This window comes from Acinetobacter legionensis, from assembly GCF_048552295.1.
Taxonomy (GTDB): domain Bacteria; phylum Pseudomonadota; class Gammaproteobacteria; order Pseudomonadales; family Moraxellaceae; genus Acinetobacter.
Map to the genome: position 1 here is coordinate 115,344 of NZ_JBIMCW010000004.1, position 57,671 is coordinate 173,014.

62 protein-coding genes (2 of these 62 cut by a window edge) are annotated in these 57,671 nt (G+C 36.3%); 39 read left to right on the forward strand and 23 right to left on the reverse strand.

Annotated elements, in window-relative coordinates:
* A protein-coding gene (locus tag ACG916_RS04865; protein WP_419327261.1) for an NAD(P)/FAD-dependent oxidoreductase crosses the window boundary here: on the reverse strand, positions 1–818 show its 5' portion. 502 nt of this gene lie to the left of the window's left edge; 818 of the gene's 1,320 nt are visible here — the first part of the coding sequence; its start codon is at positions 816–818; the stop codon falls past the left edge of the window.
* A 299-nt stretch (positions 819–1,117) separates the two neighbouring features.
* Here ACG916_RS04865 and ACG916_RS04870 point away from each other — a divergent pair, with 299 nt between their 5' ends.
* From ACG916_RS04870 to ACG916_RS04920, 11 genes are all read left to right on the forward strand, one after another.
* Positions 1,118–1,555: a DNA breaking-rejoining protein gene (locus ACG916_RS04870; protein WP_419327260.1), complete on the forward strand. Its 438-nt coding sequence runs from the start codon at positions 1,118–1,120 to the stop codon at positions 1,553–1,555.
* Between the two features lie 355 nt (positions 1,556–1,910).
* Positions 1,911–2,126 carry a TMEM165/GDT1 family protein gene (locus ACG916_RS04875; RefSeq protein ID WP_419327259.1) on the forward strand — a complete coding sequence of 72 codons (216 nt, stop codon included), beginning with the start codon at positions 1,911–1,913 and terminating at the stop codon, positions 2,124–2,126.
* 57 nt (positions 2,127–2,183) lie between these two features.
* A complete protein-coding gene (locus tag ACG916_RS04880; protein ID WP_419327258.1) occupies positions 2,184–2,321 on the forward strand; it encodes a TMEM165/GDT1 family protein in 138 nt (45 codons plus the stop codon).
* A gap of 296 nt (positions 2,322–2,617) precedes the next feature.
* Positions 2,618–4,105, forward strand: coding sequence for a phosphoethanolamine transferase (locus ACG916_RS04885; protein WP_419378804.1), 1,488 nt, complete (start codon positions 2,618–2,620; stop codon positions 4,103–4,105).
* A 251-nt stretch (positions 4,106–4,356) separates the two neighbouring features.
* Positions 4,357–5,955, forward strand: a complete 1,599-nt coding sequence (locus tag ACG916_RS04890; protein WP_419327361.1) for a histidine-type phosphatase — start codon at positions 4,357–4,359, stop codon at positions 5,953–5,955.
* Between the two features lie 62 nt (positions 5,956–6,017).
* Positions 6,018–6,692, forward strand: coding sequence for an HAD family hydrolase (locus tag ACG916_RS04895; RefSeq protein WP_419327256.1), 675 nt, complete (start codon positions 6,018–6,020; stop codon positions 6,690–6,692).
* 100 nt (positions 6,693–6,792) lie between these two features.
* Positions 6,793–7,461 carry a 2'-5' RNA ligase family protein gene (locus tag ACG916_RS04900; protein ID WP_419327255.1) on the forward strand — a complete coding sequence of 223 codons (669 nt, stop codon included), beginning with the start codon at positions 6,793–6,795 and terminating at the stop codon, positions 7,459–7,461.
* Positions 7,449–7,961: a bifunctional adenosylcobinamide kinase/adenosylcobinamide-phosphate guanylyltransferase gene (cobU, locus tag ACG916_RS04905; RefSeq protein WP_336950998.1), complete on the forward strand. Its 513-nt coding sequence runs from the start codon at positions 7,449–7,451 to the stop codon at positions 7,959–7,961. Before ACG916_RS04900 ends, cobU begins: the two co-directional genes overlap by 13 nt.
* Positions 7,962–8,041: 80 nt before the next feature.
* A complete protein-coding gene (gene cobT, locus ACG916_RS04910; protein ID WP_419327253.1) occupies positions 8,042–9,094 on the forward strand; it encodes a nicotinate-nucleotide--dimethylbenzimidazole phosphoribosyltransferase in 1,053 nt (350 codons plus the stop codon).
* 30 nt (positions 9,095–9,124) lie between these two features.
* Positions 9,125–9,736, forward strand: coding sequence for a histidine phosphatase family protein (locus ACG916_RS04915; RefSeq protein WP_336951000.1), 612 nt, complete (start codon positions 9,125–9,127; stop codon positions 9,734–9,736).
* Entirely contained in the window at positions 9,733–10,473 is a 741-nt protein-coding gene (locus ACG916_RS04920) for an adenosylcobinamide-GDP ribazoletransferase (RefSeq protein ID WP_419327252.1), read from the forward strand. Before ACG916_RS04915 ends, ACG916_RS04920 begins: the two co-directional genes overlap by 4 nt.
* A 133-nt stretch (positions 10,474–10,606) precedes the next feature.
* Here ACG916_RS04920 and ACG916_RS04925 read toward each other — a convergent pair whose 3' ends face one another.
* The 6 genes from ACG916_RS04925 to ACG916_RS04950 form a co-directional block, all read right to left on the reverse strand.
* The gene (locus ACG916_RS04925) at positions 10,607–12,709 is read right to left on the reverse strand and encodes a TonB-dependent receptor plug domain-containing protein (protein ID WP_419330362.1); all 2,103 of its coding nucleotides are present in this window, start codon (positions 12,707–12,709) and stop codon (positions 10,607–10,609) included.
* 574 nt (positions 12,710–13,283) lie between these two features.
* On the reverse strand, positions 13,284–13,820 hold the full coding sequence (locus ACG916_RS04930; RefSeq protein WP_419327250.1) for a DUF2058 domain-containing protein: 537 nt from the start codon (positions 13,818–13,820) through the stop codon (positions 13,284–13,286).
* A 15-nt stretch (positions 13,821–13,835) separates the two neighbouring features.
* Complete coding sequence (locus ACG916_RS04935; RefSeq protein ID WP_336951006.1) at positions 13,836–14,510, reverse strand: YoaK family protein; 675 nt, start codon at positions 14,508–14,510, stop codon at positions 13,836–13,838.
* 32 nt (positions 14,511–14,542) lie between these two features.
* Positions 14,543–15,739: a serine/threonine transporter SstT gene (gene sstT / locus ACG916_RS04940; RefSeq protein WP_419327249.1), complete on the reverse strand. Its 1,197-nt coding sequence runs from the start codon at positions 15,737–15,739 to the stop codon at positions 14,543–14,545.
* 169 nt (positions 15,740–15,908) lie between these two features.
* A complete protein-coding gene (locus ACG916_RS04945; protein WP_336951008.1) occupies positions 15,909–17,636 on the reverse strand; it encodes a SulP family inorganic anion transporter in 1,728 nt (575 codons plus the stop codon).
* Between the two features lie 124 nt (positions 17,637–17,760).
* Positions 17,761–18,072, reverse strand: a complete 312-nt coding sequence (locus tag ACG916_RS04950) for an ArsR/SmtB family transcription factor (RefSeq protein WP_336951009.1) — start codon at positions 18,070–18,072, stop codon at positions 17,761–17,763.
* Positions 18,073–18,305: 233 nt separating this feature from the next.
* Between ACG916_RS04950 and ACG916_RS04955 the strand changes: the two genes are divergently transcribed.
* The 7 genes from ACG916_RS04955 (at position 18,306) to ACG916_RS04985 (ending at position 25,612) form a co-directional block, all read left to right on the forward strand.
* Positions 18,306–18,563, forward strand: a complete 258-nt coding sequence (locus tag ACG916_RS04955; RefSeq protein ID WP_303576033.1) for a hypothetical protein — start codon at positions 18,306–18,308, stop codon at positions 18,561–18,563.
* Positions 18,564–18,569: 6 nt separating this feature from the next.
* Positions 18,570–19,313: an ATPase gene (locus tag ACG916_RS04960; RefSeq protein ID WP_336951010.1), complete on the forward strand. Its 744-nt coding sequence runs from the start codon at positions 18,570–18,572 to the stop codon at positions 19,311–19,313.
* Between the two features lie 404 nt (positions 19,314–19,717).
* On the forward strand, positions 19,718–20,134 hold the full coding sequence (locus ACG916_RS04965; RefSeq protein WP_419327248.1) for a YeeE/YedE family protein: 417 nt from the start codon (positions 19,718–19,720) through the stop codon (positions 20,132–20,134).
* Between the two features lie 2 nt (positions 20,135–20,136).
* On the forward strand, positions 20,137–20,547 hold the full coding sequence (locus ACG916_RS04970) for a DUF6691 family protein (protein ID WP_336951013.1): 411 nt from the start codon (positions 20,137–20,139) through the stop codon (positions 20,545–20,547).
* Positions 20,548–20,553: 6 nt separating this feature from the next.
* Complete coding sequence (locus tag ACG916_RS04975; protein WP_336951015.1) at positions 20,554–21,420, forward strand: MBL fold metallo-hydrolase; 867 nt, start codon at positions 20,554–20,556, stop codon at positions 21,418–21,420.
* Between the two features lie 533 nt (positions 21,421–21,953).
* Positions 21,954–24,062 carry a sensor domain-containing protein gene (locus ACG916_RS04980; protein ID WP_419330365.1) on the forward strand — a complete coding sequence of 703 codons (2,109 nt, stop codon included), beginning with the start codon at positions 21,954–21,956 and terminating at the stop codon, positions 24,060–24,062.
* A gap of 494 nt (positions 24,063–24,556) precedes the next feature.
* Positions 24,557–25,612, forward strand: coding sequence for a 3-deoxy-7-phosphoheptulonate synthase (locus tag ACG916_RS04985; RefSeq protein ID WP_419327246.1), 1,056 nt, complete (start codon positions 24,557–24,559; stop codon positions 25,610–25,612).
* A gap of 105 nt (positions 25,613–25,717) precedes the next feature.
* On the opposite strand, the gene gcvH is transcribed toward ACG916_RS04985, so the two are convergent.
* From gcvH to ACG916_RS05025, 8 genes are all read right to left on the reverse strand, one after another.
* Positions 25,718–26,092, reverse strand: a complete 375-nt coding sequence (gene gcvH, locus ACG916_RS04990) for a glycine cleavage system protein GcvH (RefSeq protein WP_419327245.1) — start codon at positions 26,090–26,092, stop codon at positions 25,718–25,720.
* A gap of 117 nt (positions 26,093–26,209) precedes the next feature.
* Entirely contained in the window at positions 26,210–27,241 is a 1,032-nt protein-coding gene (locus tag ACG916_RS04995) for a helix-turn-helix transcriptional regulator (RefSeq protein ID WP_419330366.1), read from the reverse strand.
* Between the two features lie 93 nt (positions 27,242–27,334).
* Positions 27,335–27,784, reverse strand: coding sequence for a MaoC family dehydratase (locus ACG916_RS05000; protein WP_419327244.1), 450 nt, complete (start codon positions 27,782–27,784; stop codon positions 27,335–27,337).
* A gap of 256 nt (positions 27,785–28,040) precedes the next feature.
* Entirely contained in the window at positions 28,041–28,529 is a 489-nt protein-coding gene (locus ACG916_RS05005; RefSeq protein ID WP_336951032.1) for a GNAT family N-acetyltransferase, read from the reverse strand.
* A gap of 180 nt (positions 28,530–28,709) precedes the next feature.
* A complete protein-coding gene (locus tag ACG916_RS05010) occupies positions 28,710–29,909 on the reverse strand; it encodes an acyl-CoA dehydrogenase family protein (protein WP_419327243.1) in 1,200 nt (399 codons plus the stop codon).
* Positions 29,910–29,933: 24 nt separating this feature from the next.
* The gene (locus tag ACG916_RS05015) at positions 29,934–31,220 is read right to left on the reverse strand and encodes an acyl-CoA dehydrogenase family protein (protein WP_419327360.1); all 1,287 of its coding nucleotides are present in this window, start codon (positions 31,218–31,220) and stop codon (positions 29,934–29,936) included.
* A gap of 258 nt (positions 31,221–31,478) precedes the next feature.
* Positions 31,479–32,852: an ABC1 kinase family protein gene (locus ACG916_RS05020; RefSeq protein ID WP_419327242.1), complete on the reverse strand. Its 1,374-nt coding sequence runs from the start codon at positions 32,850–32,852 to the stop codon at positions 31,479–31,481.
* Positions 32,853–33,003: 151 nt separating this feature from the next.
* Complete coding sequence (locus ACG916_RS05025) at positions 33,004–33,309, reverse strand: hypothetical protein (protein ID WP_336951036.1); 306 nt, start codon at positions 33,307–33,309, stop codon at positions 33,004–33,006.
* A 365-nt stretch (positions 33,310–33,674) separates the two neighbouring features.
* Here ACG916_RS05025 and ACG916_RS05030 point away from each other — a divergent pair, with 365 nt between their 5' ends.
* The 3 genes from ACG916_RS05030 to aroC all read left to right on the forward strand — a co-directional run bounded on the left by ACG916_RS05030 (position 33,675) and on the right by aroC (position 36,290).
* Positions 33,675–34,058 carry a lysozyme inhibitor LprI family protein gene (locus tag ACG916_RS05030; RefSeq protein WP_419327241.1) on the forward strand — a complete coding sequence of 128 codons (384 nt, stop codon included), beginning with the start codon at positions 33,675–33,677 and terminating at the stop codon, positions 34,056–34,058.
* Between the two features lie 114 nt (positions 34,059–34,172).
* On the forward strand, positions 34,173–35,183 hold the full coding sequence (gene prmB / locus ACG916_RS05035) for a 50S ribosomal protein L3 N(5)-glutamine methyltransferase (RefSeq protein WP_336951038.1): 1,011 nt from the start codon (positions 34,173–34,175) through the stop codon (positions 35,181–35,183).
* Positions 35,184–35,195: 12 nt separating this feature from the next.
* A complete protein-coding gene (gene aroC / locus ACG916_RS05040; RefSeq protein ID WP_336951039.1) occupies positions 35,196–36,290 on the forward strand; it encodes a chorismate synthase in 1,095 nt (364 codons plus the stop codon).
* 192 nt (positions 36,291–36,482) lie between these two features.
* On the opposite strand, the gene ACG916_RS05045 is transcribed toward aroC, so the two are convergent.
* Positions 36,483–36,956 carry a hypothetical protein gene (locus ACG916_RS05045; RefSeq protein WP_004821699.1) on the reverse strand — a complete coding sequence of 158 codons (474 nt, stop codon included), beginning with the start codon at positions 36,954–36,956 and terminating at the stop codon, positions 36,483–36,485.
* A 129-nt stretch (positions 36,957–37,085) separates the two neighbouring features.
* A complete protein-coding gene (locus tag ACG916_RS05050; RefSeq protein ID WP_419327240.1) occupies positions 37,086–37,565 on the reverse strand; it encodes a CinA family protein in 480 nt (159 codons plus the stop codon).
* A gap of 454 nt (positions 37,566–38,019) precedes the next feature.
* Between ACG916_RS05050 and ACG916_RS05055 the strand changes: the two genes are divergently transcribed.
* Complete coding sequence (locus ACG916_RS05055; RefSeq protein ID WP_419327239.1) at positions 38,020–38,250, forward strand: hypothetical protein; 231 nt, start codon at positions 38,020–38,022, stop codon at positions 38,248–38,250.
* 86 nt (positions 38,251–38,336) lie between these two features.
* Here the strand turns inward: ACG916_RS05055 and ACG916_RS05060 are convergent, their stop codons facing one another.
* Both ACG916_RS05060 and ACG916_RS05065 read right to left on the reverse strand, forming a co-directional pair.
* On the reverse strand, positions 38,337–38,780 hold the full coding sequence (locus ACG916_RS05060; protein ID WP_336951042.1) for a universal stress protein: 444 nt from the start codon (positions 38,778–38,780) through the stop codon (positions 38,337–38,339).
* Between the two features lie 35 nt (positions 38,781–38,815).
* Positions 38,816–39,277: a universal stress protein gene (locus ACG916_RS05065; protein WP_419327238.1), complete on the reverse strand. Its 462-nt coding sequence runs from the start codon at positions 39,275–39,277 to the stop codon at positions 38,816–38,818.
* Between the two features lie 637 nt (positions 39,278–39,914).
* Between ACG916_RS05065 and ureE the strand changes: the two genes are divergently transcribed.
* The 15 genes from ureE (at position 39,915) to ACG916_RS05140 (ending at position 51,200) form a co-directional block, all read left to right on the forward strand.
* A complete protein-coding gene (ureE, locus tag ACG916_RS05070; RefSeq protein ID WP_336951044.1) occupies positions 39,915–40,397 on the forward strand; it encodes an urease accessory protein UreE in 483 nt (160 codons plus the stop codon).
* A complete protein-coding gene (locus ACG916_RS05075) occupies positions 40,384–41,049 on the forward strand; it encodes an urease accessory protein UreF (protein WP_419327237.1) in 666 nt (221 codons plus the stop codon). Before ureE ends, ACG916_RS05075 begins: the two co-directional genes overlap by 14 nt.
* A gap of 57 nt (positions 41,050–41,106) precedes the next feature.
* A complete protein-coding gene (gene ureG / locus ACG916_RS05080) occupies positions 41,107–41,721 on the forward strand; it encodes an urease accessory protein UreG (protein WP_336951046.1) in 615 nt (204 codons plus the stop codon).
* 60 nt (positions 41,722–41,781) lie between these two features.
* Positions 41,782–42,348 (forward strand): HupE/UreJ family protein, encoded by a 567-nt coding sequence (locus ACG916_RS05085; protein WP_419327236.1) that lies wholly within the window; start codon positions 41,782–41,784, stop codon positions 42,346–42,348.
* A 43-nt stretch (positions 42,349–42,391) separates the two neighbouring features.
* Complete coding sequence (locus ACG916_RS05090) at positions 42,392–43,261, forward strand: urease accessory protein UreD (protein ID WP_419327235.1); 870 nt, start codon at positions 42,392–42,394, stop codon at positions 43,259–43,261.
* Between the two features lie 99 nt (positions 43,262–43,360).
* Positions 43,361–43,663: an urease subunit gamma gene (gene ureA, locus ACG916_RS05095; protein ID WP_336951049.1), complete on the forward strand. Its 303-nt coding sequence runs from the start codon at positions 43,361–43,363 to the stop codon at positions 43,661–43,663.
* Between the two features lie 29 nt (positions 43,664–43,692).
* Positions 43,693–44,001 (forward strand): urease subunit beta, encoded by a 309-nt coding sequence (locus ACG916_RS05100; RefSeq protein ID WP_336951050.1) that lies wholly within the window; start codon positions 43,693–43,695, stop codon positions 43,999–44,001.
* A 13-nt stretch (positions 44,002–44,014) separates the two neighbouring features.
* Positions 44,015–45,715 carry an urease subunit alpha gene (ureC, locus tag ACG916_RS05105; protein WP_419327234.1) on the forward strand — a complete coding sequence of 567 codons (1,701 nt, stop codon included), beginning with the start codon at positions 44,015–44,017 and terminating at the stop codon, positions 45,713–45,715.
* Positions 45,716–45,896: 181 nt separating this feature from the next.
* The gene (locus tag ACG916_RS05110) at positions 45,897–46,514 is read left to right on the forward strand and encodes a lysozyme (protein ID WP_419327233.1); all 618 of its coding nucleotides are present in this window, start codon (positions 45,897–45,899) and stop codon (positions 46,512–46,514) included.
* A 115-nt stretch (positions 46,515–46,629) separates the two neighbouring features.
* Positions 46,630–47,211 (forward strand): histidine phosphatase family protein, encoded by a 582-nt coding sequence (locus tag ACG916_RS05115; RefSeq protein ID WP_336951053.1) that lies wholly within the window; start codon positions 46,630–46,632, stop codon positions 47,209–47,211.
* Positions 47,212–47,226: 15 nt separating this feature from the next.
* Positions 47,227–48,285, forward strand: a complete 1,059-nt coding sequence (locus ACG916_RS05120) for a hypothetical protein (protein ID WP_336951054.1) — start codon at positions 47,227–47,229, stop codon at positions 48,283–48,285.
* A 79-nt stretch (positions 48,286–48,364) separates the two neighbouring features.
* A complete protein-coding gene (puuE, locus tag ACG916_RS05125) occupies positions 48,365–49,330 on the forward strand; it encodes an allantoinase PuuE (RefSeq protein ID WP_419327231.1) in 966 nt (321 codons plus the stop codon).
* A 126-nt stretch (positions 49,331–49,456) separates the two neighbouring features.
* Positions 49,457–49,978, forward strand: coding sequence for a 2-oxo-4-hydroxy-4-carboxy-5-ureidoimidazoline decarboxylase (uraD, locus tag ACG916_RS05130; RefSeq protein WP_419327230.1), 522 nt, complete (start codon positions 49,457–49,459; stop codon positions 49,976–49,978).
* A gap of 33 nt (positions 49,979–50,011) precedes the next feature.
* On the forward strand, positions 50,012–50,332 hold the full coding sequence (gene uraH / locus ACG916_RS05135) for a hydroxyisourate hydrolase (protein WP_419327229.1): 321 nt from the start codon (positions 50,012–50,014) through the stop codon (positions 50,330–50,332).
* Between the two features lie 145 nt (positions 50,333–50,477).
* Entirely contained in the window at positions 50,478–51,200 is a 723-nt protein-coding gene (locus ACG916_RS05140; RefSeq protein ID WP_336951057.1) for an outer membrane protein OmpK, read from the forward strand.
* 190 nt (positions 51,201–51,390) lie between these two features.
* Here ACG916_RS05140 and ACG916_RS05145 read toward each other — a convergent pair whose 3' ends face one another.
* Together ACG916_RS05145 and alc are read right to left on the reverse strand one after the other, a co-directional pair.
* Positions 51,391–51,885, reverse strand: coding sequence for an ureidoglycolate lyase (locus ACG916_RS05145; protein ID WP_336951058.1), 495 nt, complete (start codon positions 51,883–51,885; stop codon positions 51,391–51,393).
* Positions 51,886–51,889: 4 nt separating this feature from the next.
* On the reverse strand, positions 51,890–52,897 hold the full coding sequence (alc, locus tag ACG916_RS05150) for an allantoicase (RefSeq protein WP_419327228.1): 1,008 nt from the start codon (positions 52,895–52,897) through the stop codon (positions 51,890–51,892).
* A 213-nt stretch (positions 52,898–53,110) separates the two neighbouring features.
* Here alc and hpxO point away from each other — a divergent pair, with 213 nt between their 5' ends.
* Positions 53,111–54,268 carry an FAD-dependent urate hydroxylase HpxO gene (hpxO, locus tag ACG916_RS05155; RefSeq protein WP_419327227.1) on the forward strand — a complete coding sequence of 386 codons (1,158 nt, stop codon included), beginning with the start codon at positions 53,111–53,113 and terminating at the stop codon, positions 54,266–54,268.
* A 196-nt stretch (positions 54,269–54,464) separates the two neighbouring features.
* Here the strand turns inward: hpxO and ACG916_RS05160 are convergent, their stop codons facing one another.
* Entirely contained in the window at positions 54,465–55,397 is a 933-nt protein-coding gene (locus tag ACG916_RS05160; RefSeq protein WP_336951062.1) for a LysR family transcriptional regulator, read from the reverse strand.
* 296 nt (positions 55,398–55,693) lie between these two features.
* Here ACG916_RS05160 and ACG916_RS05165 point away from each other — a divergent pair, with 296 nt between their 5' ends.
* A complete protein-coding gene (locus tag ACG916_RS05165; protein WP_419327226.1) occupies positions 55,694–56,749 on the forward strand; it encodes a Rieske 2Fe-2S domain-containing protein in 1,056 nt (351 codons plus the stop codon).
* Between the two features lie 109 nt (positions 56,750–56,858).
* On the opposite strand, the gene yddG is transcribed toward ACG916_RS05165, so the two are convergent.
* Positions 56,859–57,671, reverse strand: the 3' portion of a protein-coding gene (yddG, locus tag ACG916_RS05170) for an aromatic amino acid DMT transporter YddG (protein ID WP_419327225.1). It continues 132 nt past the right edge of the window; the window shows 813 of its 945 coding nt (coding positions 133–945); the start codon falls outside the window, past its right edge; it ends in the stop codon at positions 56,859–56,861.

Here is a 57,671-nt window from a genome sequence, read left to right on the forward strand (position 1 = left end):
AATCCAATATTTTTAATAGAATTAGCATAGTGATTAGGGAGCAAGGGATAAAATTCGATATGATTTTTTTGTAAAACACCGAGTGGTACAGTAACCACCACACGAGAACCTATGTAAAAATTATTATTGGAATCAATAATTTTTACATAATCATTTTTGCAGATGATTTTTTTTACATCTACATTTAATTTAATATCTAATTTTTTTGAAAGTACATCTATCACTTGATGATAGCCCGTGGGAAATATTACTTCATCTCCTTCAAAATAACCTTCATAATTTTTATAATTTGCTAAAAGTTGGTCAAGATTTGTCGCAAATGGATCATTTGCTATTCGCTCGAAAAAGTTAAATAATATTTTTTTAAGATAACACTCTGAAAATTTGCTACCTGAATAATCTAAAGAAGATATTATTTCTTTAATTGCATTCAGGGCAGATATTGTTTGTGTTTGAGAAAGTAGCATTTCTATTTTTTCTACATGAGATTCAAACTCCTGAACTTCTTGATCAGAAAATAGCAAACCATTTTCATGAAAATATTGAGATTTATAGTAGTTAAATATTTTTGTTTCAATGTGGTTTTCTTGGGTAATTTTCCATATAGGATTACCTTTAATACCATGAATCCATGATGCACCTAAATCAAAAACATCAGAATCAGATTTCAATGAATCTATTCGACCACCTATACGAGATCTGGCTTCAAGTAGGGTAACTTTTTTACCACTTTCTTGTAGTTTTTTAGCGCATGCTATTCCAGCAATACCGGCACCAATAATAATAATCGGAAGATGAATATCGCGATTTTTTAACATAAAATTTATAGTACACTTATACATCCTAAAACTAGGATAATACACCTTATACTTTTTATACAAAATTATTAATATTTTTTTCATTATAAATCAATAGATTGGTTTAATAAGATGCGTATTTCAACCTACAAACATGGCTTTTTATGGTAATTGGAGTCGGACTTGGAGGGCATATATGTAACTTCTGATCAACTTTGATACAAGTTAAGCGATATCTTTAATAAACCTATACATAACTTAAATAATAAATATTTAAATTTTCCTATACTTAGAGACAAGTAATATTATTAGGTTTTAAAATGAAAAACATCATAAGTGTTCCGCTTTTATCAGTTTTAGTATCATTTAGTTCACTATCTGCATTTGCTAAAACTTCTCAAGAATCTATAACCTTTTCCAAAGGTACAGATCAAAAAACACAGACAGGAAGTTTTAAGGGATATGATGATATTCAATATAAAATTTATGCAAAAAAAGGACAAGTTCTTAAATTTAAAATAAACAGTAATAAAAATTTAGCAAATATTAATTTTTTCTCTCCTAATAGTAAGCCGGGTAGGGATGAGGCAATTTTTATTGGTTCTACTGGTGGTCAAGTTGGTGAGCTTATTTTACCTTTGAGTGGTGAATACACAATACAAGTTTATCAGATGCGTAATAGTGCTCGCCAAAATCAGAAAGTTAATTTTCAACTTAATATTCAGATTCAAAATGAACTTAAACATGCTGCTAGGTGATCTTTTTAAGGCATAAAAATCCAATAATTTAAAGTATATAGTAGGTATAGAATTTATATTAATATGATATTGAAAGTACATTATAGATTTAATTTATCTACATAATGCATGATTGAAAACTAATCTTATTTCTACTAGAATACAAAAACTTCATTGGCAAGTAGCCGCTTTTTACTCAGGTAAAGAGGTGATGATCAATATAATTGCTCAAATGGGCATGGTCATCCTAGCAAAGAACTAAAAGATCTTTCGAGTATATATTTCTTTTTGCTGGCAAGACCTTTGATTTATGACTCTGCTCTGGCTAGAAAGAGTGACAAATCATTGGTAATTATTGCTAGCCAGAGAAATTATTATGCTATCCGCTTTGCTAATATCTCGTTCCGTATTTGCTTTATCCGAAATTGGGGATAAAACCCTATTATTGGCGTTACTACTTTCAGCTCGACTCCAAAAGCCTACTCCTATTCTTGTCGCTATATTTCTCGCAACATTACTAAAACATGGTGTTTCAGCTGTTTTAGGGCAGTGGATTACTACTGTTCTTAGTCCTACATTATTGTTTGGATAGCTTCTGTGGGATTTATCGGTATGGCTGTATGGATGCTTATTCCAGATGAACTAGGCGATGAATCCGAAAGTATTAAAAATGGCAAAAATATGGCATCTTTGGTGCAAGCTTTATACTTTTCTTTTTGCAGAAATTGGTGATAAAACTCAATTAGCTATGGTGGCTTTAGCAGCGCGTTTTGACAGCATAGCCTGAGTAACTATAGGGAAGAGTTTGGGGATAATGTTAGTGAATGCTCCTACAGTTATCATTGGAAATAAGCTTGCTGGAAAACTTCCTATTCCATTAATTCATGAAATTGGCATACTTGTCTTTTTATTTATTTGGATCACTGTACTCATTCAATATTACTTTTTCTAACTATAATGAGGCGATTTAAACTAATGCCCATATATTGGCACCGCTTATTTTTTACTTTGTATCTACTTACTCCGCCACTTATTACTTTACTGCTATTGGGTTTAGCAGGTAACTGGTCGGATAGTGTACGATTGGCACTTTTATCACTACCAGGTTGCTGGCTGTGTTTTCAAGCGACCCAAAAATCAAACTTAGTGTGGAATTTTTTTTCCATACTTTGGTGGTTTATCTTTATATTTCATACAAGTTTACTTTCAGTAAGTTGGCTATTGTTCAATAGTGATGCTGAAGCATATACAGTTGTAGAATCTATTGCGAATACAACATTTAATGAAAGTTTAGAGTTTTTTCATCTACATGTGGTTTTTTTTACGCTCTTTATTGGCTTTATTTTAATTGCTCTAATTTTATATTTTTCTATATTATTTAAATATTTTAATAAAACAGATTTACATGATCAGCAAGTAAACCGAGTGGGACGCTATGCTGTAGGTTTGTTAATATTACTATGTATAGTGAGTTATGCGTTTAAGCCTTCAATTGCTTTACATCCATTACTTTTTTGGTATGGATATTATGGCAATATTGCAGACTTCAAACTCCGTATTTTACAGCATGATAAAATACATAAAGAATGGACCCTTAATGCAAAAAAGAGGTTGATTGTTGATGGTAAATTTAATAAAAAACAGATACATACGATTGTTTTAACAGATAGTATTACAAGTTTTAATTTTGGATTATGTGGTTATCCAAGAAATACAACACCTGAACTAACTAAACGTAGTGATCAGTTCAAAGTATTTTGTCGTGGATACGCACCTGCATCTTCTACTATTCAATCTTTACGTTATTTATTTAATGATGGTACACGGGATGTAATGGATGATAATGCGCCAGAAAATATCATGGCATATGCAAAGGCTGCAGGTTTTAAAGTTTACTGGATTAGTAACCAAGACGATGTTTATATTTCTTCGCTTTTTGCAGCTTATGCAGATAAAGCAGTATTTATAAATAAGAAATCAGGCCGTAGTAATACTTCATTAGATGAAAAGATTCTTCCTGCATATAAAATTGCTTTAAATGATCCAGAACCTCGTAAATTTATAATTCTACATCTTATTGGTTCACATCCGAATTATAAAATGCGCTATCCAGAACAATTTTCTAAATTTAGCGATTATTCAAATGATGAAGTAGAAGAAAAACTTGAAAAAAATGAGATAAGCCATTTAATCCAACTGAAGCGAAATGAATATGATAACAGCATACTTTACCAAGACTGGATTGTTTCAAAGCTGTTTGACCTTCTAACTTCCACACAATCAGATTTTAGATCTTTTACCTTTTTATCAGATCATGGTAATGAAGTTGGACATGATCAGAACTATGCTGGACATAGTGCAAGTACCGAGGCTGGATATCGTGTTCCCATTGTTATTTGGTATGATCAAATGCCAACTAAAGGTATAAGAAGTGAAAGACCAATTGATGCTGGTGATTTAGATCGTTATATATTACATCTAATGGGGGGACATGACAGGTTAGATCGTAAAGAACAACTATGTTGGTTAGATCAAACCTGTAAATTTTTACCTGGCTTACTTTGGCATTAGCTAAAATAATCCAAGACATTGTTTGTGCTTTAAGCGGGTTTTTGGGTAAGTTGATAGTTTTTATTGAAATTAGATGGTCTTTAATAAGTATAGGAGTGTATCAACTCGTCACTATATTTCTTAATGGTTGGTATTTTCTTATTGCTGTCTTTTATTTTGTTGTTTTAAATGGAATAAATAGATAATGGTCATATCAGTGTCATGTTCTTTGATTAGTTTGCCTGCATTCAACCTAATATGATATTTCAATGATGAAACCATTTAAAATTAAATATTCTCTAATCATTTGTTTCTATTCAGGAATTTTTTTAACAGCCTGCAATAATGATCATGATGATAATTCAGCTGTTGTAGTACCACCCAAGGCAGATACATCACTATATTTACAGACTAAACAACCCTATCAACCTCAGCAGAAACTAAGCAGTTATGAAGCAACACCCGTTGGTTATCATGCAGTTTTTACAGAATTAGTTGCTCGACATGGTTCACGAGGTTTATCGAGTATTAAATATGATTTAGCTTTATACAACATGTGGTTAAAAGCAAAACAGGAAAATGCTTTAACGCCATTGGGTGAACAATTGGGTACCGATTTAGAAGCTATGATGAAAGCCAATATTCTATTGGGTTATGGGGTAGAAGGTATACGTCAGTATGGCTATGGCAACGAAACTTCTGTGGGTATTAAAGAGCATCAGGGTATTGCAGATCGTTTATTACTACGCTTACCACAATTATTTAATCAAGCTAGCCAACAAGGTAAATCTGTACAAGTCATCAGCTCGGGTGTGGATCGAGCGGTGGACAGTGCTAAATTTTTTACCCATGAATTATTGAAACAGCAACCGAGTTTAAAAACTGTAATTACACCAGCAAGTTATCAAAGTCTCAACAGTATCTCTATACCAAGTATTGTTGATGGTGGGGTAAATCGCTTTCATCTGTATTTTCATAGTTTAAATGTACAAGACGATTTGACCAATGTTAAAACGGATTTAGACAAAACAGTCTATGCTGCTAGCTTAAAATATCAAGATTTTGAAGAGAACGATCCAGACTTAAAACAAAAAATTAAAGCATTGAGTGCAGATCCTAATGCGCAAAAAATCGCAACAGATGTATTAAGCCCAATTTTTAAAACAGCGTTTATTCAAAAAATTGGTCAAACTGGCTATAGCTTTAGTAATTCAGGATCATTCACTGTAACAAGTCCAAAAGGAGAACAGATTACTGAAAAAGGAAAAGGTAAAAATACTATTGCCAGTGCAGTAGATGCTGCGGCTTATGTGTACGAGTTGTATTCAATCACCGATGGAATGCAAGACGAGCTTGGTGCGACCCACTTTAAAAAATATATGCCTATCAAAGCGGCTAAGTTTTATGCGCAATATAATGATGCCAATGATTTTTATAGTAAAGGCCCAAGCTTTGATACAGGAAAAGCTGTAACAACAGATATTGCCAAATCACTTAAACAGGATTTATTTAAACAAGTTGATGATATTATGAGCAACACACAAAAGAATGTTGCTGTATTAAGATTTGCTCATGCTGAAATCATTATCCCTTTAGCAACTAGCTTAGAGTTAAAGGGGATGATGCAATCAGTGCCCTTGACACAGACGTTTAATTATTCAAATAGCGCATGGCGTGGTGAAGATATCTCACCGATGGCAGCAAACTTACAGTGGGATATTTATCAAAATTCGCAAGGGCAGACTTTGTTAAAAATGCTCTATAACGAAAAAGAGATTGCTTTTAAAAAAGATTGTGATTATGCCCGCTATAAAGCAAACAGCTATTATTATGATTATTTAAAGTTGAAACAATGTTATAATATTCAATAGATTGCTATAAAATTTTAGGGGAACTGGTTTCTCCTTTTTGATCGGTTTATAAAAGGAACACTGTGAAATACCAGCAACATACTATTCAAGCTGCTATTTTTGATATGGACGGTACGATGCTGGACACTGAAAGGCTTAGGTTTAATGTATTAAAACAAGCGTCGTTGGAAATTATCGGTGTAGAGTTTAGCTTAGATTATTTGATGCAATGTTTAGGGCTTAATGCGTTAAGCTCAGAACATTTAGCGCAAAAGTTTTATGGTCAACATATCCCTTACCAGCACATTCGGCAGCGTGCTGAACAAATTGAACTTGATATAGTTTTGTCGCAAGGCGTACCAGTGAAAGCTGGAGTTTTAGAAATATTAGCTTATTTGCAATCTCAAAATATCCTATTGGCTGTCGCTACATCTAGTACCCGAAAAATTGCTGAAAAATATTTAAAACTTGCAAAAATTGATCATTATTTTACCTTGTTGGTCTGTGGCGATGGCGTGATACAAGGTAAACCACATCCAGAAATTTTTAACAAAGCCTGCACCTTATTAAATCTAAATCCGCAACACAGCTTGATGATTGAAGATTCTGAAAATGGGATTACTTCAGCAGATTTGGCTGGGGGAGTCACGATTTTGATTGAGGATATTAAAGCGCCGAATCAGGTCATGCTGGCGAGAGCAGATTACTATTTTGAATCTATGTTGGATTTTTATCAGGCAATCATAAAATCTGACTGAATAAAATTCATTTTCAATTGAACAACACTCAGTCAATTCAAGATTTAAACATGATGATTACGTGCTTTAATAGAAGCATTAAAATTAATGTGAATTTGATGTGTTTTTAGATTCTCAAAGTTTAACAACTCCAACTGAGACACATAATTATCCTGAGTGGCACAAAGGGAGAAAACACTACGCCTTATGGTACGTCGAAATTCATCATCCCGAATTATTAGCTTATTTAAATGATTTAACAGAAAAATTCTCAAACTATTTGTTGCAACCCAACACACGCCAATTTCATATCACATTGTATATTTGTGGCTTTCTAAAAAAAAATAAAATGCAATTTGATGATGATTTTATTCAAAGCAAATTTCAACAACAGCTTAAAATTCTGACCCAAAACCAGCCAAATAGTTTTAAATTAACGACAGGAAAAATAAATAGTTTTAGTAGTGCTTTGTTTATAGAAATTCAAGATCATGAAAATAGCCTAAGCAATATTAGACAGTTATTATCCTATTCAAGCCAAGAAATTGCTGCATTACATTATTATCCACATATTACCTTAGGTCTGTATTCAACAGAGATTAGAGCACAAGAAATATTCAAAGCTATCGAAACGATTGATCAAAAAAGTTTTGAAATTAGCGTTGATCGGCTTAATTTTGGTATATATCAAGCGCAAGTCTTACAAGGGCCTTTAGCCACGTTACATCAGCTTATACTCAATCCGAAAAAAACAGATGGATCTTGGGAGTGGAATTCATGTTGCAATTAATCCTTGGCGGCGCGCGTTCAGGAAAAAGTAAATTAGCTGAAAAGATCGCGAAAGACTCAAATCTAAAGGTCATTTATATTGCTACGGCCCAAGCTTGGGATGATGAAATGCAACAACGTATTTCACACCATCAGTCACAACGACCTAATGAATGGCGGCTGATTGAAGAACCACTCTATCTAGCAGATTGTTTAAAACAAATAGATCAAGAAAAGCAAGTGATTTTGGTAGATTGCTTAACCTTATGGATGAGTAATTTATTGATGCATGAGGACACAAATATGCAACGCATTGAATGTGAAAAATTGCTTAAAAACTTACCTAAATTAGAGTCTGAAATTGTTTTAGTCAGTAATGAAACTGGGCTAGGTGTTATACCAATGGGTGAAATAACCCGAAAATTTGTTGATGAATCAGGACGTTTACATCAACTATTAGGTCAAATTGCTGATAAAGTAGTGTTTTGCGTCGCAGGTTTTCCGATGTTATTAAAAGGATAAATATTGTGATTACTATCATACAAATTTGAGCATTTTAACGATTAATAATGAATTTTTAAAATATGAGATGGAGAGTAACAATGAATTGGTGGTTAGAAGCATGTAAAGTACCAAATGCAGAAACAAAACAACAGGCTGAAGAACGTCAATTACAATTGACCAAGCCAACAGGCTCACTGTCTGTTTTGGAAAATGTCGCCGTGCAATTGGCTGCTTTGCAAAGTAACCCAAAACCGAATGTAGACAAACCTTGGATCACGATTTTTGCAGGCGATCATGGGGTAATGGCTGAAAATATTTCAGCATATCCACAAGCAGTAACTCGTCAAATGCTGCAAAACTTTGCAACGGGTGGCGCGTGTATCAGTGTGATTGCTAAAGAATATGCTGCCACTTTACAAGTCATTGATTGTGGTACAGTGGGTGAAGTTTACCAATATCAAGGGGTTGAGCGTCACAGTATCGCTCAAGGGACTGCCAATTTTGCTCAACAAGTGGCAATGACTGAGCAACAATGTCAGCAAGCCATGGCGCTGGGGCGTGAGAGTGTAGCAAAAGCCATTGCACAAGGTGCTTCAATTTACATTGCTGGAGAAATGGGGATTGGCAATACCTGTTCAGCTTCAGCGATTGCATGTTTCTTATTAAATGAGCCCGCTGAGCAACTGACAGGTGTAGGCACGGGGATTCGTGCTGATCAGTTGATTCATAAAAAAAATATCATTCAGAATTCACTTGAATTACATAAAAATTATGTTAAAAATGATGCATTTAAAGTTTTGTGTGCTGTAGGTGGCTTAGAAATTGCTGCAATGACAGGAGCTTATATTCGTTGTGCTCAACTCGGCGTTCCTGTAATTGTTGATGGTTTTATTAGTTCTGTGGCGGCATTAGTCGCGGTACGACTCAATCCTGAAGTTCGACAATGGATGTTGTTTGGTCATCAGTCTGCTGAATATGGACACCAGCGTCTATTACAAGAATTGAATGCTGATCCATTATTAAAGCTTAATTTACGTTTAGGGGAAGGCAGTGGTGCGGGTGCTGCCTTGGGGGTGATTAAGTTGGCATGCAGTTTACATAACAACATGGCAACCTTTGCAGAAGCAGCTGTGATTGGCCAGAAAGTTTAAATTTATTCATAATTCAAAAAGAGCATATGCATGAAACTGAGGATTGATCTATTACGTCATGGGGAAACTACGCTGAATCATACTTTGCGTGGTTCGACTGATGACGAATTGACGGAATTGGGCTGGCAACAAATGCACCAGACCATTTCTTATGATCAATCTTCTGTGCAAACGAACTGGGATTTTATGTTTAGCTCGCCCCTTAAGCGCTGTTTTTCATTTGCACAGTCACTTTCTGAACAAGTAAAAATACCTCTAATGCAGGATCATCGATTACAAGAAATACATTTTGGTGATTGGGAAGGCATTTCAACACAGCAGATTTATGAAAAGTCCCCAGAGTTATTGGAAAATTTTTGGCAATCTCCGACACATTTTACCCCGCCAAATGCTGAAAGATATTTAGATTTTCAGTATCGAATTAAGCAAGCATTACAAGCAATCAAAGAGCAGATGTTGATTAGCCAAAGCCAAACTGCTTTGATTGTGACGCATGGTGGTGTGATTAAGCTTTTAAAATGTATTGCACTAAAGCAATCTCTTGATGATATTTTAAAAATGTCAGCAGAACTTGGGCAATTAAATCGGTTTATATTGGACAGTGAAACCATGCAGTTAGAGTTATTGGAGAGCAATAAATGACCCCATTTTTGATTGCATTGCAATTTCTAACGGTTTTCCCTGTTCATTTAAAAAATATGCCTTCGCCAAAACAAAATGGTCAGTCACTGCTATTTTATCCAGTGATTGGGCTTTTGATTGGTTTGGTTCTGTTTGCCGTTGCCAGTTTTCTACATGTTTTACCTGTTGTTTTACTCAGTACTATTATTCTAGTCCTCTGGATTTTACTCACTGGTGGTTTACATTTAGATGGTTTAGCCGATACTGCGGATGCTTGGGTCGGTGGCTTTGGTGATAAAGAAAATACTTTAAGAATTATGAAAGACCCAGCATGTGGACCATTTGGTGTGCTGAGTTTAATTGTTATCTGCTTGATTAAGTGGTCTGCACTGTATGTGTTATTACAAGAGCAATACTATACTGCTTTGATTCTATTTCCTATTTTAGGGCGTTTAACACCATTATTTTTATTTCTAACCACTGAATATGTCCGTGAAAAGGGTTTAGGTTGGTCTATTGCTCAATATATTCCTAAAACTTGGGCAATGATCATTTTTGGTATTAGTTTATTGGGTGCAGGTTATTTTGTCTGGGTAGGTTTAGTGACCGCGACGATTTTTATTTTGACCTTAATTTATCTTCGCTATAAATTTATTCAACGAATTGATGGCATTACGGGTGACACCATTGGTGCAAGTATAGAAATCGCAGAAACCGTCTGTTTACTCTGTTTTATCATTTGTGGTTTTTATATTTAAGCAGATTAAGAAAAACCGAAGTTTCTAAACTTCGGTTTTTAAATGGATCACTTATTTATGTTTATTTACTCATTATTTATTGGCAAGTAACTTATAAGAGTTTGATTTATATATGTATTTATTCCAATGAAAATTAGAATTTTTTCTCGACACTGAACAAGAAACTTGGAATAGCATCATTGACTCGAGCTTCATATAAACTACCATCACTTTGATTATTTAAACGCTCTTTATAATCTGTACTCAAAATATTACGAGCACTCAGTGTTGTTGCCCAAGCTTTAGGGAAGCGTTTTGTTGCACTAATATCGACATTTACACGTTCGTTACTTGTACGATCATAGGCAAGATTATCTAGAGCACGAGTAAATTCTGGCGTGTAAGTAAGATTAATACTGGTCGCTAACTGCCAAGGCTGGTAATTGTATGAAACGCCTGTACTAGCTGTATAAGGTGCAACATCACTGGCTAAACGAGTATTGTGATCGGTATCTTCGATTTTGGCGCGTACCGTCGATAATTGTCCATTCAACATAAATGAATGACCATTTTCAGTTTGTTTTAAAGCATAACGACCGGAAACTTCTACACCATAGGTTGTTGCTTGGTCTTGATTATATGGACGCTCAACAAAACGTGTACCTTCTTGACGAATCACTTTTTCGATATAGTCATCAATATCTCGATGAAAAGCCGTAATATTTATACCTCCTGTAGTAGTGTTATAACCCAAGGTCGTTTCCAGTGCAGTGATTTTTTCAGGTCGAAGATTGGGATTACCACCACGGTCTGGGTTATTGATAGAACCTGCATCAGCATCAGTTGAAATGGAAACAGTCGGCATGAGATTGTTACTATTTGGACTTTTATAGGCGCGACTAATATTGGTTTGCAAAGACCATTGATCGTTGAAGTCTAAACGATGTGCAAGCACAGGACTTAGGCTTTGATCACTATAACCAACCAAGCCTGAACGTTCTAACCATTCCTGACGCACACCCACGGTAAGCGTTTGACGTTTTGAAAATTTTAAACTGCCTTCCAAATAAAGTGCATAACGTTGCTCATCTAATGTATCAGCAATATTGCTTGCTAGCTCATTGTCACGCGCATCAAGTCCAAATTTTACTTGTTTACTTTCATCAAACTTGCGTACCCCATCATAAGCTAAACCGTATTCATTCACAGTTTCATCAATATAAGAACTGTATTGATTGGAACGAGTGGATTCAGTTTCATTTTGTTTTTCAATAGACAAGCGGACTTTGTCTGAGTCACCTTTATCTTTACGCTCATAACGGGTGTTTAAACGAATACTGTCATTTTTATCATTTTGAACTTGATTACTGCTAGAGCCATCACTTTCATTCTTACGATAAAAAATTTCTGAAACCAGTTTTCGTTGATCATCAATTTGATATTCAATACGTGGTGCAAACATGGTATTAGTACGATTGGTACTGCGTATTTGTTGGCGTGTACCATTTATATTTTCAATTTCTGTGCTTGTTTTACTGTCATTCCACATTTGATTGGATGAAACACTATAAATCCATGCACCATCACGCCCATCTGCTTGGACACTGATATTTTTACGTTGTTCTTCTTTTTGATCGGATTGGGTGATGCCATATCCTAATTTAACATTGCCACTGATTCGAGCATTGTCTAAGGGTTCTTTTAAAATGATATTGATCACTGCGGATGAGGCAACTGAGGCTTGAGCTACACTAGGTTGTTTGGTGATTTCAATTTGTTCAATCATTTCAGGCGTAATCGAGTCAACAATAGATATACCACCGCGTGGTCCACCTTGCACAGCTTCCCCATTAATCAAAAATACTGGTGCGCCACCACCACGAAAACGCATGCTGCCTGAACCGCTTGATCCACGCGGTCCTTGTCCAAATGTTGGCATTTGAAAACCTGCTGCACGTCTTAAAGCATCATTGACCGATTGATCGCCAAATTGTAGCATTTCTTCACGTGTCACAATGGTTTTAGCTACCGCACTGATATCAGGATCTTTAGCAGGTGTTTGTTCCGCTGCAAAAACTAAGGTTTTTAATTGTTGAGGTGATTCAGTTTCTTGATGTTGAGTCGTTTCAGTAGTTTTATTTGTAGATGTCGTTTCATCATTTGCAAGGCTTGCAGAGGTGATAGCGCATATTGTAAGGCTTAAAGTACTCAATGTACCCCAGTAAAGTTTTCTACGGTGAATGTTGCATCGTTCCATTTATGTAATTTCGCGTAAGATTAGCGCACAATTATGTAGAAATTTTGAGGAAAAGTGCATGGATAAAAAATAAATTTAATACTTAAACTGTTTTATTTATAGCCAACCTGTCAAAAAACTCAGATACAAGAATATACTTTCTCTTAGAAATAGTTTTAGTTAAATCAATTGCTTGGATATAAAAGCATTGCAATGCCACATCTTACATTCAAAGTTTAAATACCGTTGCGTAGGCGATGCCTCACTTTTCGTGGGGATTGCCAAACCTTGCGCTGCAAACAAAGCAGTACTTTGTTTTTGCTCATGTTGGGCGAGGGATACGTACTTTACCCCCGCCCAACGGCGATATCCATGTCGCCCCACGTTAGGACAAGCATCTATGATTTAAAAGTATAAAAAACGAATTGATTACCAATCGTTTCTAAAAGTTCACATAAAAACCTCAGCTTCATTTTTGATTAATGACTTGATGAAAATTAATTTTATGAATAATTAAATGGTTTGACTATAAATCAAAAAAAGCCTAATGATTGAAGCATTAGGCTGATGAAATTTCTAAAAATATAACAGGGGATTACCACATCAAATCATCTGGAATAACATAAGCAGCATAAGGATCTTCCTCATCTGTCACTTGTTCATTCTTCTCAGAATTGTTGACAATAATAAAACCAGTCATTTTTTCATTGATACGTTCACCCAAAGCTTTGGGTAAAATTGCATACGCATCATTATTATCATGTGCGATCACCAAACTGCCTGAAACTAAAGCATTATAAATTTGCTGATTAATATAGATTTTTTTAATTGAACCATCAATAAATTGATAGACCGCATCGCCATCTGTATCTTTGATTTTATGTTGAGCTATCATTTGGATAATTGAAGCTTTTAAGGCTTTTTCATCTAAAACGCGTTGTTTCTCTTGATTCAACGCTTGATCTTTACTGATTTTTTCTTGCTTGTCTTGTTCAATTTTAGCTTTAAGCTCAGCTTCATTGCTCTGACCTGTACGTTGCTCATGCTGTGCCTGCTTTGATAATTTCTTTGCTTTTTTATTATCTACTAAGCCAGCTTTGAGTAACTGTGCTTGTAACGCGTTTTTGACCATAACAATAACCAACCATTAAATGTGTTTCGAACCATGCCGAAAATAAATAAACCAATACGTTAAGCTGAGTATTAAACTTAATCCAGCAGGGATAAGGAATGAATTTAATTGTAAATAAGGATGTACGATACTGGCAATCAGTCCACCCAGAATAAATCCGAAAAGAATCAGTAGATGTAGTGTCACACGGCGTTTTTCAATGCCAAGACCTCTAAAAAAATAACCTAAAGCCAAACCAAGATCCGTTAAAACCCCTGAAAGGTGTGTAGTGCGGATGATCGTACCTTTATAGTGACTGACCATAGCATTTTGCATTCCCATTGCTGTACTCGCCCAAAGCAAAGCATATTTTGGATAAAAAGGAATAAATAACCAGCAAAGGAGAATAAACACACCCACAAGACTAAGTGGAATACCATATCTCCGTTCGAGTTTAAAATTGCTATTTCCTAAAATAAAGCCACTATAACTTGAACCAATGACGTAACTGACAATCACCATAAATAAGTAAAGCACATATTCATATTGTTGATGAATAAGTGCTTGCGCAAATAAACTGGCATTGCCCGTCATATGAGAAATAGATTGATGTAGAACGGTAATTAAACCAAGTACGTTAATTATGCCTGCATTGACCGCAAGCATAAACGCACCAAGTTGAATCCAAACGGGCAAATACTGTAGAGGCATAATTCCTTCTTTTTGTTCATATACGCTGTATATTACTTTTTAGAAAGATCGACTGCCGCTGTAAATAATACATCAGTCGAGGAGTTCAATGCTGTTTCTGTTGAGTCTTGAAGCACACTAATCACCATACCAATTGCAATCACTTGCATTGAAATTTCTGAAGGAATACCAAATAAACCACAAGCGACAGGAATTAACAACAAAGAACCACCAGCAACACCGGAAGCACCACAAGCTGTTACCACAGAGACTACAGATAAGATCACCATAGTGACGATATCAACCTGAATACCAAGCGTATGCACCGCAGCTAGAGTAAGTACAGTAATTGTTACAGCAGCGCCAGCCATGTTAATGGTTGCACCTAGAGGGATTGCAACGTTTGCAGTGGTATCATTTACCCCTAATCGTTTTGCTAAATCAAGGTTTACAGGAATATTGGCAGCAGAACTACGAGTAAAGAATGCGGTGATTCCACTTTCTCTTAAGCATTTTAAAACCAATGGGTATGGGTTTTTACGCATCACAAAACCAACAATTAATGGATTGATGATCAGTGCAACAAAAAGCATGGTACCAATAAGAACAGCAATTAAGTGCGCGTAGTTTTTTAAGGTTTCTAAACCTGCTTGCGCAAATGTCGCAACAACTAAACCAAAGATCCCCACTGGAGCAAAAGCAATCACGACACGAATGATAGCGTTAATTGCATCTGCAACATCTGTAATCACTTGTTGAGTCGTTTCCGAACCGTGACGCAGTGCTGCACCTAAGCCTACCGCCCAAGCTAAAATCCCAATGAAATTGGCTTCATGTAAAGCTGTTATTGGATTGGTAATAAAACTGAGGAGTAAATTTTTTAATACTTCTGCTACGCTACCTGGTGGTTGTAAAGTAACTTCACTTGCGTGGGCAAAAATTAAAGTACTTGGAAATATTGTGCTTATCGTAATTGCACTAATAGCAGCCAGTAACATTCCAATTGCATATAATCCAAGGATTGGTTTTAAGTTGCTTGCGCCTTCGCCAACTTTAAAGTTAGCGATAGACGAGAGAACCAAGACAAATACAAGAATTGGGGCAATGGATTTTAATGCTTTAATAAAAAGCTCGCCTAAAATAATGAAATATTGGGCTGAATTGGGGAATAGATACGCAACTATAAAACCAAGAATAATGGCAATAAGAATACGAGTAACTAAACTTAAACGTGCTAGGGCAGCAAACATGTTGAACCTTTATGCCTAAACTGGTCTAAAATCGATGAACAAGCCGCGTATTCTATACCTAAAAGCGAAAACTTAAATAATACAATTTCGCCATAAAAATTAAGATATTAAAAAATATATAGCTTTTTCAGCAATCATAATAAAAAATGTTGATAATTTAAACGATTATTTAACTAAAAGTTTGAGCATCCAATTTATGCATGGCTTGGTAATGCGTTAAATAAATATTTCCACTGAGCTGTTTAATTAAATTGGACTGTTTTAAACGATCCATGACTGGGCCTTTGACTTCTGTGAGATGCATTTGGATTTTTAATTTATTTAAATCACTGTTGATTTCTTCCAAAGTTTCTAAAGCACTTGCATCAATATTACTAATACTTGAGCAATTGATCACTACATGATGTAGTTCTGGATGTTTACTGACTTCTAAAATGATAAATTCTTTTAAGGTATTGGCATTTAAAAAACTTAGATTTTCATCTATACGAATAGACACAATATTGGTACTTGTTAAAACATCATGTCTTGAAATATTACGGAAATGTTGCGTGCCTTCAACTAAGCCAATGACGGCAATATGCGGACGGCTAATACGCCATAACAGCAATAAAAATGTAGAAATAATACCAATAATCAAACCTGTTGATATATCGATACACAATACCCCAAAGAATGTGACCCACATGGCAATTCCATCCGCTTTGGAATAATGCCATGTTTCGACAAAAGGTTTAAAATCAACTAACTTCCAAATTGATACTATAATGGTGACAGCAAGAATAGCCAAAGGAAGCTCTTTAAATAACCCAGTAAAATACAAGCTCACAATTACGATAAAAATTGATGATATAACGCCAGCCATAGGCGTTTTTGCGCCTGCATCAGCATTGACCACTGTACGTGATAAACTGCCAGTCACAGGAAATGCTGATGTGACACCTGCACTAAAGTTGGCTAAACCCAGTGCAATCAGCTCTTGATTACTATTAAGCTCACTACGTTGCTGAAATGCTGTGGTCTGTGCAATAGAAATAGATTCGACAAAACTCACCATGGTAATCATGGCTGCACCAGGTAAAAGCTGGATCACCAAATCCCAGCGCCAGTAAGGCATGGCAATTGGTGGAAATCCCGAAGGAATCTCACCCACAGTTTTGATACCAAATTGGTCTATATGCAGGAAATGTATTAACGCAATCGAAATAAACACCAGAACCAAGGGCAGTGCTTTAACCCAGAATTGAAGATAATTTGAAAATGATTTGCATAACTTTGATTTAAAGAAAACAGGCATGTAAAGCAAAAAGAGTATGGAGCAAACCCCAAAAATCAAAGTTTCAATACTAGTAAAGTTAATGTATTGCCAAATACTTTGGATAAACTCAATAACATTGCCTGATTTTAAAGGTATATCAAGTATAAACTTAACTTGACTAAGTGCGATCAGCACTGCGGAGGCGATGATAAAACTTTTAATGACAGGATGACTGATTAAACGAATTAAAAATCCGAATCTGAAAATGCCAAGTAAAGTTGAAAGTATACCGACAAGAAGTGCCAATAAACATGCAGCTTGAATATAGACTGGTGAGCCTACCTCATATAAGGGTTCAAGTGTTGCAAAGGTCATCATAGAAATCAGTGCTACAGGACCAATAGACAATGTTGGGCTACCGCCAACAATGGCATAGATGATCATGGGTAAAATACTGGCGTATAAGCCTGTCACAGGGGGTAAGCCTGCGACCATAGCATAAGCCATGCCTTGTGGTACAAGCATTGCAATGATGATTAAAGCAGCAAGAAGATCGGCTCTAAATTTAGGAACATTATAGTCTTGGAGCCATTGCCAGACAGGAAGTATTTTACTGAGTTGAACTTTAGGATCAGCCATTTGAATTTCATTAGCATATTTTCATATATATTATGCATAAAAAATGCTAAGAAAAATAGTGACAACTAATTTTTGTATATAAAGTATTGTTTCATTTTAAATTTATCTAATGTTAAAAGAAAAGCTAAATTTGTGGACAATATAAATCATATAATGTCGACAATACCACCGTCATTTTCTGATCTTTAATAGAATAATAAATTTGCTTTCCATCACGGCGCGTCGAAACAACATCACTTTTACGCAACATCATCAATTGTTGAGAAAGGGTGGGTTGGTTGATCTGAGTTTTTTCTTCTATTTGTGAAACATTTAACTCTTCTTGAGCAAGATGGCATAAAATTAATAAGCGATCTGTATTGGCTAAAGATTTTAAAATAGTTACCACTGAAGACGCTGATTCACGCATTACATCAATTTCAAGATCACTAGACATAGGCAGGTTCTATCCGTTATTTAGCACATTATAACTGTGTCGGAAGTTGTCGTATGGCTTTTAGCATATGTTTTTTGATGAATTTCTAAATCAATTTTGTGAATATATCTTCACATTGTATTTTAATCTTCTACGGAAATAGATTTTCTGTGTTCAATGATGAATAAATAGACAAAAATAAGTGATATGTTAAGATGTAACTACAGCTAAAGTTTATGCTGAGGATATATGACATGACGACATTTACAGCAATGAAGACGACATTACGTGAGGAGGCAACGATTCCAGTGCTTGCTATCGATGCGTTTAGTGCGGCATTTAATCATGCAAGTCAGTCAAACGCTACAATCACTTATGTAAAAGATCAACAGCTGGTCCAACAAAGCAATGGTGAAGTCAAAGTTGTTGAAGATTTATCTTCTGCCTATGTGGTTCCCAAGCTTAAACACAGTGTGTTAAAACGTAAAAAGAAACAAGAGGTGATGGCATAACTTTATATGCGACAGCCGAGAATAAGAATGTTTGCTGGTCCAAACGGATCAGGTAAAAGCACAATTAAAGACTATTTAGCGCCCCATCAGATTGGGGCATATTTAAATGCAGATGAGCTTGAAAAACAATTATCTGCGACTCAAAGTTTGTGCTTAGATGATTATCATCATGATTTATCTAGCGCAGCGTTACTGAAATTTTTAAAACAAAAAAAACGTAAAAAAAATGACCAAGTCGTGCCGCTATTAACCTCAAAACCACAAATTGTGGATGGACTCATTATATTTAACCGAGATGAAATCGACTCCTATCTTTGCGCACGCATTATCGATTTTATTCGGATGGAATTTTTAAGGTTAAAAATGAGTTTCACTTTTGAAACTGTGATGTCGCATATCAGCAAAGTTGAGTTTCTACGTGAAGCCCAGAAACAAGGCTTTAAAACATATCTGTACTATGTGGCAACCGTTGACCCAAAAATTAATATTGGACGTGTGCAATATAGGGTTGCTACAGGTGGTCATGCTGTACCAGTGCAGAAAATCTGTGAGCGCTATTACCGTAGTTTAGATTTATTGATGTTGGCAATTGAAGCCTCAGATCGTGCATATATTTTTGATAATTCAAGTCACGGTGAAAAAGCAGCTTTTATTGCAGAGATAGAAAAGGGTGAAGTGCTAAAACTAAATCCTGTTGTAGAGTATTTCCCTAAATGGTTTGTAGACAAAGTATTGAGTGAGTTTAATTAATCTGATGATTATATCTCTTTCATAACCTAAAAATAATCCTGCTGAGTGAAGTATATTGGTATTGAAAGTTCTTTCTTAGTTTTTGAGAAGGCAAGGATAAGAGGGATTTTATGTTGATGCATTGCTTAAAAAAGGTCTTATAAAATAAGTCTATTGGGAAAGTATTAAAAATTAAAATAAATCATAAAATATTGATTTTTAAAAATAAACGTAAATAAAATTATTCATATTTTTAAATCAAAACTAAAAAAATGCTGTGCAACTCTTTGGTAGAGCATATAGGGATTGTATTTGCAGTTATGCCTTTTATTTGCATATTTCTACATATATTTATCTGAATGATGAAGTTGATTAATTTAAATAATTATATATTATAAAAACGTATATTGTATGGGTTTAAAGCAATGCATGATTTCATATTGGCCTTTTGGGGTGGTCTTCTGCTCGGATTTGCTGTGGTTGGCTACCTATTTGTAAATGGTCGTGTAGCAGGGGTAAGTGGTCTAATCGCACGAGTCCTCAATACACACACGATTTTTAAAACCCCTGCTTTGTGGTTTTTGTTGGGATTATTTATCACACCATTTATCTATGGACAGATTTTTAATCCTGAAATTGTGATGCTAACGACAAGCCCAATTTTGCTTGTCATCGCTGGTCTATTGGTTGGCTTTGGCACAAGATTAGGCTCAGGCTGCACCAGTGGTCATGGAATTTGTGGGATAAGTCGTTTGTCTAAACGCTCAATTGTCGCAACCTGTACCTTTATGCTGGCTGGATTTATCACTGTGTATGTGATGCGCCATGTGATTGGAGCTTAATCATGAAAAATATCTTTGCATTTATCTTTGGCGGGCTATTTTCTGTAGGTTTAATGCTTTCGGGTATGTCGAATCCAGCCAAAGTCATCGGTTTCTTAGATATATTCGGGCAGTGGGATCCAAGTCTGGCTTTTGTGATGATCGGCGCAATTGTAGTCGCATTTATTCCTTTTCAAAAAGCGATACGAAAACCAGTGACTGTGTTTAATGAAGTGATCGAATTACCAAAAAATACCCGACTCGATACAAAGTTAGTTGCAGGCGCTTTCATTTTTGGTATAGGTTGGGGAATTGCTGGAATTTGTCCAGCACCAGCATTTACATTGATTGGTTTAGGTTATTATCAAGCCCTATATTTTATTGTTGCCATGCTGTTTGGCGTGTTGATTCATCGCAAAGTGACAGGAGCATAATTTTTTATGAATCCATTTGTACAAGATTTTTTTGATGAAGCCAGTAATACCTTTAGTTATGTGGTGGTTGATCCTGCAACTCAATACTGTGCCATTATTGACAGTGTATTGGATTATGATGCGGCATCAGCAACAACATCGACAACACATGCAGACCATATTATTGAGTATATTCAAAAACATCATCTTACAGTGCAGTGGATTCTTGAAACACATGTACATGCAGATCATTTAACAGCTTCGCAATACTTAAAAGCACAGTTAGGTGGTCAAATCGCCATGAGTGAAAAAATTGTGACTGTTCAAGATATTTTTAGTCAAATTTATCATCTTGATTATGAAGCTTTAAAAGCACAGCATTCCTTTGATTATTTATTTAAAGATCATGAGATTTTTAAGATTGGCAAGTTAGAGGCATATAATCTCCCTACGCCTGGTCATACCCCAGCTTGTTTGACCTATGTGATTGGTGATGCAGCCTTTGTTGGTGATACTTTGTTTATGCCTGATTATGGCACAGCGCGTTGTGATTTTCCAAAGGGCAGTGCTGCACAACTTTATGATTCTGTAATGAAAATTTTTAACTTACCCGAGTATACTCGGTTGTATTTATGCCATGATTACCTGTCAGAATCACGCCAAGATTTTCATTGTCAAACAAACATAAAGACCCAACGTGAAGAAAACATCCATATCCATACAGGAGTCACTAAACAAGCATTTATTGCTATGCGGGAACAACGTGATGCTACATTGTCTATGCCGAAACTAATCCTTCCAGCTATTCAAATTAATATGAATGCAGGTCAATTTCCTGAGCCTGAAAAGAATGGTGTTCGTTATTTAAAATTACCTTTAAATTATTTTAGGTAAATTGCTTAAATTAAAATGTATTTATTAAATGATAATGATTTGAATTTTTATTCAATAATTTTTAGATTTAATAATCATGATTGTTTATTTAATTTTTTAAAATAATCTTCTTTAATATGCTTGAAAATTGCGCAATGATTGATTTGATTATGCATATTGTTAAGATTATTAGGAATAAGGGCAGAACTCAATGATGGAATTAAGTTTCTCTAGAAAAATCAAAAGAGAGAGCGGGATTACTGTTATTACAAAAGATAAAATTTATTTATCAATTTGATATTTAAGGATAATTTAAATAAATAAGGATTTGTCATAAATTTGAAACATACTTAAAAACTTAAAAGAATAGATTTTATAAGCTTTATTGTATACAATTTAAACTTATTACTTAAAGTGTGATTTGTGTCACATGACTATTTGAAAAAAATAATGACTCGACGCTTAAGTGATATATGAATCTGTGGTTATTTTAAATACATATAAGTTTGAACGATGGTTTATCTTAATTTTGCGTTGATAGATAGGATTAATTTATGGCAGGCATTTATTTACCTTTGCATTCGAGTTTGAATCAGGTGGATTCGTTTCCAAAGTCTATAAGTCCTCGATCTGCGCAAATTTTGAATGAAGTCAAAAAAGCTTTGGATTTGATACCCCACCTTATCTGGGTGACAAAGTTAGGGATTGGATATTGTAATACACCATTAAAAGAATTTATTGGTGTAGATACTCATCATATTTGTGATTCAGATTGGATTAAATGCTTACATCCAGATGATGCAGAGCATATCTACAATATTTGGATATCAGCGCAAAAAACTGGACAACGTTTTGAAAAAGAATGCCGTATCCGCCATGTGAATGGCGAATATCAATGGTTTTCGTTGATTGCACAAAGTACAGTTTATAAACAACAATTTTTTGATTGGACTATAACCTGTACCAATATTCATGATCGTGTAATGCTATTACGTGAAACCAATGAGTCATTAAAAGCCAATACCGATATGCTTGATGTAAGTGTCGACTGTATTAAAATTATCACACCAGATGGTTATGTTTCACAGATGAATAAATCTGGTTGTATTGCCTTACTAGGGCAAGAAAAAGTAAAAAATTTTGGTATGGAATGGCTTGCACTATTACCACCCGAAGTGCGTGAACAAGGCAAAAAAGCCATTAAAGAAGCTGTAAAAGGCAAGAATTCTAGATTTGCTGGTAAAAGTGTGTTCGGCAACTTAACCATGTATTGGGACAATATTTTAACCCCTGTTATCAATGAAAATGGTCAAACTACTAGCATTTTATGTGTTTCACGGGATATAACGAAACAACGTATTGCTGAAGAAAAATTAAGAGTTATTTGTGAATTTGATGAAATGACGAGTCTGATGAATCGTCGTGCATTTAAAAGAAAGTTAAAATCCTCTATTACTAAAGCCCGAGAGAATCGAAGTAAAATTGGATTATTACTAATTGATTTAGACCATTTTAAGTATATCAACGATACTTTAGGGCATTCTGCTGGTGATCATTTACTTAAAGTCTTGTCGAAGCGTCTCGCACATTGTTTAGATGACAATGCATATATCTCAAGACTAGATGGTGATGAATTTGCAGTAGTGATTGACCATGTGGAAAGTCATGAGCAGATTGAGGCTGTTTCCCAAAAATTATTGAAACAATTGGACGCACCTATTACTTATAGTGGTAAATTGCTCAATGGCGGAATGAGTATTGGCGGTTCAATTTTTCCGCAGTATGCCAAAGATGGTTCAGGTTTATTGAAATGTGCAGATGCTGCTTTAAATGATCTTAAAGAACAAGGTCGTGGTGGTATTCGTATGTTTGGTGTAGACATGTTTGAAATTGCTCAAGGCAAGGCGAAACAATTAATCACAGCACGTCAAATTATCCGTAATAATCAAGTTGAACCATTTTATCAACCTAAAGTGAAACTTGATGATTGCTCAATTATTGGTTTCGAAGCACTATTGAGATGGCGCGATCCAAAGGGAAATGTTTATTTACCAGCGACAGTTGCTGAAGCATTTAATGATTTTGAATTAGCAACCAAAATCAGTGAAACAATGCATGATAAAATATTTACAGATATTTCCCATTGGATCAAACAAGGCTTTAAAGTGTTGCCTGTTTCAATCAATGCTTCGCCTGTAGAGTTTATGCGGGATAATTATGCCGAGATTTTATTGAAGCGCTTAACCCAGTATGCAATTCCACACCATCTTGTTGAAATTGAAATTACTGAACATGTTTTGGCAGACCGTGGCTATGAATATGTCATCAGAGCGTTGAAAAAACTTAAACAAGAAGGCGTTCGAATTGCCTTAGATGATTTTGGAACAGGGCATTCATCGATGACACATATCCGAGATTACCCTGTAGATAGTTTAAAAATTGACTATAATTTTGTGAGTCGTATGCATGAAGAAAAGTCGATTAAAGCAATTGTGGAAGGTATTGCAAAATTAGGTCCAATCCTTTCTTTAGATATTATTGCAGAAGGGATTGAAACAATTCAGCAGCTTGAAAATTTAAGAGCCATGGGCTGTAAATTTGGCCAAGGTTTCTTATTTAGCCAAGCGATTTGTGCTAAACAAGTACAAGAAATGTTGAAGTGATGGGCTTTGGATTATCACCAATGATTAGGTTAAATTGTGTCTTAACTCAATCATTTGTATTCCATACATAAAATATAGAAAAACTTTAAAAAAGGGCTTGAAAAGTCTACAGACTACAGGTATTGTAAATTCAATATAGATTTTTATGAACGACATAAAGATGAAAAAGCAACCTGTAATCGCTACTTCTTATTATTTCTGGCAATTCTTTAGATAATTGCCTGAAGTCGTTCGGGCAATGAATTGGTTGCCCATCAAAGTTAATACCTGATCGGCAACACCGATCAGGTTTTTTTATATCTGAATGTTAAAAATATTTTGAATCAATTAAGTGTAAAGATTTTGGAGAATGTCATGATGAAATTTAACTACGTATACTTTAGCAACTTTTATTGGACTTACTTTGGTCAAGTGAAAAACCTGATCGCCCATTTGAATAGATCCCATACGCTCAAATAAAAGTTCGGACTTTATAGAGTCCAAAGGAATACATCATGAATGCACTAAATATTGCTTTACAACAAAATCAAACCATAGAAACTCAACTCAGTTTACCTTATGAGTTAAAAGAAAAATTTGCATTAAAACATAAGCTCGCTTTACAAATCACTGAGCAACGCCAAACAATTGAAAATATTCTCGATGGTACAGATGACCGTTTATTGGTGATTACAGGCCCATGTTCTATTCATGATGAAAAATCCGCATTGGAATACGCAGATCGCTTAATACAATTACAAGAAAAAGTGTCAGATCAAATCTTTCTAGTGATGCGTGCATATATTGAAAAGCCACGTACAACAGTGGGTTGGAAAGGGTTTTTATACGATCCAAATTTAGATGGATCTGCTGATATGCAATTGGGTTTAGAAAAATCACGCCAATTGTATTTACAAATTATTGAAAAAGGTTTGCCGATCGCCAGTGAAATTCTAAGCCCTATGGCAACTGCATATTTTGATGATTTATTGGCTTGGGGGGCTATTGGTGCACGTACCAGCGAATCACAAATTCATCGTGAAATTTCAAGTCATATGCCTTTTAGTATTGGCTTTAAAAATGGGACAGATGGCTCGATTCAAATTGCTTTAGATGCAATCCAATCTGCAAGTCATCCTCATCAGTTTCTAGCCATGGGCCAAAAGGGATTGCCTTGTCTTGTACATAGTCATGGTAATCCTTTAGCACACATCATTTTACGTGGTTCAAATAAAGGCACAAACTATGATGCAGAATCGATCCAACAGATCCGCCAGCAGCATCAAGGGAAATTACCAGCATTGGTGATTGATTGTAGTCATGGTAACAGCAGTAAAGATCCTTTAAAGCAACCGTTGGTTTTACAGCAAATCATTGAAGAAAGACATGTGACCAAGGTACGTGGTGTAATGTTAGAAAGTCATTTGGTAGATGGTAATCAAAAAATCTCTTGTGATATGACTTATGGTCAATCTATTACAGACGGTTGTTTGGGGTGGAATAAGACGGAGCAATTGCTGTTGGATGTTGCAGAGCAGCTTTCGAAACAGGAGTTGTTGCTGATGGCTTAATTAAATGCCTTTATATACTTTATTTAACGACAAAAACAAAAAAGATCAGACTCATCTGATCTTTTTGTGTTTAAACATTATTTTTAAGCATTAGTATTTTAAAAATTAAAGACCAGCTTCATATTCGCTATTGCTGAGTAACTTTTCAACATCTGCAATATTGTCTGGTTTAATTTTATAAATCCAACCCTTGCCATACGGGTCGTCATTTACAAAATCAGGATCATCTTCGAGGGCAGTATTCACTTCTACAACTTCACCAGAAACAGGCGCATGAATATCAGATGCTGTTTTAACGGATTCAACTACACCAGCTTGAGCACCAGCAACCACATGGCTACCCACTTCAGGCGCTTCAACGTAGACTAAGTCGCCTAAAGCATCTTGAGCATGGTCAGAAATACCAGTAATCACAAGATCACCTTCAATTTTTACCCATTCATGTGTAGCTGCATATTTCAAATTTGAAGGATGATTCATAATGACTCCATTAATCAATTTATTTTTGGCACGAGTTATACAGGTTTTTTAATCAAAACAGAAAGCAGAGATACTGATAAACTTATTCATCGAAACAAATAATCGTGATAAATCACATTATAAGTATGGGTCTTTGCACCAACTACTTGGGCTACGACCACTCCAGCGTTTAAATGCACGACTAAAGTTTGCAACATCACTATAACCGAGTTCATCTGCAATTTGTTCCAGTGTATAGTCAGTACGGGAAAGTAACGATGTGGCATGGCGATAACGTACTTCATCTACCAGTGTAGAGAAAGAAGTACCTTCGGCAGCCAACTGACGCTTTAATGTACGGTCTGACATATGCAGACGATCTGCGACATTTTCAATACTTAAATAATGCTGTTCCGAATGGGTCAAGATATCACGTACACGCATCGCCAAACGACGTCTTTCACCCAAAGCTGAAAGTTCTGCTTCACATTGATTAATCGCAATTTGACTGGCAATCGGGTCAGCATTGACCATTTTTAAGCCCAAGTAGGATTTGTCAAAACTTGCAATGAGATGTGGCTGTTCAAAACGCATATTGTATTGCTTTGCCAGTTTCTCGATGTATTTGTCAAAACCATCAGGTTTGGGAAAATCAAAATCGATATCGCCATGCAAATAATCAATGCCGGTTAAGGCTTTTGCCATGGTCATGATACCAAAGGTTAGCCCCATCACAATTTCTGTGCGCAAAGGTTCGATTTCGATATCACATTGCAATTGAAGTGTGGCTTTTTCACCAAAAGTCGAGAAATACAATTGTAGAAAAGGCATACGCAACTGGATAAAACGGTTGGCTAAAACAAGCGCATCGGTAATATCGTGTGCTGTCATGATCGCATAACCAATAAAGCCGTGAATGGAAATACGCATTTGTGTACCGAGATGAAAGCCTAAGGTACTTTCACCGGTAAGTTTTAATGCGTGTTTAATCAATTCATTGGCAAGCGGTGTTGGAATCCGACACTCAGGATCTGCTAACTGTTCACTGGTAAAATTAAAGGGTGCGAAAAGTGTTTCTGCGCTATATCCCCAACGAGAAACAATATCTAATAATAATAGTCCATAAACACCAGGAATTCCCTGATCTTGGCGAGCTGAGACTGTTTTCATGTGCTTTCCATTGCTCTGAACATTGTTTTTACTTGTTTAATCATATTGTCATGATATGGAAAAACCCTTAAATATTGTAAGACAAATTTAGGATTAATGTGCATCAAAATTGCGTTTAAAGACCACAATTTTAGTGGTTGAAATCAACAATACATCATCATCTTGATTTTTTGCTTGTGTTACATAGGTCACAATTGCGCGATCATTTTTGGTTTTAGACGGCAGGATAGCCACAACTTCGACATCAACATGTATTTTATCGCCCACACGTGTGGGTTTTGGCCATCTTAAACTTGATTCTGAACCAATTAAGCCATAAGCAACAGGGAAGCATTCTGTCCAAAGACGCATGGTGACTGCAGACGTATGCCATCCACTTGCAGCAAGTCCTTTAAAAATCGGGTGATCTTTGGCTTTTTCAGCATCAGTATGGAAAATTTGCGGATCATACTTATGCGCAAACTCTAAAACCTCATCCAAAGTCATTTCGTACTCACGACTTTTAAAACGATCGCCTATATTTAAATCTTCCAAGTACAACATTGTTTATACATTCCCTTAATTTCACACAATACTCATAAATAATGATGTTCTACGCATAAAAATTAAATTATCTAAACTCTTTCATTGTAAGTCACCATTAAGCAATTTCAATGACTGTTTTTGCCAGTCATCATTTTTTTAAGTCGTATTGAAATATCAATCAAAATATAGAATGATTCAGATCATAATAACATTGTCTAATGTCCTGAAAGTAATGAAAATACGACCAAAGTGAATTGAGCAAGCTCAAGACGCGTTAAAGCAATGTTTTAAGCATCCAAACTTCACAAACATGGCTATGACCAGTATTACCTTTAGGTTCCGATAAATGCTTAAAGCCTAACTTTTCATAGAGTTTAATGGCTTGCCATAAATCTTGTGTAGTTTCTAAATAACAGGATTGAAAGCCTTGTTGTTGTGCAAATTCGAAACACTTTTCAAGAATTAGTTTGGCAAAGCCTAAACCACGAAGTTCAGGCAAAAAATACATCTTTTGAATCTCTAATATGCTTGCATCTCCTTGTAATGGTGAAAGTCCTCCACCGCCAACAACTCGACCATTTATATCCTCAATGACCCAGTATTGAGCATTAGGTTGAGCGTATACCTGATATAAATCATCTAAAATCGGATCGGCCACTGCGAAGCCTGATTCAGGGGCTAAGCCAAATTCTTTAGATACTTCACGAATGACTTGTGCGATCGATGGATTGTCTTGTATTTGTATCGTTCTAATTTGGTACATAAGTAAATGAAAATAAAAAAGGTAGAATTTTTATAACAAAAATTCTACCTTTTGTGATCAGTTAAAAATTCAACTGATCAAAACTTTACCACTTGAATAGTTGTATAGGGTCTGTTGACAATTTGTCTAGTTATGAAATGCCAACAAACCCTAAGTAAATTTACAAGTTTTGCTACTAGGCTATTTTAATTCACTTGAAGATTTACCCAATTCTCGACGGGCAATAATCAGCTGTTGAATCTGTTGCGTTCCCTCAAAAATATCTAGAATTTTTGAATCACGCGCCCATTTTTCTAATAATTCATCTTCGTTATAACCCATACTAGCAGCCAGCTCTACACATTTTAAAGTGATTTCATTGCAAATACGCCCAGCTTTTGCTTTGGCGATAGAAGCTTCACGAGAGTTGGGTTTTTTATTATCCGCCATCCATGTGGCTTTTATGGTGAGTAAACGTGCAGCTTCCCATTCTGCCTCCATCCGATAGATTTGCGCAGCCAAATTTGAGGTTTGCAAATATGGGGTTGCATAGTCGGGATCTAGCTCATCTTTAAAGATTTCTTTGATGCGCTCTAGAGAAGCTTTGGCACAGCCTACTGCCATAGCTGCAACTAGTGGGCGGGTATTATCAAAAGTTTCCATCACACCCGCAAAACCTTTGGCTACATCAATTTCTGCATTACCGAGTAAGTTGACTCCAGGTACACGACAGTCAATAAAACTAATTGCTGCTGTATCGGATGCTTTAATACCTAGTTTATGTTCAAGACGTTCTACCTTCATACCAGGTGTGCCTTTTGGTACTACAAAAGATTTAATCGCAGCACGCCCCAATTTCTTATCCAAAGTTGCCCAAACCACGACTGAGTCAGCACGTTCCCCAGAGGTGACAAATATTTTTTCACCGTTCAGAATGTAATCATCACCATCTTTGGTTGCGGTTGTACGAATCGCAGCAGAGTCAGAACCACAACCAGGTTCAGTGATGGCCATCGCAGCCCATGTTCCTTTAAAACGCTCAAGCTGTTCATCATTGGCGACGGCAGCAATGGCTGAATTTCCCAGTCCTTGACGTGGCATGGTCAGCAATAGGCCTGTATCGCCATAACACATTTCAATCACACCCAATGCGGTAGACATATTTGTGCCATTTTTATTATTACTGTCTGTATCGCCACGTTTATTAATCGCAGCACCAGCGTTGAGTCCATCGCCACCATCGTTCATGCCATCTAGTAACGATGCGAGCATATCGAGTTCTTTTGGATAGGCATGTTCCGCTTTGTCGTATTTACGAGAAATTGGGCGTAAAACATTTAATGCAGTTTCGTGTGCTTGATCTAAAAGCATTTGGAATTTTTTTGGATTTTGTAAATTCATGATTTTTATCCTTTATCTTCTAAGTTAAGCGTGTAAGCCAGAATGTAGAACGGCAGTTGCACGTAAGTCACGGTACCAACGCTCAGCTGGATGTTCCTTAGTAAAACCATGTCCACCTAAAATTTGCACACCATCTGTACCAATTTTCATGGATTTTTCTGCACAAAGTAGACGGGCTAAATACGCTTCTCTATGGAAGGGTTGTCCTGCTTCTGCAAGACTGGCAGCATTTAAAATCAGCATACGCATTGCATCAATTTCAATCGCCATATCTGCGATCATAAATGCTACACTTTGACGGTGTGAAATGGGTTCACCAAATGCAATACGTTCATTGGCATATTTGATGCTGTAATCTTTAACCGCTTCACAAGTACCAACAGCCATTGCACACCACATTAAATTACCTAAATCTAAAAATGCAGCGTAATTAAAATCGTCATCACCCAAACGTTGGGCTGGGGTATTGTCAAATTTCAAGCTTACCGTTTCCGTTGCTTTTAAACCCATTGCCGGTGATTTTTTCACTGTAATACTTGGATCTCGCTTTACAACGAAAACGTCCGCTTGACCCTTAAAGTCTGCACTAACAAGGAATAAATCTGCTGTTGCACCCAACAGCACTAAAGTTTTTTCTCCAGTAATGCTGAATTGTCCATTGTTGGCAGTTGCTTTAGTTTTTAAGCGTAAGGGATTAAACGCAGGGGTTGCTTCTTGTACTGCAAAAGTGGCTTGAATATCGGTATCATTGGCAAAATTTGGCAAATAAACAGATTGAACTTGTTCAGAACCCCATTGCGTAATTGCATTGATGACACTAAAAGTAGAGAGCAGACCTGCAGCAAGTGAAAAATCACCTTTAGCTAAGCGTTCAGCAATTAAAATATTACTCACAATATTTTTTTCAGATGCGACACCACCTAAAGCTTCAGGCAGTGCATAGTAATTTAGACCTAAATCGGTACTGTGTTGCCAAAGCTCAGCTGGAAACTTTTCGTCGTGATCCGCTTGATGAGCCAATTGATAAAGTACTTCGGAAGCAAATTGATCCATGGCATCCACAGTCATTTGCTGTTCTTCAGTCAAGCTCAGATCAAATAGGGACTTTTGTTGGTTGGGTAAACGTTGTTTGGTTACATTTGAATCTGATTTAAAGGCTTTTTGTGTAGCACTTAAGGTTTTAAAACCTGCTTTAGACCCTTGATAAAGAGATCTTTCAATAAATTTGCGCAATTTAAACTGATCAAGTAAATCACTACCTGCAATTTTTGTAATTAGATTTAAACCCAAACCTTGAGCTTTATTTACCATATTGGTCATGCCGAAGTCCCTGTATTTTAGTGTCGGTATACATCAATCCTGACATGCATAAATATAAAAAACCATGTCAAAGCTGACAAACTGATTGACCATAGATGAATGGTAGAGTTAAGGGTTTATAAGTTTTTAATATTTTGATTTTTATAAATTATTTTAAAATAAAAATACCCAACATTTGTTGGGTATTGGTAAAAGTGACATTTTAAAAACTTTTAAAATCTCTTTTAACTTGTATGAAAACTAAAAAGATTAAACAAAAGGTACAATCATTTTACGAACATTAGTCTTTGCTTCAATCACCGTCATAAATGTATAAGCACCAATAAATTTACGACTGATAAACATAAATTCTTTTGGTGGAATACTGAAGTAACGTGAAGCCATTGATTTTGAAGCACGTTGCATCACACGGCTATGCAACTGGCTTTTTTTCCAGTCATAACGATTATGTTGATCCATCACGCCAGCGGGTAAATCTGGATTATTTAAAGGTGTACTAAAGGCTTCTGTTGCCAATAAAAATACTTTTGCCATATCGGGTTTAATGCTTAGGGGCATGGCATCAAAGAACTCATAGCCTGACATTGCCTTAACCATAGCTTCAGCGTCGTGGTTATAACCGGCTTTAATTAAATTACAGGCAACACCAAGGAGTTGATCATCAAACTGACGTATTGCACCAAAATCTAATAAAATAATTTTGTCTTTTATATCTTCACCATTACCCAAGCGAACAAGGTAATTACCAAAGTTAGGATCGGTTTGCATTTCGCCCCACTCAAACAATTCACGGACTGCGATTTCAAGTGATGCTTCACCTAAAAGATTTCGGCGCTCTTGCGGTAAAGATAACATGACAGGGCTGTTGATGGGGACACCACGTTCAAAGGTCATGCACAGGACTTGATTGGTACAATAGTCATCAATAATTTGTGGCACGCCATAACGTGGATCTTCTTTAAGTCGCTGGCCAAAACGACGGGTTGCTGCCGCTTCAACTTTATAATCAACTTCACGATGCATCATTTCACGAACTTCATCAAACCACTGATCGAACTCACGGGTTTGTGGCACCATACGTGTCAATTTAAGCATATTTCGAAATAGGCTCATATCTGAGTCTATGGCGTCAGCTACACCTGGATATTGGATTTTAAGAACCAACTCTAATCCATCTGACTTACGTGTTGCGCGGTGAACCTGAGCCAGAGAAGCTGTACCAATCGGCTCATGATCAATGGTGAGATCGTTGAGTTTTGAACCCAATTGACTGACCAATTGCTCTTTAATCGCAGGCCATGCAAGGGCAACTGTTTGATTATTGAGGGTGTTTAATGCTTGAGTAATTTCTTCAGGTAAAAAATGCTCGCCATAAAGCGCCATCATTTGACCGATTTTAACAATTGAGCCTTTTAGCTTACCAATTTCTTGAACAAGGTAATTGGCTTGTTCCTTCATCGCTTGTTTACGTTTTTTTTCTTTTTCTTCTTCACTTGAAAAGATTGAACTCGCACTTGAAGCTGCCCAGCGTGTACCTGCCAATAATGATGCTTTTGCGATTGATAAGCGACGATCCATTGATGAGGTTTTTAACTGTTTGAGCTTTTCGTTCTGATCTGACATGAAGATAAAATCCTTTAAAAGAGATTCGAAAAGATAAAAAGATGACTAATTGTAAGGAATATTACATGGAATGACTGTATTTAAACAGTTCAATTCGCTGAATGGGGGAATTAAATTAATTTCATCAAAATAGCCTAAGCAATATTAAAATTTACATTCTAAATTGGATTTTGAGCTCTTTCCGAAGTATTAAACCTTGCTTATTAGAAGCAATGTAATTAATGATCAGATCCTTAACACTTTGATTGGTAAAACCCAGTGCATAACCTTTAACAATGATTATGCTTGGCAAGCTAAAGAAAAAATATTTTACATCATCTAGAGAAGCCGGTTCATAAACACCTTGTTCTGTAAGGGTTTGTTGAAAAAATTGCTTTTCAATTTTGACATTTGGAGTGGATTCATCATCCCACCATGACTGACGCATTGCCATGAGGTTATTATGTTTGTAGCTCATAAATTAACTAAATTCATAAATATTTAAAAACTTATTGTATATATAAAGGTGAAATGACCTAATTTCAAGTTAAGTGCTCAATCTCAGCAATTTAGCCACAAATAAGTTGATATTTTATAACCATGAAGATCGATTTTTTTAAAACATATAATAATAGCTTGAAAATAAATCTGAAAAATTAGTGATATGGTGTAACAAAGTTGATTGCTTTAAATCAATTTTTAACCACAATTTATCTACAATGATTGTATTTAGTTTCAAATCTTTTACACTCTTCTACATAGCTGATTATTTAAAATTAGCGCCTTAGTTCTTTGGATTAAGAGTTTTTGAATTAAAATAATGATTTTGGGATAGGGAATTGGATGTATTTAAAATATTGGGGTATCAGTTTAGTTGTATTATTGCCGATGCAAATACAGGCGATCGGCTATAGTTCAGAGTATTTAAACTGTATGAATTCGGCAGGTTCGAGCTCAGCAACACTTGCCAGTTGTATGAAAACAGAGTTGAGTAAACAAGATGATCGTTTGAAATCATTATTTAAACAGACACTGGACCTGTATACAGATAAGCAACAGAAAGTTCAAAAGAAATATCAGAAACAATGGCTTAAACTTCGAGAACAGCAGTGTGATGAGTCGAATAAATCAGTTTCAGATGATTATAAAATGAAGTATTACAATTGTGCGCTTAAACAAACAGTCAATAGAGCCAATATCTTAGAGAAACAAAGCTATCGTTTATAGTGCTTTATTGCGCTATAAAATAATTGCTAAGTAAATTGTCGTAAAGCATTATAAATGTCATGCAAAACAAGGTATCATAAGGCGTTTAAAAATATGACCTTGGAGAAACCTTAAGTGGATCGACCGACTATTAGCCCTGAACATTTACAGGAAGCTGCTGAAAACCTATCAACAATTCGTGATTTTATTCGTTTTGGGGTTACAGCTTTACGTCAATACGATGCACATTTGGGTCAAGGTACAGAAGATTATTTTGCAGAAAGTTCTGCCTTGGTGTTACAGACGCTTTCTTTAGAATGGAAGGCGGATGCTGAAATTTTAGATTCAAAATTATTGCCAAGTGAAAAAGCTGAGTTTTTAAATTTACTCGAACGTCGTGTAAATGAAAGAATTCCAACCTCTTATTTACTTAACCTCGCTTATTTCTTTGGTAAGCCATTCTATGTTGATGAGCGTGTGTTAATTCCTCGTTCACCGATTGCTGAATTGATCGAAAACCGTTTTGCACCTTATTGTTTAGATGAAAATGGACAAACACGTGCAGGCGTGAATAATTTACCTGAAAACCCAAATCCAAAAACACCACAGCGTATCTTAGATATGTGTACGGGTTCAGGTTGTATTGCGATCGCGCTGGCATATGCATTCCCTGATTCAGAAGTAGATGCAACTGATATTTCTAAAGAAGCATTAGAAGTGGCTTCTATTAATGCGGAGCACCACAATAAGCAATATCAGGTGGCTTTGCTTGAGTCAGATTTGTTTGCCAAAATTCCAGCTGAAAATCAATATGATTTGATCGTTTCAAATCCACCGTATGTGGATGCCGAAGATATGGCAGATCTCCCGGATGAATTCCATCATGAACCTGAACTTGCTTTAGCTGCTGGTCAAGATGGTTTGGATTTAGTTCGAAAAATGTTGGCTCAAGCTGCTGATTATTTAACTGAAGACGGTTTAATCGTGATTGAAGTAGGTAACTCAGAATGGGCAATGAAACAGAATTTTAATACGATTGATTTTTACTGGTTACAGTTCCAAAAAGGCGGTACAGGTATTTTTGCTTTGACTGCTGAACAATGTCGTACATTCCGTGATTTATTTATTCAATCTATTCAAGCTTAAGGAGTCGTAAGCATGGCAGGTAACAGTATTGGACAACTCTTCCGTGTAACGACTTGTGGTGAATCTCACGGCGTAGGCTTGATGGCAATTGTTGATGGTGTGCCACCGGGTCTTGAATTATCTGCTGAAGATTTACAAATTGATTTAGATCGTCGTAAACCGGGAACGTCTAAGTTTGCTACTCAGCGTAAAGAGCCAGATGAGGTTGAAATCATTTCTGGAGTTTTTGAAGGTAAAACGACAGGAACTTCGATTGGTTTATTGATCCGTAATACAGATCAAAAATCTAAAGATTATGGCAATATTGCGCAAACTTTCCGTCCAGGCCATGCAGATTACACCTATACGCAAAAGTATGGTTTCCGTGATTATCGTGGTGGTGGTCGTTCAAGTGCACGTGAAACGGCGATGCGTGTGGCAGCGGGTGCGATTGCAAAGAAATTTCTTTTTGAGAAATTTGCGATTGTGATTCGTGGGCATGTGACGCAAATTGGTACAGAAAAAGCACAAGCTTTAGATTGGAATGAAGTTCCCAATAATCCATTCTTCTGTGGTGATGTCAATGCAGTTCAACGTTTTGAAGCGCTGGTGACATCATTGCGTGAACAGGGTACCAGTTGTGGTGCAAAGCTTGAAATCCTTGCAGAAAAAGTACCTGTAGGTTGGGGTGAACCCGTATTTGATCGTTTAGATGCTGATATTGCCCATGCCATGATGTCAATCAATGCGGTGAAAGGTGTTGAAATTGGTGATGGTTTTGCAGTTGCAGAACAATTTGGTCATCAAACACGTGATGAACTTAGCACCGATGGGTTTTTAGCCAATCATGCTGGTGGTATTCTCGGGGGTATTTCTTCAGGTCAAACCATTCGTGTAGCGATTGCGTTAAAACCAACCGCAAGTATTACCACACCAGGAAAAACCATCAATCTAGATCGTGAAGATACAGATGTCCTCACCAAAGGTCGGCATGATCCTTGTGTGGGCGTGCGTGCGACACCTATTGCTGAAGCCATGCTTGCCATTGTATTGATGGATCATTTTATGCGTCACCGTGCACAAAATGCGGATGTGGTTGCACCATTTGCCCCAATTGAACCTAAATAGCAAATATATTTGAGATAAGAGAGGGTATTTTAGTTTTGAAATATCTTTAATTATGAGAGTAAATTTCAAATGATTTGTCTTTACTTAACAAATTTAGGTCAATGCGAATGGATTCATTATTTTAAGTTAAAGATTTTCAGTTAAAAAAACCAGACATTTTGTCTGGTTTTTTTATATCTATTCTGCTCAGTCTTATTGAGTAACAATTTGACCTGTATAACCCTTTAAGAACGTTAGGTACGCAGAAGATTGTTGACCATCTGCCTTTAAGATTGAACGTTCAACATCGCCCTGATTGGTGACCAATTTAAGTGAAATTTCTTTACCATTACGGAATGAGTTAAGAAAACTGACTGGAACATTAATCGAGTTTGATGAAACTGTACCCGCATATTGGGTCGTGTTAATGGTTGAATATGTATATGGTTGGCCATCCACTAAGAAAACAAATTGGGTAATATCATATTTTGTTGGGTTGTTAATTTCTGCTGTGATTTTAAAGCCATCACGGACTTCATCTTTCCAACGCATAGATAGTTCAGGGCAAACTTCATTTGCTTCACAGATTAAAGGGCCTTTTGTAACAACTCTTTCTGGATAAGAGCCAGCACAACCCGCCAAAGTTAAACATGCTAAAGAAGAAATTACTGCAAATTGAAGTTTCATACCGCTTCCTAATAAGTTCATTTGTGTTATTGATATGTTGATAATCTAGGTAAAATTTAACGCTTTTTAGTTAAAAAGTGAATTAAATATTTCAGTAATTTGTATTTTAGTTAAGGCATAGCATAAATCTTAAACAATATTTAAGATTTTTAATATTTCCTTTGCAATATTCTCAGTCAATTGATTTAGTCGAGTCAACGGCTCACCTTCAATAAAATATTTAAAATTTGATAACCTGTTTTGATAATAGATTGAGATAAAGAAAGTACCTTCTGGTTTTTCAAGACTCGCACTACCACCTGGTTTAAGTAAGCCCGTACAACTAACAATGATATCTGCAGCTGTAAAGAGCTTTTTTCCTTGAATTGCCATTGCTTGAGTAACTTCAACTGATTCAGCACTATATTTTTCGATGAGGGATGGATCAACTTGTAAAATTGAAATTTTAATAGAGGGGGCGTAACTGACTAAACCGCCTAATAAAATATCTGCACCACTGTTTTTATAGATCGAAAATTGGCTGGATAAATAACCAGAACTTGCACTTTCAATAAATGCGATTGTTAAATTCTTTCTTTCAAGCAGATCACAACATTGTTTTAAAAGCATAAGTATGACTCTAAAATAATTATTGATATTCAATAATTTAACTATAAGTAAATTGAAAAAATTTGCAAGAAAACTATGTGGAAAGTAGGCATACTCATCGTGTATTTATTTAATTAATTATAAAAATTAATATGTTAGATTGATTTTTATCAATAATAATAAAATAACTAAAAAGAAATTGTGGTTGAAATAGGTTTGTCATATTTATTTGCCATAATGTCTGCACAAACAACAAAAACCAAGAATAAGCATTAAATAACAATCAAAAAAAGTTTAAAAGAATAATCAGCGTAAAGTCTGTAAATATGCAGTCAACCCACTCTTCAACAGGTGGGTTTTCCTTTTTTGGGCCAATCGTAGAATTACTGTGCAATATGGTGAATTTATATATTTCAAACCTGCCAAAAGGTGATATAAATAAAAATAAAGTGCATATGAAAATGGAGTACGAATCATGAAAACGACAGTTAAGTATGTTGTCCTAAAAAGTAGAGAATATCAGCTTGGCACCGCTTTATTTGAAGAAAGTATTGAAGCCGAAGGAAATTATTTTGATCAAATTCCCGATATCATTCACTATCAAAATCATAATTTTAAAGTAAAGTCCAAAGAACTTAGCCGTAAGCAAATTTTTGATGATTTTGAAGAATCTCAAACCATTTTAGTCAAAGTTATCGCGGTTTAATAATTTTCCCAAGTTGTCTTTGCTATGGACATTGCATAAATAAAACCCAGCTAAACTGGGTTTTATTTATCTGATAATTTAATCAATCACTGTTTGACAATCAATACAGGGAGTTTAGTTTGACCTAGTACATCTTGTGCAAAGCTACCCAAGAAAAATTTCTGGAAGCCTTTACGTCCATGTGATCCCATGATAATTAAATCTGTATTTAATGATTCAGCAGTTTTAATGATGGTTTCTGCTGCAACCGAGTCTCTCACGACTTGTGTATCAATCTGAACACCTTGCTGTTCAGCCAATTGTTTGGCTTTGCCCAAACCTTCTTCCGCATTTTTAATTGCTTCTTCAATGTAATCTTTTAACATATCTGGCGAATAGTAGAAATCAGCAGCTGCAAAAGGGTCTTCGGCAACGACACTGATCGCAGTGACTTTGCTTCCAAAGGCTTTTGCAATCGCAGCAGCATGTTTTAATGCAGAAAAAGAAATGTCAGAACCGTCAACTGGGACAAGAATATTTTGATAACTCATAATCACACCTTTTTAATTAAGATTTCAAATAAAAACTAAGCTTCTTCTTGGGGAGATTTAATAATCAACACAGGCAGTGGAGAAATAGACAACACTTCTTGTGCAACACTCCCTAAGAAGAATTTTTTCAGACCAGTACGTCCATGGGAGCCCATTACAATAAGGTCCACATTTAGTTCATCTGCAACATCTAAAATTCCAGTAGCAGGAGGAACTTCACGTACCACTTTGGTATCTACTGTTGTTACACCATGGTGAACTAAAGTTTCTCGAATATCTTTTAAACGTGCTAAAGCATTTTTTTCAGCTTCAAATAAATATTGAGTTACAGCAGGCGCTATTTTATAAAAATCGACGCCTTTAAAAGGATCAACTGCGATTACACTCATCACAGTAATTTTACAGTTAAAAGCAAGTGCAAGTTTCTCTGCATGTTCAAGTGCAGCATAAGAAATAGGAGAGTCATCTACAGCAAGAAGGATATGTTGATAAGCCATTATAAGTTTCTCCTTTTAAGGGGGCTGTTGACATTTCATAAAGGGTTTGCGTTGTAAGCTAAAATTGAGCAGACAAGGCAGGAAACGAAGAGAATAGCGAGACTATTTTCGAGTTTCATAACGCAGACTGAGATAATTTTAGCCACAACCCTTCGGGACTAGCGTGTTTTTTTGCCGCTACGTCGTTACGAAATATTCATTTAGAATGACTAAATTTCATACTTCGTGCCTAGTATCACCAAAAAAACACACGTAGTCGCAAATCTAGACGAATTGTCAACAGACCCCATCATTATTTATTCATTGATAACACATTGGGCTGTTAGTCGCAAATTATCGATGAGAATTTTAGTTGATCAAAAGTGTGTTATTTCAATCTTTTGTGAAATACACATAATTTTATTATGGTTTTATTTTGTAACGTTTAATTGTCCTTATTTTTTATTGAAATTTTATTCATATAAATTTGATCTCAGGTTTTAGGTTGGTGTTCTAAATAAGATGTATTTTGAATTCTTAAGATTCTAAAAACTGGCATGATAAATGCTTTAATTTAATGCAAACCAATATTTATGAATAAAATTTTGGCATCAATTTGGAACATTTTAAATCAAGTGCCATAGAAAAGTGGATCAGTATGAAAATTTATACGCAACGTCTAGACCATATAGAGTCAAACATTGAGGCTGAAAGTATTGAATTGACTTTTGATACTCGCCAAAAGAGCCGTTTTCGTGCAACTTTAAATAATGGGCACGATATTGGTGCGGATTTGCCGCGTACGGGCATTTTGCGTAGTGGTTCTTATATTGCAACTGAACAAGGTGAAGTGTTACGTGTAGATGCCAAAGCTGAAAAATTAATGCGAGTTTCTGCACTGGATAGTTTTGATTTACTTAAAGCTGCATATCATCTGGGAAATCGCCATGTTCCGTTAATGCTTTCCCCAACTGCACTTTATTTTGAACCTGATCATGTCCTTGCAGAAATGATCCAAGGTTTAGGGTTGACAGTAGATGAAGTAGAACATCCATTTGAACCTGAAAGTGGGGCATATGCCCAACATCAGCATGATCATCGTTTAAGCCCAATTAAGGCTTTACATCATGTCCATCACTAACGCATCGCAACTACTAAGTCTATTGACCTTGTCATCGACAGCCTTACCCATCGGTGCATATTGCTATTCGCAAGGGGTGGAAAGTGCGATTGATCAGGGTTTGATTCATGATGAAGCAAGCAGTATCGCTTATTTTGAAGAAGTACTGGAAATGTTGCTGGTTAGGTTTGAACTACCCATTTTAAAACGTTTAATGCAACATTATTTAGACGAGGTAGAATTTTTAAATTGGGCTAACTTTTATAAAGCAAGCCGTGAATCAAAAGAATTACGGGCTGAATCTCAGCAGTTGGCATTTTCTTTGAATGCTTGGATTCGTGATGTTTTAAAACAGCAACCTGAGATTAAAAAGCAGTTTGGTTTTGTACCAGTTTACGCACATTTATGCGGAACGTTGAAGCTTAATCTGGTGGATGTCCTAACAGCATATAGCTTTACTGTTTTAGAAAATCAAGTGCTAGGTGCAGTAAAAACTGTCCCTTTAGGGCAAATGAGTGGTCAAAGAATTTTGTGGCACTTACATGGCCTAATTCCTCAAGCCGTAGTACGTGCCTTGGCCTTAGAAGATGATGCGCTAAGTAGTGCCTTGCCCAATTATGCGATGTTAAGTATGTCGCATGAAACTTTATATTCACGATTATTTAGATCATAAATGACACGGTTCATTCCCTACTTTTATAGAGAATGAAGTATAGAAAAGGAAAAAATGATGACAGAACGTAGCCCTTTACGTGTTGGAATAGGTGGTCCTGTTGGTTCAGGTAAAACAGCATTAACCCTAAATTTATGCCTTGCTTTACGCAACAAATATAATATGGCGGTTGTGACCAACGATATCTATACCAAAGAAGATTCTAATTTTTTAACTCGTCATGAAGCGATGTCACCAGAACGTATTGTTGGTGTTGAGACAGGTGGTTGTCCTCATACTGCAATTCGTGAAGATGCTTCAATTAATTTGGCTGCAATTGATGATCTTTGTGAAAAATTTAATGGTTTAGAGCTGATTATTATCGAAAGTGGTGGAGATAATCTAGCCGCTACGTTTAGTCCCGAATTATCTGATTTAACCCTTTATGTGATTGATGTTGCAGGTGGTGAAAAGATCCCACGTAAAGGTGGTCCAGGAATTACCAAGTCGGATTTATTGATTATTAACAAAACAGATTTAGCCCCAATGGTCGGTGCAAATCTCGATGTGATGGATCAAGATGCAAAACGCATGCGTGGTGATAAACCTTTTCTATTTTCAAATATGAAAACTCAAGCTGGTTTAAACCAAATCATTGAGTTTATTGAAAAACAAGGTTTATTTAAAGCTTAGTCGCGATATTAAAAATAATTGTAACTATTTGAATTTAAAAATAATCAAAGGAGAATTTGAATGCGTATTTTAAAAAAAACTCTGATGGCATGTGCTGCATATTTACCTGTATTGGCTTTGGCTCATCCTGGACATGATCACCATACTGGGTTTTGGGCGGGCTTTATTCATCCATTTACAGGTTTAGATCATTTGATGATGGCAATCGCATTTGGGGTATTGATGTGGACAGCAAATCAACGCTGGAAGCTTTTTGGCTTGATAGGCTTAGCTTCAGCGATGGTGGTTGGTTTTATGATCGGTAGCCAAGGATTTATTCCAGCAGCAATTGCTGAATACGGCATCATTGCTTCATTGGTTTTACTGGCTGTAGCGCTTTGGACAAAAACAAATCAAGTTTTACCTATTGCAGCAGTTTTATTGGCAAGTTTTCATGGTGTTGCGCATGGAACTGAACTAGGCCAATCCGGTCATGCCAGCTTACTGATTTTAGGCATGGTGACAGCAATGGCATTGATCTATGCGGGTGGTTTAGGCATTGGTGCTTTTATTAAAAAGTACGTTCCATATGGCAAGAAAATTATTGGTACTTTGGCTGCGGTCGTTGCAGTTATTGGTTTGGCTTAATGTTTAAGCGCTTAATTGCTGATATCCATTTATAAAGGCGGCCATGATAAGTTTAGTGGAACATCTTCCTGATCAGCGCCTTTGGTATGCAAAACTAGAATTGGGTTTTCAGGCTCAAACTGAGCGGACAGTACTAGCCCATCGTAGACATTTTGGACCTGTACGTGTGCAAAAGATGCTTTGGCCTGAAAAAACTGGGATTTGTCATGCGATTATTGTCCATCCGCCTGCGGGTATTGCAGGTGGCGATCATTTAACATTTGAGATTAATGTTGATGCTGCTGCCCATGCCTTAGTCACGACCCCTGGTGCAGGTAAATGGTATCGAACCAATGGCAAACAAGCTTATCAACATATCCATATCTCAGTTAAACACAATGCTGTGTTTGAATGGCTTCCTCAAGAAACCATGTTATTTGATGGTGCCAATGCTCACTCAGAAACCTTGATTCAGCTTGATCAGACAGCAAGCTTTATCGGTTGGGATATGTTGGTGATTGGTCGACAAGCTCGAAATGAAAAATTCCAATCTGGTGCTTATCACAGTCATTTAAAATTATGGCGAAATCAGCAATTACTGGTGGCAGACACATTGAGTTTTAAAGGCAATGATCGTTGGCTAAGTTCTTGTCTAGGCATGAATAATCATGCCGTTATGGGAAGTTTATGGGCAGTTCCTCCTGAAAAATTCCGAGCAAACATTTATTTAGAGGCACATATCGATTTAATTCGTGAGTTGATGATGCGAATGGATATGCCTGTCAGGTTAACCTTATTGGGGGATGTCATCAGTGCACGTTTTTTAGGTGATGATGTTCGACATTGTCATGATGCTTTTGCAGCAATTCGTGCCAGATTGAGGCGATATTGGTTTGATATGGATGAAGCATTTCCACGAATTTGGCGAACTTGATTCATTTAAAGTTCGTCTTTTAGAAATAAAATCTGCGTGTTTAATTTAAAACTGAGCACATATTTTGCATAAAAAATGCAAGAACTTTAGGAAACACATATGGAACTCAATCCTACTGAAAAAGACAAACTGCTGATTTTTACAGCGGGTTTGGTTGCAGAACGTCGTAAAGCACGTGGACTAAAACTCAATTATCCTGAATCTATTGCATTTATTTCCGCAGCACTGCTTGAAGGTGCGCGAGATGGAATGACTGTCAGTGAGTTGATGCATTTTGGCACTACCTTGCTCAGTCGTGATGATGTGATGGAGGGTGTGCCTGAGATGATTGCCGAAGTGCAGGTAGAGGCTACTTTTCCAGATGGCTCGAAGCTCGTCACAGTCCACCAACCGATTATATAGAATACTTTTTAAAAAATTAGGATAAGCACATGATCCCTGGTGAAATTATTACACCTGATTGTGATATTGAAATGAATGTCGGTCGTGAAGTACTGAAAATTTCAGTGTCAAATTTAGGTGATCGACCGATTCAGGTGGGTTCACATTTTCATTTTTATGAAGCCAATGATGCTTTGCAATTTGATCGTGAACGTGCCAAAGGTTTTCGTTTAAATATTGCAGCGGGTACAGCGGTTCGGTTTGAGCCGGGGCAGCGACGTGATGTTGAAATCGTTGCACTGGTCGGAAAACGTGAAGTCTATGGTTTCGCAGGGCGTGTGATGGGTAAGTTGGACTAAAAGGATAATCAAAATGAAAATGTCACGTCGAGCTTATGCTGAAATGTTTGGTCCTACCGTTGGGGATCGAGTACGTTTAGCAGATACCGAACTTTTTATAGAAGTTGAACAAGATCTCACCACCTATGGTGAAGAAGTTAAATTTGGGGGCGGCAAAGTTATTCGCGATGGGATGGGGCAATCTCAATTACTTGCAGCAGATGTTGCAGATACGGTGATTACCAATGCATTGATTGTCGATTGGTGGGGAATTATTAAAGCCGATGTAGGATTGAAAAATGGGCGAATTTGGAAAATAGGTAAAGCTGGCAATCCGGATATTCAACCCGATATTACCATTCCATTAGGTGCGGCCACTGAGGTGATTGCCGGTGAAGGGCAAATACTTACAGCAGGTGGAATAGATACCCATATTCACTGGATTTGCCCACAACAAGTTGAAACAGCGTTAATGTCAGGAACAACAACCATGATTGGTGGTGGTACTGGTCCCGCTGCAGGAACATCGGCGACAACGGTAACACCAGGGCCATGGCATATTTCAACCATGCTGCAAGCCATTGATGATTTACCTATGAATATTGGCTTATTGGGTAAAGGTAATTTAAGTCAACCTGAACCGATTGCGGAGCAGATTAAAGCAGGTGTGGTGGGGCTGAAATTGCATGAAGACTGGGGTTCTACCCCTGCTGCAATTGATAATTGTCTAACTGTGGCAGATGAATATGATGTACAAGTTGCGATTCATACCGATACTTTAAATGAAAGTGGTTTTCTTGAAGAAACACTGGGGGCATTTAAAAATCGTACTATTCACACTTATCATACTGAGGGCGCGGGTGGCGGTCATGCGCCTGATATTTTAAAAGCCATTGGTCAGGCAAATGTTTTGCCATCTTCAACCAATCCAACCCGCCCATATACTATCAATACCATTGATGAACACTTAGACATGCTCATGGTCTGCCACCATTTAGATCCAGCGATAGCTGAAGATGTCGCATTTGCTGAGAGCCGTATTCGTCGTGAAACGATTGCCGCAGAAGATATATTGCAAGATCTCGGCGCAATTTCAATGATGTCTTCTGACTCTCAAGCCATGGGGCGTGTGGGTGAGGTGATTTTACGTACTTGGCAAACGGCGCATAAAATGAAAGTGCAACGAGGACCATTAGAAGGCGATAATCAGTATCATGATAATAATCGGGTGAAGCGTTATATTGCAAAATATACAATAAATCCTGCCATTACTCATGGTTTAAGCCACGAAATTGGTTCTATAGAAGAAGGGAAACTTGCTGATTTGGTGTTGTGGAAACCCGAGTTTTTTGGGGTAAAGCCATCAATGATCATTAAAGGTGGAATGATTGCGGCAGCACCAATGGGAGATATTAATGCCTCAATTCCAACACCACAGCCGGTACATTACCGTCCAATGTTTGGGGCATATCCAAGAGGCGTGCACAATACCTGTATTACTTTCTTGTCACAGGCCGCAATTGAACTATGTGTTGCTGAAAAATTACAATTAAGGAAGTTAATTTCACCTTGTAAAAATACCAGAAACATCACTAAACAAGACATGAAGCATAATAACTATTGTCCTGTGATGGATGTGCATCCTGAAACCTATGAAGTTCGTGCCGATGGTGTACATCTAACTTGTGAAGCTGCTGAAGTATTACCCATGGCACAGCGTTATTTCTTGTTTTAATTCAAGATAATTCGAATTTAAAAATGCCTTTCTTATGATAAGAGAGGCACTATTTTATTTGAAATCAATATGTCTCTACGTAATGCAACCAAAGACAACTTTATTAATTTAAAAAGCTATGTTTAATATTGGTTGGTATAAGTACAGCGATACAATCCTTTTCTTTTTTTGAGTTTTATTGATGACGCAATTTTGGTCTAAATTTTTTTCCAAGTCATTTTCTACTTTGTTTTCAAAACTATTGAATGAAAAACAGCGCGATTTGAATAAACATCATCAAGCTTATTCTCGTTCAGACGTTGCAGTGGCCGTGGATACAGGTGCTACGGAGATTGGCTTTGCACAAGATCAAATTACTCAAGTCAGCCCTCAAGGTGTAGATTTGATTTGTGGTTTTGAGGGATTAGAGCTCAAAGCCTATGATGATGGCGTCGGGGTTTGTACTATCGGTTATGGAACAACGATTTACCCGCATGGAAAAGCTGTTCAGTATGGGGATACTTGTACCATTGAACAAGCAAAAAACTATATGCAACATGATCTTAGGCGTTTTGAACAAGCAGTAAGTTCTGCTGTAAACGTTCCTTTAAATCAAAATCAGTTTGATGCGTTGGTTTCATTGAGCTATAACATAGGTATTGGTGCTTTTAAAAACTCAACCTTATTAAAATTATTGAATACCTCTGATTATCACGCTGCCAGTCATCAATTTGATGTTTGGATCAAGGCAGGTGGCAAAACGGTACAAGGTTTAGTAAATCGAAGAGCAGTAGAGAAAACTTTGTTTCTTGAGCACTAATATGACTTGCTTTTTCAAATGTTGTTCTGAAAACGTGTGTTAATTCCAGATGATTCATTTTGAATTATCATTCTTTTCAAAATGTTGTCTAAAAATTAAAATAGTCAAGGTTGATATGAGCATTTATTTAATTCGCCATGCGCAAAGTTTAGGGAATGTAAATGGTAAAACTGAGTCCCATGCAAGTATTCCCTTAACCGAATATGGACATGAACAGGCGCAAAAACTTATTGATGTTTTACCTCCAGCAAAGCAGATTTATGTCTCTCCATTTATCCGTACACGTCTAACAGCTGACCCAATTTTATTACGTGATCAGATTACACCTCAAATTTTGGATATCCATGAGTTTTCTTACTTATCCGATATGCGATGTAAAAATACCACTTTAGAGGAACGAAAACCTTGGGTAGATGATTATTGGAATCAAGCAGATGTCAATTTAGTTACAAGTGAAGGTGCTGAATCTTTTGCAAATTTTTATTATCGCGTTACGGACTTTATTGTGCACTTGGATTCCCTAAAAGCGCATTATCAACATGATCATTTACTGGTATTTAGTCATGGTCAGTTTTTACAGTTATTTAAAATGCTGGTTGAGCAAAAGCGAGAGTTATCATCACAATTAATGCGTGATTTTCGTTATGCATTGTTAAATCATCAATTAAACAATACAGAGTTTTTTATTTTTAAATAAAATGAGAATAAAATTATGAATTTTATAATAAGAAAAATTGCGCTATTGACGGTTTTTACTTTTATACCTGTATCGATATATGCAGATATTGCGGCTTTAAAGTCAGATTTAACTCAATTTGCGCAACCTCTTGAAACACAATGTAAGGGGCTTGATCGCTATATGCCTCTTAACATGTTACATCAATTTTTAAATCGCCCAAATTCTGAAAAAATAGATGTGTATTCGATGGATGTAATTTTTGTTTCAGATCTTTTGGGTTATTTGGAAGATAAAAATTGTGCTTTAGCAGCTTCTGACTTCACAATATCAGGTGTTAAAATTTTGAATCAATATCATGATTTATGGGAGAAAGATTTACCTAAAGAGAGAAATGTTCTGAGATACGAAACCTACCTTGCAGCAGGCGATGCAAGTTTAGTGAAATATAAATGGACTCATAAGATTCAATATCTAGATGATGCACATCAATTTTATACACAGTACTTAATGACCAATGCAATCAGTCAACAACAAAAAGATCAATGTGGGAAAAAATGTGCAGAATACTTAGCCGATGTGAGTAAGGTGCAATACTTTAATCTCTATGATTACGCTTCTATATCTAAGGAATATCAAAAACTTTTTCATGATATTTATGAACAATATTCACAACAAGATGCAAATTTCTCAGATAGTCTTGAAAGCCTTAATCTAGTTTTTGAACGGACTGATCAATTTGAAGTGGGCGCAATTAAAACCACAGGATTAAGCTCAGTCAATAATGAAGTGGCTTCTTTAAATAATTTTGAGACTGTTTTTAGTTCTGGTGATAAAAAACTTATAGAATTTTATATAAAACGTTTAGATCAATATCTACAAAATAGAATCCAGCATAAATTATTAGATGCAGAGATGACGGATAAAATTTATCAATTCTTGTTAAAAGAATCGAATGAAAATAATTCGATGATTGTACGTACTCAGCAGGAAAGTGCTCTTCAACCTAATCTAAGTTTTCAAATTGGAAAACACCACTATATTTTCAAGGGAACAAGTCATCACATGCAGTTAATTTTCCAACCCGTTAACTAAAGCATGAGGAGATTGGCATAAAAACTGCTTGATCATTCACACTAAAAAATGGTGATTGAAAAGTTTAAAGGCGGTTTGAGTGAATAAAACTTATTTACGTGGGCAAGACTTAATAGACCAAATCCAAAATACTCCCTATTCACGAGATCTCATTGGCTATCACGGTGAAGTACCCAAAGTAGCATGGCCAAATCAAGCCCAAATAGCGGTACAGTTTGTTCTTAACTATGAAGAAGGTGCTGAAAACCATATCGAACATGGTGATGCCGGTTCTGAGCAGTTTTTATCTGATATCGTGGGAGCAGCAAGTTTTCCTGACAAGCATATGTCGATGGATTCGATGTATGAATATGGCGCTCGTGCAGGATTCTGGCGTATTCATCATGAGTTTAAAAAGCGTAACTTACCCATGACCATATTTGGAGTGGGTATGGCGCTGGCACGTAATCCATATATTGTGGAAGCCATTCAACAAGCCCATTACGATGTGGTTTCACATGGACAGCGTTGGCTAAATTACCAAAATATAGATATTGAAACGGAACGTCAGCATATTGATCAAGCAATCAGCATTTTAGAAACCTTATTTGGCGCTACACCAATGGGTTGGTATACAGGGCGGGATAGCCCAAATACTCGTAAATTATTGGCTGAATTTCCACAGATTAAATATGACTGCGATTACTATGGTGATGATTTGCCATTTTGGACAAACTTAACCGATTTACAAGGCCAAAGCCGCCCGCACCTAATCATTCCATATACTTTAGAAAGTAATGATATGAAGTTCTGCGCGCCTGCTGGTTTTAACAGTGGCGAGCAATTTTACCAATATTTAAAAGATGCCTTTGATGTGCTTTATGCAGAAGGTGAAACTGAGCCGAAAATGCTATCGATTGGAATGCATTGTCGTATTCTGGGACGTCCCGGTCGTTTTAAAGCATTACAGCGTTTTTTAGATTATATACAGGCACATGAAAAAGTCTGGATCTGTCGTCGCGGTGATATCGCTGAACATTGGTTTAAACACCATCCAGCCGCATAATTGTCGCTATGAGGATGTGGCTTTTAAGGTAAGCACTTTATTTTTAATTGAATGCAGTAAAGCGCGCAGCAAAGTTTATATAAAAGTGTTTGAAAATTTTAGCGAACTCAAGCATAGGTATTATTCGTGAAAATAGAAGAATTTAATCAAGCATCATCAGAAGAGCTTACAAGCTTGCTCAAGCATTGTGTGCACATTCAACGTTGGTCAGATGAAATTTTGTCACAACGTCCATTTGTCAACACTCAAGCGTTAATGGATTTTGCAAAAATACAAGCCTCAACTTGGACATGGTTAGAAATTGTAAATGCATTAGCGACACACCCACGGATCGGTGAAAAAAAGGCTCAGGCAGTGCTGAGTGAAAAAGAGCAAGCATTTTCTCATCAAGAGCAATCAGCAATAAAACAGAACACTGAAACACAACATGCTTTATTGCAAGGCAATATTGCTTATGAAAAGAAATTTGGTCATATTTTTTTAATTCGTGCTATGGGCTTAGATCAGACTGAAATTCTACAAGCACTGAAATATCGTTTATTAAATGATCCTGAAACAGAACAGCGTATTGTTAAACAACAACTTGGTGAAATTGCAATGTTAAGACTCAATCAAGAACTGAGTGAAAATGAAAGCTTAAATGATTGATTGCATTAAAATAATGTTTAGAAAGGAAATAACATGATCAGTACCCATATCTTAGACACGCATCTTGGCAAGCCTGCCGTAAATGTTCTGATAAAATTATTGGATAGCCAAGACAATATTGTTGCAGAATCAAGGACCAATGAAGATGGACGGGTAGCAGATTTTAATTTAAGTGAAATTAAAACAGGGGATTATAGTTTGGTTTTTTATACTGCTGAATATTTTGACCGTTTAGCCTTAGCAACGTTTTTCCCAAAAGTTGTGATTCATTTTTCAGTCCTTGATTTGGCACAACATTATCATATTCCTTTATTAATCAGCCCATTTGCTTATTCCACGTATCGTGGTAGCTAGCTTTTATAGAATTAGATTATTTTATGATTTTAAAGCCCATTGATTTGGGTTTTTTTTAATAAATTTTGACCAAGTGTAAAAATTGGCTTTGTTTTTGCTTATTCACACAAGTGTTTACCGTTATTTCTGATGGGGAATTTATAAAATGAACTTAACACAATTTGCTGCGCTTTCAACTTTAGTTTGCACTGCTTTTAGCACTCATGCTGCACCTATTTGGCAAGACTTTAGCATTACAGGTTTATATGGAAAAAACTATGAACTGATTGCTCGGGAAGACGACCAATCGACCATAACTTTTGAATATGCAGCCAAATTAAAATATGGGGATTTCTTTGCATTTGCGGATCGTACCAATAATGATGTTTCAGGTAATGAGACGTATTTTGAAGTGTCACCACGATTGAGCTTGGGTGCTATTTCAGGGCATAAGTTGGAAGTGGGTCCAATCAAAGACGTTCTCATTGCCACAACATGGGAAGGTGGTGAAGGTTTTAACAATTATCTGTATGGGATCGGGGTAGATTTAGCAATTCCATATTTCCAGTATGCACAATTAAACTTCTATAAAGCAGACAATTATAAGAATACGGATGACGATTATCAGCTGACTTTTGCCTTTGGTGTACCATTTAAAATCGCATCAGAAGATTTTCTTGTCGATGGTTTTCTTGATTGGTCAACTGCAGAAGATGACCATGCCAGTGAGTTAAACTGGACTACACAATGGAAATGGAATGCGGGTAAACATATTTCACCAGATACTAAATTGTATTTAGGCGTTGAGTATTCAGTTTGGAATAATAAATATGGAATCTCTGGCAAAGATGAAAACAATGTCAGTGCGTTGATTAAATATCATTTTTAAAACGAGTTTTATCTGATCATGATTTTATTTTATTAAGTTAAACTCAGAATAAATTTTCCAATCAGAGCAACATAAAACAATGTTGCTCTGAAGTTTAAGAACATACAAAAAAAGTTTTTAATCAATACTTTTAAAGCTAATTTCGCCCCATTAGCATTTTGAATTCATGTTATGAAATGATGCTTATTGCTTATAAAGTCAGGACAATATTTTCATTAAACTGAAAAACATCACAATTGTGACCCTCACCGATCCGATCGATTACCGTAAAATCACTGGGTGCTTCTAGTGTCAATAACGGATGATGCCAAGTGCCTGCGCGATAGTTTACAGCCTGTAGACCATTGCTAATAAAGGCGTAAATATGTTCAAGATCAGGTTGGTCTTGGTCCAAAGCGGCTGCAACAACAACCAAGAAAGATTGACCTTGCATCGGGATAAATGCCTGTGAACCAATCGGATGTCGTTCAAGCATTTGAATTTCACAAGGCACTTGGGTTTTTTGAATATTTCGAAAAATACTCAATCCGATTTCAGCGTTGGTCGCTTGAGCCAAGGATAAAGCATGATAACGTTCCGTATGCGCACTATTGATATGGAAAAAATCATTGCCAGTACAAGCAATGACCTCACCAAATGGGGCAAAAGCTTCAGCTGTTAAAGGTTGAATTTGAATATATTTCATAAAATCACTCTATAATTTTACCCCATAATCGGATACGACTAATACCACCGTCTGGAATCATATTGACACGAATATGTGAAATTTTTTCATGCTTTAAAATGTCGGCTACATAATCATGAATATGATCCATTTGCATATCCTGAGCATTGAGTAGAAATGGCCAAAACATACTTTGTGGAATTAGTTGTGGATCAGTCGCATTTTCAATATATATCGCCTGAATAGAAACTTGAGCAGGGAAATTTCCTTTGAAATGTGCAGTATCAATTTCAATTTTTTCAATTACACCACTTTGACCGAGTGCTAAAATACACCAATCAAATCCAGGCGCACGGCGACGTTTGGTTTCCCAACCATCTCCCATATTGATTCCACGATTCGGATTGATCAAATTACGAGGATGACCAAAGTGGGCGTCGCTATAGGCAATCACGCGTCCACCATTTTCTAGTGCCAGTAAATCTAATGTTTTTTGATGATCTTGAATCTGTATTTGCACTTCGCCATAGACGCGAAAACGTGCAATACCACCATCAGGAAAAATATTTAAGCGGACATGGGTAAAGACTGCTGAATTTTTAATGTTAAAAATATGGTGTTGGCTTGGGCCAAGAATAGAATTATTTAGAATGGGTTGCCAAAGTGCATTGCTTAAGTCCCCATTTGGTGCATAACAGGCTTCAATTGAAGCAGAAGCAGGGTAATTCCCAGTAAAAAAAGTGGTATCAATATCAAATGCTGTAATTTTTCCAGCAACGCCTAATTTAATAATTGCCCAGTCATAGCCTGCATGTCGTTTACGACGGGTTTCCCATCCATCCATCCATTTGCCGTGATCATCAAATTTATCTTCTACAAAAATGGGTGGATTAAATTGCAACATTCGTTGTGCTTCTGCAAAAAAATCATCTGAACATTCAAGTACTTTTGTACCAATTCGGGGATCTGCCAAATTGGTGCATTGTTGTAAATGTGCAGGAAGCTCAAAACTTGGTGCAAGTAAAGTTGCCATATTTATTTACCATTCATATTGCGATTTATATCATTTTATTCATTGATATGGGTGCTTAAAGTTCAATAAGCACTCATAAAAACAATATCTTACCGTCCTCATCATGCATAGCCTATGCCAACTTTGCTTGACGAATGTTGTGATTTTTAAATAAATGGCACGTTTTTAGCATTTTAGTCATAAGTGTTAAAGATACAGACAGAGGAGAAATAGATGGAGATTACTATTATTGGTGCAGGTATGGGGGGATTAACCGCAGGTATTGCACTAAAAAAATTCGGACATACGGTCACCATCTATGAACAAACTGAACAAATTCTAGCTGTAGGTGCTGCTATTTCTTTATGGTCAAATGGTGTTAAGTGCCTGAATTATTTAGGCTTAACGAATCAAGTTGCCAAACTCGGTGGTCAAATGGATCATTTAGCCTATATCGATGGACTAACTGGTGAGCACATGACTCAGTTTAGTTTAATGCCTTTGATTGAAGAGGTCGGACAACGGCCTTATCCAGTTTCACGTGCAGATTTACAAAACATGTTGATGGATGAATTTGGCCGTGACGATATTCATCTTGGGAAAAAAATGGTTGCACTAGAACAAGTAGATCAACATATAAAAGTTCAGTTTGCAGATGGCAGTGAAGTCATCACAGCATTGTTAATTGGTGCGGATGGAACACATTCGCTAACGCGCCAATATGTATTGGGTGAACAGGTTGAACGTCGTTATGCTGGTTATGTCAATTGGAATGGTTTAGTGGAAATTTCAGATAATTTAGCCCAAGCAGATCAATGGACAACATTTGTTGGAGAGGGGAAACGTGTTTCGCTTATGCCGGTGGCAGATCAACGTTTTTACTTCTTCTTTGATGTGCCATTACCTGTAGGTTTGGAAAACAGTAAAGCCCAATATAAAATACTATTTAAACAATATTTTAAGGACTGGTGCCAGCCTGTTCAAAACTTAATTGAAGCGATTGATGAGCAAAAAACCAATCGAGTAGAAATTCATGATATTGAACCTTTTACCCAGTTTTATAAAGGCAGAGTGGTAATTATGGGGGATGCGGCTCATAGTACCACACCTGATATTGGTCAAGGCGGTTGCCAAGCCATGGAAGATGCAATTTACTTAGCACGCGCTTTGCAAATCAATACATTAGGTGTAGAGGATGCCTTAAAACGATATCAAAATAAACGTAATGAGCGCGCCAATGAGTTGGTATTACGTGCCCGTAAGCGCTGTGATGTGACCCATATGAAAGATGAGGCTGTGACCGAAGCATGGTATCAAGATTTACGTCAAGAACAAGGTCCACATATTATGCGTGGCATTATCAGTAATATTATCGGAAATCCTTTAGATTAAATGTTGCTAGGTCGATGCTGAATTTAAATTACTCAATCTAAATTCAGCATTGGAAATTTAACACTTTTGATTCATATATATGTTTAGGGAGTTATTGCTAGTCATCACTCAGCTACACGTCATTGCTTTGTTGCTTAAGGGGCTGTTGTTCATTTCTTTAAATCAATGATTTGTATTACAACATACCCAAACCTGATTATTGATAAGGGATCAACTTGAGCTTAAATGCTTCGATTTGTTCAATAAGATGCTTAATCATAATTTGCGATACGCGTGAAAGTTGTCGTTTTGGTGCAACACATAAAGCTAGTGTTAATGGATATAAACGTTTTTCTCGAATTGGCTTAAAAACCAGCTCGTCGCGCTCTAAATAAGGATAAGCATCAATAAATGACAATAAACCAATGCCCAAGTTCTTTTGAATTAATGACATCATCATTCGGATGTCATTACAATGTAAGTGATGCTGAGGGCTAAACTTATGATGCTTATACAAGGTCTGTGCGTAATCATGAATAATTAAAGGTGCGCCAGGAATCAAGTGCTTATAGTTGACACTATCTGATAGATAGACTTTCTCATTTTTTGTTAAAGGGTGATCTTTAGGTAAAATAAAACCGATTGGGATTTCTACAAAAGAGAGAACCTCTAATTGATGATGTCCTTTAGGGTTTAATAAAATCCCAAAGTCAATTTCAGCCTCCATAATCATATTTGACACAGTTTCACTGTCTTGGATATGAAAATTAAAGTTGATCCAAGGATAGTTGTCATACATATATTGAATTGAATCTAAGACAAAACCATCACTCAGTGCTGAAATAAGCCCACAATTAATGGTTCCCCGAGAAAGCCCTTGAATTTCATCAAAACGATTACGAGTTAATTGAAATTCTTTTTGCCACTTAATCAAATCCGCATAGAGTAACTCTCCAGCAAGGGTCAGTTTTAAACCACTGGGTAAACGTTCAAACAGATCAATTCCAAACTCTTCCTCAGCGAGTGCGATTTGACGATGTACTGCAGATACTGAAATATAGAGTTGATCTGCTGCTTTTCTTAAGCTACCTGTCTTGGCAACGGCAATAAAATAATCTGAAAATCGTGAAAAAGTTGTATTCACAGGCATATGGGCTGTCCATTATTTATATTTCACGGACTTATTCCTAAGCAATGAAAATCAAGGAAATTTGAAACTCGCTAAAATCACAGATCACTAAGCGATTTTTATGCCAATGATGAGTTTTTTCTAAAAATAATTTTCAGATAGGTGTTCTATTTTTTAGAATGAGATAAGTAAAACATTCTAATAGACAGAATTAGACAAAATTCGTAATTTAAAACTCAGCCATGATTTTAGCTGAGCGCTATGCTGAAATCACAGCATAAGATCATGACATTAAATATATATTCTGTGAGTTTTGTATGAATGCAATTCCAGTTCTGAACTTGTTTAGTCAACCACAATGTAGTGGTTTTGAGCCTAAAGACTGGGAAATACTCGCTCAGCATTGGTATCCTGTCGCACGTGTGCAAGATGTCACAACAGCCCCACAACAAGTACAACTCCTCGATGTGAAAATGGCGCTTTATCAAACGGCAAGTGGTGCGATTCAGTTGGTGCGTGATATTTGCCCGCACCGTGGTGTACCACTCAGCAAAGGTTGGGTGCAAGGTGAAGAGATTGTTTGTCCCTACCATGGATTGCATTACAACACAGCAGGTCAATGTACAAAAATTCCAGCACAGCCAGAACTGACAAATATTTCAGAGCGCTTTAGCCTCACCAAATTTCCTGTAGTTTTAAAATATGGTTTGGTTTGGACGAGTTTATTTAGCCGTGATGAAAGCCTCGCAAACTTTCCAATATTGGATACTTGGGATCATCCTGATCATCAGCCCATTTTGCCACCATTTGTTGATATTGCTGGTTCAAGCGGGCGGCAATTGGAAGGTTTTATTGATGTTGCACATTTTGCTTGGGTACATCAGCAGTCTTTTGCCGATGCTGAAAATCCTGTTGTACCCAAATACACCACTGAACGTACAGATTATGGTTTACATACTGAATATGTCAGCAATGTAAGCAACTATCCACATGGTTTACAGCATCTGGCACCAGAAGATTTTTTATGGAAGCGAATTTTTGACGTTTACCCGCCATTTTCAGCAGTGTTAAAAGTTGAATTTCCACGTGAGGGCGTATTAAAAATTTTAAATGCCTGTTGTCCTGTATCACATAACCAAACTCGATTATTTGTACCACTCACCCGTAATTTTGATACCACAGGCGATTTGCAGGCAGTTTATGATTTTAATGCACAAATTTTTGCAGAAGATCAGGACATGGTAGAGAGTCAAAAACCAGAAGAGCTTCCATTGGATATTACAATGGAAGCACATTTTGAAGCAGATCGTTCATCTACAACCTATCGCAGGATATTGGCAGAATGGGGACTAAGCAAACGCTATATTGTGTAAATTTTCATTTTTCCATCCCCAGCGTCTGGAGGTATTAACATAATTAATCATATATTGATGATGAATGATCAATATATGATTAAAGCTGATCTTAACAACATAGATCTTCTTATAAAAAAGAGTTTGACTTCGTTAGTTTAGCTAATAATTTTTCTTTTAATTGTTGCCAATTTGTCGAAATCCAACACACTAAAGAGCCTGAAGTCACCAACATCACACCATACCAAAACTCTGTTGGTAGATTGGTTTGTAAGATAAACATTGAAATCAAAGTTGAGATGACTGGACTAAAATAAGATAAAGTCACCAAAATCGTAATATTGCCTTTGATAATACCAATATTCCAAGCAGCATAACCCAAGGCCATCACCACTGAAACAATGCCTAATAATCCAATTGTTGTAAGTTCAACTTGTGGAATTGCATTTAGACTCAACCCATGTGACCACAAGTATTTACTCCACAGTACTATACTGATCGCCACAAAGAAAAATGAAATTGGATTATGCCCATCACTATATTTTTTGGTAATGACACAATATAAGGACCACAGCGTTGCCCCAACAAATGCCAAAATATAACTGATTGGATTTTCCAGAATATTGGATAAAATATTTGACCAGGTTAAAGCACCTTGCCCAGTTTGAATCAAAATAATTCCACTTAAGCTGATGGCTAAACCGACAATAACAAAGACATTAAATTTAATTTCTTTAAATAGGATCAGCATGGCAACTGTTAAGCCCGGCCAGAGGTAATTGACTAGACTAACCTCTATGGCTTGTTGTGCAGTTTGTGCCAGTGCGATGGCATAAGAAAAACATAATTCATAAATAACAAACAATAAGGTAGAAAAAATCAGATATTTTTTTGAAATTAATTTTAAATTTGGGATTTTAAAAAATATTAATAAAATACAAGT

What these genes read in the sequence shown, in the direction of transcription:
- ACG916_RS04870 (WP_419327260.1), top strand. Translation starts at nt 1,118, where the DNA reads ATGAAAAACATCATAAGTGTTCCGCTTTTATCAGTTTTAGTATCATTT.
- ACG916_RS04875 (WP_419327259.1), top strand. Translation starts at nt 1,911, where the DNA reads ATGCTATCCGCTTTGCTAATATCTCGTTCCGTATTTGCTTTATCCGAA.
- ACG916_RS04880 (WP_419327258.1), top strand. Translation starts at nt 2,184, where the DNA reads ATGAATCCGAAAGTATTAAAAATGGCAAAAATATGGCATCTTTGGTGC.
- ACG916_RS04890 (WP_419327361.1), top strand. Translation starts at nt 4,357, where the DNA reads ATGAAACCATTTAAAATTAAATATTCTCTAATCATTTGTTTCTATTCA.
- cobU (WP_336950998.1), top strand. Translation starts at nt 7,449, where the DNA reads ATGTTGCAATTAATCCTTGGCGGCGCGCGTTCAGGAAAAAGTAAATTA.
- cobT (WP_419327253.1), top strand. Translation starts at nt 8,042, where the DNA reads ATGAATTGGTGGTTAGAAGCATGTAAAGTACCAAATGCAGAAACAAAA.
- ACG916_RS04915 (WP_336951000.1), top strand. Translation starts at nt 9,125, where the DNA reads ATGAAACTGAGGATTGATCTATTACGTCATGGGGAAACTACGCTGAAT.
- ACG916_RS04920 (WP_419327252.1), top strand. Translation starts at nt 9,733, where the DNA reads ATGACCCCATTTTTGATTGCATTGCAATTTCTAACGGTTTTCCCTGTT.
- ACG916_RS04925 (WP_419330362.1), bottom strand. Translation starts at nt 12,709, where the DNA reads ATGGAACGATGCAACATTCACCGTAGAAAACTTTACTGGGGTACATTG.
- ACG916_RS04930 (WP_419327250.1), bottom strand. Translation starts at nt 13,820, where the DNA reads ATGGTCAAAAACGCGTTACAAGCACAGTTACTCAAAGCTGGCTTAGTA.
- ACG916_RS04935 (WP_336951006.1), bottom strand. Translation starts at nt 14,510, where the DNA reads ATGCCTCTACAGTATTTGCCCGTTTGGATTCAACTTGGTGCGTTTATG.
- sstT (WP_419327249.1), bottom strand. Translation starts at nt 15,739, where the DNA reads ATGTTTGCTGCCCTAGCACGTTTAAGTTTAGTTACTCGTATTCTTATT.
- ACG916_RS04945 (WP_336951008.1), bottom strand. Translation starts at nt 17,636, where the DNA reads ATGGCTGATCCTAAAGTTCAACTCAGTAAAATACTTCCTGTCTGGCAA.
- ACG916_RS04950 (WP_336951009.1), bottom strand. Translation starts at nt 18,072, where the DNA reads ATGTCTAGTGATCTTGAAATTGATGTAATGCGTGAATCAGCGTCTTCA.
- ACG916_RS04955 (WP_303576033.1), top strand. Translation starts at nt 18,306, where the DNA reads ATGACGACATTTACAGCAATGAAGACGACATTACGTGAGGAGGCAACG.
- ACG916_RS04960 (WP_336951010.1), top strand. Translation starts at nt 18,570, where the DNA reads ATGCGACAGCCGAGAATAAGAATGTTTGCTGGTCCAAACGGATCAGGT.
- ACG916_RS04965 (WP_419327248.1), top strand. Translation starts at nt 19,718, where the DNA reads ATGCATGATTTCATATTGGCCTTTTGGGGTGGTCTTCTGCTCGGATTT.
- ACG916_RS04970 (WP_336951013.1), top strand. Translation starts at nt 20,137, where the DNA reads ATGAAAAATATCTTTGCATTTATCTTTGGCGGGCTATTTTCTGTAGGT.
- ACG916_RS04975 (WP_336951015.1), top strand. Translation starts at nt 20,554, where the DNA reads ATGAATCCATTTGTACAAGATTTTTTTGATGAAGCCAGTAATACCTTT.
- ACG916_RS04980 (WP_419330365.1), top strand. Translation starts at nt 21,954, where the DNA reads ATGGCAGGCATTTATTTACCTTTGCATTCGAGTTTGAATCAGGTGGAT.
- ACG916_RS04985 (WP_419327246.1), top strand. Translation starts at nt 24,557, where the DNA reads ATGAATGCACTAAATATTGCTTTACAACAAAATCAAACCATAGAAACT.
- gcvH (WP_419327245.1), bottom strand. Translation starts at nt 26,092, where the DNA reads ATGAATCATCCTTCAAATTTGAAATATGCAGCTACACATGAATGGGTA.
- ACG916_RS04995 (WP_419330366.1), bottom strand. Translation starts at nt 27,241, where the DNA reads ATGAAAACAGTCTCAGCTCGCCAAGATCAGGGAATTCCTGGTGTTTAT.
- ACG916_RS05000 (WP_419327244.1), bottom strand. Translation starts at nt 27,784, where the DNA reads ATGTTGTACTTGGAAGATTTAAATATAGGCGATCGTTTTAAAAGTCGT.
- ACG916_RS05005 (WP_336951032.1), bottom strand. Translation starts at nt 28,529, where the DNA reads ATGTACCAAATTAGAACGATACAAATACAAGACAATCCATCGATCGCA.
- ACG916_RS05010 (WP_419327243.1), bottom strand. Translation starts at nt 29,909, where the DNA reads ATGAATTTACAAAATCCAAAAAAATTCCAAATGCTTTTAGATCAAGCA.
- ACG916_RS05015 (WP_419327360.1), bottom strand. Translation starts at nt 31,220, where the DNA reads ATGGTAAATAAAGCTCAAGGTTTGGGTTTAAATCTAATTACAAAAATT.
- ACG916_RS05020 (WP_419327242.1), bottom strand. Translation starts at nt 32,852, where the DNA reads ATGTCAGATCAGAACGAAAAGCTCAAACAGTTAAAAACCTCATCAATG.
- ACG916_RS05025 (WP_336951036.1), bottom strand. Translation starts at nt 33,309, where the DNA reads ATGAGCTACAAACATAATAACCTCATGGCAATGCGTCAGTCATGGTGG.
- ACG916_RS05030 (WP_419327241.1), top strand. Translation starts at nt 33,675, where the DNA reads ATGTATTTAAAATATTGGGGTATCAGTTTAGTTGTATTATTGCCGATG.
- aroC (WP_336951039.1), top strand. Translation starts at nt 35,196, where the DNA reads ATGGCAGGTAACAGTATTGGACAACTCTTCCGTGTAACGACTTGTGGT.
- ACG916_RS05045 (WP_004821699.1), bottom strand. Translation starts at nt 36,956, where the DNA reads ATGAAACTTCAATTTGCAGTAATTTCTTCTTTAGCATGTTTAACTTTG.
- ACG916_RS05050 (WP_419327240.1), bottom strand. Translation starts at nt 37,565, where the DNA reads ATGCTTTTAAAACAATGTTGTGATCTGCTTGAAAGAAAGAATTTAACA.
- ACG916_RS05055 (WP_419327239.1), top strand. Translation starts at nt 38,020, where the DNA reads ATGAAAACGACAGTTAAGTATGTTGTCCTAAAAAGTAGAGAATATCAG.
- ACG916_RS05060 (WP_336951042.1), bottom strand. Translation starts at nt 38,780, where the DNA reads ATGAGTTATCAAAATATTCTTGTCCCAGTTGACGGTTCTGACATTTCT.
- ACG916_RS05065 (WP_419327238.1), bottom strand. Translation starts at nt 39,277, where the DNA reads ATGGCTTATCAACATATCCTTCTTGCTGTAGATGACTCTCCTATTTCT.
- ureE (WP_336951044.1), top strand. Translation starts at nt 39,915, where the DNA reads ATGAAAATTTATACGCAACGTCTAGACCATATAGAGTCAAACATTGAG.
- ACG916_RS05075 (WP_419327237.1), top strand. Translation starts at nt 40,384, where the DNA reads ATGTCCATCACTAACGCATCGCAACTACTAAGTCTATTGACCTTGTCA.
- ureG (WP_336951046.1), top strand. Translation starts at nt 41,107, where the DNA reads ATGACAGAACGTAGCCCTTTACGTGTTGGAATAGGTGGTCCTGTTGGT.
- ACG916_RS05085 (WP_419327236.1), top strand. Translation starts at nt 41,782, where the DNA reads ATGCGTATTTTAAAAAAAACTCTGATGGCATGTGCTGCATATTTACCT.
- ACG916_RS05090 (WP_419327235.1), top strand. Translation starts at nt 42,392, where the DNA reads ATGATAAGTTTAGTGGAACATCTTCCTGATCAGCGCCTTTGGTATGCA.
- ureA (WP_336951049.1), top strand. Translation starts at nt 43,361, where the DNA reads ATGGAACTCAATCCTACTGAAAAAGACAAACTGCTGATTTTTACAGCG.
- ACG916_RS05100 (WP_336951050.1), top strand. Translation starts at nt 43,693, where the DNA reads ATGATCCCTGGTGAAATTATTACACCTGATTGTGATATTGAAATGAAT.
- ureC (WP_419327234.1), top strand. Translation starts at nt 44,015, where the DNA reads ATGAAAATGTCACGTCGAGCTTATGCTGAAATGTTTGGTCCTACCGTT.
- ACG916_RS05110 (WP_419327233.1), top strand. Translation starts at nt 45,897, where the DNA reads ATGACGCAATTTTGGTCTAAATTTTTTTCCAAGTCATTTTCTACTTTG.
- ACG916_RS05115 (WP_336951053.1), top strand. Translation starts at nt 46,630, where the DNA reads ATGAGCATTTATTTAATTCGCCATGCGCAAAGTTTAGGGAATGTAAAT.
- ACG916_RS05120 (WP_336951054.1), top strand. Translation starts at nt 47,227, where the DNA reads ATGAATTTTATAATAAGAAAAATTGCGCTATTGACGGTTTTTACTTTT.
- uraH (WP_419327229.1), top strand. Translation starts at nt 50,012, where the DNA reads ATGATCAGTACCCATATCTTAGACACGCATCTTGGCAAGCCTGCCGTA.
- ACG916_RS05140 (WP_336951057.1), top strand. Translation starts at nt 50,478, where the DNA reads ATGAACTTAACACAATTTGCTGCGCTTTCAACTTTAGTTTGCACTGCT.
- ACG916_RS05145 (WP_336951058.1), bottom strand. Translation starts at nt 51,885, where the DNA reads ATGAAATATATTCAAATTCAACCTTTAACAGCTGAAGCTTTTGCCCCA.
- alc (WP_419327228.1), bottom strand. Translation starts at nt 52,897, where the DNA reads ATGGCAACTTTACTTGCACCAAGTTTTGAGCTTCCTGCACATTTACAA.
- hpxO (WP_419327227.1), top strand. Translation starts at nt 53,111, where the DNA reads ATGGAGATTACTATTATTGGTGCAGGTATGGGGGGATTAACCGCAGGT.
- ACG916_RS05160 (WP_336951062.1), bottom strand. Translation starts at nt 55,397, where the DNA reads ATGCCTGTGAATACAACTTTTTCACGATTTTCAGATTATTTTATTGCC.
- ACG916_RS05165 (WP_419327226.1), top strand. Translation starts at nt 55,694, where the DNA reads ATGAATGCAATTCCAGTTCTGAACTTGTTTAGTCAACCACAATGTAGT.